Raw genomic sequence first — 50,096 nt, 5'->3', positions numbered from 1 at the left:
GGCTGCACGGCCTGGTCGACGCGGCGGCGGAGCAGCTCGGGTTCGCGCCCTCGGTGCGGCTGGACGGGCTGCTGGACACGGTCGTCGACATGGACACCGCCGAGCATCTTCTCGCCGTCGTCCGGGAGGCGCTGTCGAACGTGGCCCGGCACGCCCAGGCCGCCGAGACCATCGTGCGCGTCGAGGTCGGCGACGAGCTGATCCTGCGGGTCGAGGACGACGGAATCGGCATCCCCGAGGGCGGCCGCCGCAGCGGCCTGCGCAACATGGGCGAACGGGCGGAGGGCCTGGGCGGGACGTGCACCGTCGAGCCGCGTCCGAGCGGCGGGACACGGCTGATCTGGCAGGTTCCGCTCAGGGAGGTGTGACCGGGTCCCGGCCCGGTCACGGGCCGATGTGACGGCTGTCGAAGCGCGCCCACTCGGCGTCCCACAGCCGGTAGCGGCGCCGGTCGCACCGCCTGCGCAGCAGCGCGTAGAGGCCGAGCGGCGGCAGGCCCGCGGCGAGGGCGGCGCCCGTCCCCGCCGACGCGGCGAGGACGACCGTCTGGGTGTGGCCGCGCGGCGGCCGGTTCGTCACGGTGCCGCCGCCCGCCCAGACGATGAGGCGGTCCCCGACCTCGGCGCCCCGCCAGGTCGTGTAGTCACCGGTCCGCGGGGTTCCGTCCTTCGCGGTCCAGGAGACGGTGACCCGGCGCCGGCCCTCCGCCTCCCCCACTTTCACGATGGTGGCCTCGACACGCTCCAGTGTCGCGGCCTCGTACCGTTCCTTCCGCACACCGGACTCGTGAACGGAGCGGACGGCGTGCGCGCTCAGCGGCGGGGCCGCGCAGAGGAAGACCATGAGCAGCAGCACGCCGAGCCTCCATTGGAGCCGGTCCACATCACGCCGCATGTCGTTGTCGTCCAGACCGCAACTGCGGCGCCAGCGGTCCGCGCGGGTCCACATGGTCTCCATGGCCTTCATGACGCCGTTCCTTTCCTCCGGCCTTTCCGCTGGGCGGGCCCTTCACTGGGCGGGCACTCTGCTAGGCGGGCACCTCGTCGCGCTGGAGAGGGCAGCTCATGCAGCGGGGCCCGCCCCGGCCGCGGCCGAGTTCACCGCCGGGGATGGTGATGACCTCGATGCCGTTGTGACGGAGCATCGTGTTCGTGGTGACGTTGCGCTCGTAGGCGACGACGACACCGGGTTCGATGGTCAGGACGTTGTTGCCGTCGTCCCATTGCTCGCGTTCGGCGGCCCTGACGTCCTGCTGTGCGGTCAGTACGTGGACGCGGGGCAGGCCCAGCGCACGCGCGATCGCCGGGAACAGCGCCTCGTTCTCGTGCACCAGCACCTCACGGCCGTGGTCGTGGCCGGGCGTGAGGGTGTAGGACCGCAGCGGCGGCAGCTCCGGATAGACGGTGAAGGTGTCGTGGCCGACCATCGTCATGACCGTGTCCAGGTGCATGAACGCGCGCCGCCTCGGCAACTGTGCGGCGACGACCCGCTGCGCCGTGCCGGCGGTGAACAGCCGCTGGGCGAGCAGCTCGATGGCCTGCGGGGTGGTGCGCTCGCTCATCCCGATCAGCACGACGCCGCGCCCGAGGACGTGGATGTCGCCGCCTTCGAGCGAGGGAAGGGTGAAGTCCGCGCCCGGATACCAGACGGGCACGTACTGCTCGGCGAACAGCGGGTGGTGCCGGTAGATCGCGCTGAGGTGCACGGTCTCGCGGCGCCGCGCGGCCTTGGCCATCGGGTGCAGGGTGACCCCGTCGTAGATCCAGGCGGACGGGTCGCGGGTGAACAGGTGGTTGGGCAGCGGCGCCAGCACGAAGTCGCCGTCGTCCAGGGACGACAGCAGCAGGCTGTGGGCGGCCAGGCCGAGCTCGGCCTTGGTGAGCCCGCCGATCAGGTGCCGGGCGAGGGTCGCCGGGTCCATGTCGGTCAGCGCGTCGCGGACCGGGCCGGCCAGCGTCGGGCCGAGCGTGATCTCGGACGCGGTGCGGTCGAGGATCTCGTCGCGGGCCTTGTCGAGCTTGAGGGTCTCGGTGAGCAGGTCCGCCAGGTAGTGGACGTTGACGCCGCGCTCGCGGAGCGTGTCGGCGAACACGTCGTGCTCCTGGCGGGCGCGTCTGGCCCACAGCACCTCGTCGAAGAGCAGGTCGTCCTTGTTGGCCGGGGTGAGGCGGAGCAGTTCGAGGTCGGGGCGGTGCAGCAGGACCTGCCGCAGCCGCCCGACTTCGGAGGAGACGGTGAACACGGAGCATTCCTTCCTTCGCTCGGCCGCTTCAGGCGGCCTGGTCCGCGGGCGGCATCGCGGGCGGTTCCGGCTGGACGGCCCGCACGGCGGCCCGCTGGTCGCGGTACTTCAGCCAGGCGTAGACGGGCATCCCGGCGAAGATCAGCAGCGTGCCCTTGTAGACGACCTCGTAGCCGGCGCCGGCGATCGCCCAGACGGTGTAGCCGAACGCCAGCGTCGCGATCACGGCGTCGCGGGCGAGCCGCCCGCCGGAGAACGCGGCGCGGTCGGTGGCCAGCAGCACCAGTTCGGCGATGGACGCGTAGGCGTACGGGATGACGGTGGTGAGGGTGGCCAGCAGGATGATGAAGGTGAACTGGTCGACCAGGCTGGCGTTGTAGTTCATCAGCATCAGCCCGGTGACGAGGACGCTGGAGACGACCAGCCCGACGACCGGGGTGCCGCCGCGTCCGGTGCGGGCGAACACGCGGGGGAACAGCCCGTCCCGCGCCGCCGCGAACGGGATCTGGCCCTGCAGCAGGATCCAGCCGTTGAGGGCGCCGAACGCGCTGATCGCGGCGCCGACCGCGACCAGGTCGGCGGCCCAGCCGCCGAACGCCGCGTCGGCGGCGTCCGCGAACGGCGCGGTCGAGGTCGCCAGCGCGGCGGCCGGCACCAGGCCGAGGACGGCGACGGTGCCGAGGATGTAGATCAGTGCGGTGACCGCGGTCCCGGCGACGGTGGCGCGGGGGATGGTCTTCTGCGGGTTCTCCACGTCCTCGGCGGGGACGGTGGCCGACTCCAGGCCGATGAACGACCACAGCGTCAGCGCGGCGGCGGCGGTGACGGCCGAGAAGGCGCTGCCGCCGCTGGCGTTGAACTCGCCGAAGTTGCCGGACTTGATGAAGAACAGCCCGCCGACCGCGATGAGCAGCAGCGGCACCAGCTTGATGACCGTGGTGGCGACCTGGACGGCGCCGCCCTGCCGGATCCCGTAGCTGTTGACGGCCGTCAGCAGCCAGATCGCCGCCAGGCCGACCGCGGCGGCCAGCACCTTGTCGTCGCCCAGCTCGGGCCAGAAGTGCGCGAGGTAGCCGACGAACGCGACCGCGATCGCCGCGTTCCCGGCCCATACCGCGATCCAGTAGCCCCAGGCCGTCTGGAACCCGACGAAGTCGCCGAACGCGCGGCGCGCGTAGGCGTAGGGGCCGCCCGTCTTCGGGTAGGCCCGCGAGAGGCGGGCGAACACCAGCGCCAGGAGGATCGCCCCCGCCGCGGTGAACACCCAGGCGACCAGGCTGATCGGCCCATACTCGGCCAGCGAGCTGGGCAGCAGGAACACGCCCGATCCGATCATGTTTCCCACCACGAGAGCGGTGGCCATCCACAGCCCCAGTCTCCGGCGGGTCGGTTGCGCGGTCATAGCGCCTCCTTCGGTATGCGGCGTGATCGCCGCATATCCAGCGGATCATCGAGCCCCCGGTCCGGTCGCCGGGCGCTGGTCCTGAGTGGACCGGACCAAGGTCCTCTCCCGTGGCCTGCCGGTTCCCGGCCGGGACGGAACCGGGGTCAGTCGTAGGAGCGGACGACGGCGACCGGGCAGCGGGCGTGGTGGATCGCGCCGTGGCTCACCGAGCCGAGCGGCAGCGTCCGGCCGCGGGAGCCCACGACGACCAGGTCCGCCTTCGCGGACGCCAGCACGAGCGCCTCGACGGGATGGCCGATGACGACGTCCTCGATGACCTCGACGCCGGGGTACCGCTCCCGCCACGACACCAGGATCGAGGCCAGCTGGCCGCGGTAGACGTCGCTGGTCCGCTCCAGGTCCACGCCCGCCTCGTAGGCGAGCGGCGCCGGCCGCCAGGCGTGCAGGGCCCGGACCCGCGCGCCCCGGGCGGAGGCGGCGGCGAAGGCGTGGTCGAGCGCCGGTGCCGGATCCTCGACCAGGTCCACCCCGGCCACGATCTCGCCGGCCGTCCCGTCGTCCCGGCCGCGGACGACGACGACCGGGCCCGGGAAGTGGCCGGCCAGGTGCAGCGCCGTGGAGCCGAGCAGCAGTTCGGCGAAGCCGCCGCGTCCGCGGTGGCCGATCACGACCTCGGTGGCCTCGCCCGCGTACTGGCGCAGCCCCGCCGCGATGTCGCGGTCGTGGACGAGCATGGTCTCGACCTTGAGATCCGGCTGACGGCGCAGGGCCAGGTCCTGCGCGCCGCGCAGGACGGGCGTCCAGGAGTCCACCAGGGCGTCGGTGTCGCCGGCCGTCTTCCCGGGGGCCGTTTTGGTGGGGGTTTCGAGGACGTGCAGGATGCGCAGCTCCCGGCCGCTCCGCGCGGCCTCGTCGGCCGCCCAGCCGATGGCGCGGTCCGCGGACGGGGAACCGTCGGTTCCGACAAGGACGGCCGCTCTTCGTGTGGACATGGTCTCCTCCTCCAGGCGGGGGCACACTGAACCGATCTCAGCGTCGGCCGCCCGCCCGGCGGGCACGTAGGGACCTTCGTCCCCGCGTCAACCGCGTCCGTCCCGCGCTTCCAGCGCGCCGGCGCCCTCGCGCGGCAGGAACAGGGCGACGTCCTCGAAGCCCGGCGTCCACCACACCGAGCCGCCGGACGTCACGGCCAGCGCCTCGACGCCGGGATGTGCGCCCGCCCAGGCGCGTGCGGCGTCGCCCATCACGAAGGCGGCGGTGGCGAGCGCGTCCACGTCGGTCAGATGCCGTCCGACCAGGGTGAGGGAGGCCAGGCCGGTCGCGGGACGTCCGGTGCGCGGGTCGACGATGTGCGCGCCGCGTTCGGCGGTGCCCGAGGTGGCGACGGCGAGGTCGTGTCCGGCCACGGCGGCGATGATCCGGTCGCGGTGGTGCGGGTCGGTGAGCCCGATCCGCCAGGGCCGCCCGGACCGGGCGGCCCCGCGCGCCTGGACGTCGCCGCCGCCGTTCACGCAGTGGTCGTGGGCGCCGGCCTCGTGCAGGATCGCCGACGCCCGCTCGATCGCCCATCCCTTGACGAGCCCGCCGGGGTCGAGCCGCCCGCCCGGCTCGCAGGTGAACGCCCCTCCGGTGCGGCGCTCCAGCTCCCGGCAGCGGCGGAGGACGCCGGCGACCTCGGCATCGCATTGGCCGATCGTGACGCGGCCCTCGGCGAGCCGCGTGATCTGGCTGTCCGGACGGTACGGGGAGAACACGCGGTCGACGTGGTGCAGCCAGGCGACGGCCTCCGCCAGCGCGTCGGTGATGGCGGGCGAGGACGCCGTGCGGACGTCGAACGTGAACACCGTTCCCATCACGTGCTCGACGTGGCGGATCGTCTCAGGCATGGGCGCGGTCCAAGGCGCTCTGCAAGGACGTGATGTACCCCTCGCTGGTGTAGGTCGCGCCGGAGACGGTGTCGATGCGGGCGCCGCCCGCGGCGACGGCCTTCCGGTTGAGGCGGGGGATCGCGAAGGCGGCGATCTCCCGGTCACGGCCGTTCTCGGAGGGGGTGCGCAGCGCCCGGACGGCGGTGAGCCGGCCCTTCGCCATGGTGATCTCGACTTGGACCGGCCCGTATCGGGTGTGGACGGTCCGTCCCCGGTAGGTTCCGCTCGCCGGACCGGCGGAGGCCGCGCTCCCGCCCGGGGCGGACGGCTCCGGGCCGGTCGGCGGCGCTGCGGAGACCGCCTGGTGGTGGGGTTTCAGCGACAGCAGCAGGACCACTCCCGCGACCGTCGTACCGGTGGTGATCACGATTCGGCGCATGCCCGCCTCTCAGAACTCGAACGACTCGGTGCGGATGTGGCGGCGCCGCACGCCCGCCTGCCGGAGGGCGCGCAGTGCGGCGGCGGCCATGCCGGGCGGCCCGCACAGGTAGACGTCCCGGTGCCGCACGTCGGGGACGACGGACCGCAGTGCCTCCCCGGTCAGCGGCAGCGAGTAGCGGGACGGCTCGTCCACGAAGTAGTGCACGCGGGCGCCCCGGGCGGCGGCGACGGCGTCCAGTTCGCGGCGCAGCGCCAGGTCCTGCGGGCGGCGGGCGAGGTAGACCAGGGTGACGTCGCCGGGCAGCGTCTCGAACAGCGTCCGCAGCGGGGTGACGCCGACGCCGCCGGCGAGCAGCAGTGCCCGGTCGTGGCGGGGCCGCGCCCCGGTGAAGCCGCCGTAGGGGCCCTCCGCCCACACCCGCGTCCCGGGCCGGAGCCGGGCCAGGGCGCGGCTGTGGTCCCCGGCCTCCTTGACGGTGATCCGGAGCCGGTGCCCGCGGGGCGGTTCGGACAGCGAGTACGGGTTGGCCGTCCACCAGAGGCCGGGCGCGAGGAAGCGCCAGCGGAAGAACTGCCCCGGCTCGGCGCCCAGCCTGCCCAGGTCCCGTCCGGTCATGTAGACGGAGACGACCCCGGGCGCCTCGGTGTGGACGGCGGCGACCCGCAGCCCGTGCCGGATCCCGCCGACGACCGGCATCAGGAACCGGAACCAGGCGAGGGTGACGGCGACCCCGATGTACAGCGCGTACCAGGCCGCCCGCGCCCAGGCGTTCCCGACGAACTGGGCCCCGTTGGCGAGCTGGTGCGAGAACGCGAAGAAAATCGCCAGGTAGGTCGCGAAGTGCAGGTAGTGCCACGTCTCGTAGCGCAGCCTGCGCCGCGCCGCGCGGGCCGAGATGATCCCGACGCCCAGCAGCAGGACGAACCCGGCCGTCCCCTTGAGCATCTCGGGGTAGTCCAGGACGACGGTCGCCGTCTGGTGGACGACGTCCGTGCCGGACGTCACCGCGTACCCCCAGATGATCAGCAGGACGTGCGCCGTGGTGAGCCAGACGGTGTACCGCCCGCCCATCGCGTGCCAGCGGGCCAGCCGGTCGGTGCCGACACCGCGTTCCAGCGCCGGGATGCGGGCCATCAGGGCCAGCAGGACGGCGCATCCGTAGCCCGCGAGGAGGCCGGTGACGCGCCCCGCCTCGGTCAGCCAGCCGTCCAGCCCGGTGACCGAGCCGGTGCTCCGCCACCACAGCCCCAGCACGAGCACCGCGCCGGCGTAGATGAGGACCTGCGGCCATGAGGACGGGACGCGCCAGGCCGGGCGCGGTGCCGGCGCGGCGGGCCTCGGGATGTCGTACCTGGTCGTGGTCATGCCGGTCACCCTGCCAACGGAGTTTCTGTGTTCTCTCTGACACCGTGGGAAAGACGGGCTTTTCAGCGGCTTTTCAGAGGAAACTCAGAGGTCGGGGAGGGAGGCTGGCCGTGCCATGACGAATGACGAACCCGCCTCCGCGAGCCTGCGAAGGGCCGACGGCACACCGGTCCGGGTCCTGGTCGTCGACGACGAGCCGGATCTGGCCGAGGTGCTGTCCCGCGTGCTGGCCTCCGAGGGCTGGGCGGTCCGCACCGCGGGCGACGGCTCCGGGGCGCTCGCCGCCGCCCGCGACTTCCGTCCCGACGCGGTCGTGCTGGACGTGATGCTCCCCGACATCGACGGCCTGCAGGTGCTGCGCCGCCTCCGCGCCGACACCCCGGAGGTGTGCGTGCTGTTCCTGACCGCGCGCGACGCCGTCGAGGACCGGATCGCCGGGATCACCGCGGGCGGCGACGACTACGTGACCAAGCCGTTCAGCCTGGAGGAGGTGCTGGCCCGGCTGCGCGGGCTGCTGCGCCGGGCGGGCATGACCCGGCAGGCCGGCACCGCGCGGCTGCTCACCGTCGGCGGGCTGTCCATGGACGAGGACGCGCGCGAGGTGACCAGGGACGGGCAGATCATCGAGCTGACCCCGACCGAGTTCGAGCTGCTGCGGTTCCTGATGCGCAACCCGCGCCGGGTGCTCAGCAAGGCGCAGATCCTCGACCGCGTCTGGGACTACGACTTCGGCGGCCAGGCCCATGTCGTCGAGCTGTACATCAGCTACCTGCGCAAGAAGATCGACGCGGGCCGGGCTCCGATGATCCACACCGTCCGCGGCGTCGGGTACGTGCTGAAGCCGGAGGCTTCGTGAGGGTTCCGGCGGCGGCCCGCACGCTGCGGGCGAGGCTCACCGCCGGGCTGGTCGTGCTGCTCGCGCTGAGCTGCCTCGCGGTCGGGCTCGGCACGGCCGCCGCGCTCAGCCGGTTCCTCGTCGGGCGGCTGGACGAGCAACTGGCCGCGTCCGGCGGCAGGTTCGCGGCGACCCTGGAGCACGAGCCGCACCGTGACGGCGACGAGGGCCCGGACGCCCGCGGGCAGGCACCGGGGACGTTCGGTGCCCGCCTCATCGGCGGCTCGGTGCGGCAGGCGGCGATGGTCCGCGCCGGCGGCGTCGGGCCCGTGCCGCTGACCACCGCCGACCGGCACGCCCTGGCCGCCGTCCCGGCGGACGGCCGGGGACGGTCGCTGTCCCTGTCGGCCCTGGAGGAGTACCGGGTGGCGGCGGTGCGCGGCGACGACGGCGACGTCCTGATCACCGGACTGCCGCTGGGGCCCGTCGAGGAGACCGTGCACCGGCTGATCCTGGTGGAGACCGTCGTCTTCGCGGTCGTGCTCGCCGCCGCCGGGATCGCGGCGGCGGCCTGGGTGCGGCTGGCGCTGCGCCCGCTGCGCCGGGTCGCGGCCACCGCGTCCCGGGTGGCCGAGCTGCCGCTGGCGAGCGGGGAGGTGGCGATGCCGGAGCGCGTCCCCGACACCGACCCGCGCACGGAGGTCGGCCAGGTCGGCGCGGCGCTGAACCGGATGCTCGGCCATGTCGAGAACGCGCTCGCCCGCCGGCACGCCGGCGAGGAGCGGCTGCGCCGTTTCGCCGCCGACGCCAGCCACGAGCTGCGCACGCCCGTCGCCGCGATCCGCGGGCACGCCGAACTCGCGCTGCGCATCTCCGAACCCGTCCCGCCGGAGGTGCGGCACGCGCTCGGACGCATCCAGGCCGAGTCGGTGCGCATGTCGGAACTGGTCGACGACCTGCTCCTGCTCGCCCGCCTCGACGCCGGCCGCCCGCTCGAATCGCGTCCGGTCGACCTGACCCGGCTCGTCCTGGACGCCACGAGCGACGCCCACGCCGCCGGGCCGGACCACCGCTGGGAGATGGTGCTGCCCGAGGAGCCGGTCACCGTCACCGGCGACGCCCGCCGCCTGCACCAGCTGATCGCCAACCTGCTCGCCAACGCCCGCACCCACACGCCGCCCGGCACGCACGTCACCGTCCGGCTCGCGGTGCGCGGCGGCACCGTCGTCCTCGACGTGGCGGACGACGGCCCCGGCATCCCGCCCGAGCAGCGGGAGGAGATCTTCCAGCGGTTCGTCCGCGCCGACCAGGGCCGCTCCCGTGCCGCCGGCGGCACGGGCCTCGGGCTGGCGATCGTCCAGGCGGTGGCCGCCGCGCACGGCGGACGCGCCGAACTCGCCGCCGCCGAGCACACGGTCTTCCGCGTCACGCTCCCGGTGTCGGGCGGGTGAGCCGCAGCGCCATCCGGAACGGCGGTATCCGGAACCAGGGACCTTGGTCCCTGGCTCCGCCGGGGCCCGTGCGGTCGAATGGAGTTGGGCGGGAGAAGCCCAGGAACGGGACGGAGAAGCGGGAAACCGCGCACCGTCCATCTCGGAACGCTGCCTAAGCGGCGGAGGACTTCTCCCGCCTCGCGCGTGCCCCGGGGATGTTCCCTCCCCGGGGCACGCGCGATCCCGCGCTCAGCCGAGGGCCAGCACCGCCATGACCAGGCGGGCGGTTCGCCCGCCCTCCTGTTCGGCGATGCCGAGCGCGGTGCGCGCGTCGAGGTCGTCGAGGAGCGCCTCGGTGACGGCCGCCTCCGCCGCGGGGGAGTTCCCGCCGCGGCCGGCCGCGATGTGCAGCCGCTCCAGGCGCTCGGCGGCGTGGTCGAGGAGGCCGGGCGTGTAGTCCCAGTCCTCCCGCCAGGGCTCGCTGATGAGCATGAGCCGGACGGCGGCGGCCGGATGGCCCGGGACGAGGTCGGAGACCAGGACCAGATTGCCGGTGGACTTGGCCATCTTCACCCCGTCCCGGCGGACCATGCCCACGTGCAGCCAGGCCCGGGAGAAGGGATGCACGCCGGTCAGCGCCTCGGCCATCGCGGACTCGTAGGCGTGGTGCGGGAAACGCAGGTCGGTGCCGCCGGCGTGCAGGTCCAGCGCCGGGCCGAAGATCGTCATGGCCATCGCGGCGCACTCGGCGTGCCAGCCGGGCCGTCCCCGCCCCCACGGGCTGGGCCAGGCGGGCTCGCCCGAGTGCGAGGGCCGCCAGACGGCGATGTCGAACGGATGCTCCTTGCGGGGATCGTCGGGTTCGTCGCCGTACTCGGCCAGCAGGGCGCGGGCCTCCCCGTCGTCGAGCCCCGCCCGCCGGGGGACGTCGGCGCCGCGGAAGTAGACCGCGCCGTCCCGGACGTAGGCGGAGCCGGACGTGAGCAGCCCCTGCGCGAGCGCGATGACCTCCCGGACGTGGTTGTGCGCCCGCGGCTGGTGGTCGACGGCGTGGACGCCGAGCGTTTCGAGGTCGCGTTCGAAGTAGTACTGCTGGACGGCGGCGAAGCTGTCGTACGGGCTGCCGGCGCGGTGCGCGGCCTGGTTCAGCACGTCGTCGACGTCGGTGACGTTGCGGCAGACGCGCACGTCCCCGCCCGCGTGCCGCAGGACGCGGGCCGCGATGTCGGCCCAGACGAAGGTGCGGGCGTGGCCGAGATGCGTCGCGTCGTACGGGGTGATCCCGCAGACGTACATCCGGGCGGGACCGACGACCGGCAGCGGGCGGCCGCCGATCCGGAGGGTGCGGTCGGGTGCGTTGAGATTCACGGGAATGCCGTTCCTCGCGGTGGTCGGGACGTGAAGGGAGCCTGGCGCTCGGTGCGATTGTCTCCAGTGTGCTGAGGAGGCGGGGAACACGGCACCTCCGAAGGTCCTTCCTTTTCGTCCCGGTACGGGACCAAGGTCCCGGCGGCCGGTGACCTTGGGACGCTGATCCCCGGTCCGTCCAGGCCGAGGCTGGGGACATGACAGAGCCGCTTTCCGGCGCGCGGGCCTTCGCGTTGCTCACCGACGGTACGCAGATCGAGATCGGCAGGCTCGGTGCGGCGGACCTGGACGCGGTCCGCGAGCTGCATGACGGCCTGTCCGAGGAGAGCCGGCACCTGCGCTTCTTCGGCCTGAACCGGGCGATGGCCGGGCAGGTGGCCGCACGGGTCTGCCGGGCGGGCGGCGACGCCCGCGACCACGCGGCGCTCGGCGCCTGGCTGCGCGGCGAGCTGATCGGGATGGCGGAGTACGAGCCGACCGGCGTGCCCGGGCAGGTCGAGATCGCGATCGCGGTCGCCGACCGGATGCACCGCCGGGGCGTCGGGACGCTGCTGCTCGAACATCTGGGGTCGCTGGCCCGCGCCAACGGGATCGTCGCGTTCCACGCCGACACGCTGCCCGAGAACAGCTCGATGCTGCGCGTGTTCGCCGATGCCGGGCTGTCCCCCCGGCAGCGGATGTCGCACGGCGTCGTCGAGCTGACGATGCCGCTGGTCCCCGACGACGGTTACCTCGACGCGGTCGCCGAACGGGAACGGCGGGCGGATGTGGCGAGCCTCGAACCGCTGCTGCGGCCCCGGGTCGTCGCGGTCATCGGCGCGTCCCGCCGGCGCGGGACGGTCGGCGCCGAGCTGCTGCGCAACATCGTCGACGGCGGTTTCAAGGGCGCCGTCTACGCCGTGAACCCGCACTGCGCCGGGTCCGACATGCACGGCGTCCCCTGCGTGGCGACGCTCGCCGACCTGCCGGAGCCGCCCGACCTCGCGGTCGTCACCGTGCCCGGGTACGCCGTGCCCGGCGTGGCCGCCGCGTGCGGCCGGTCCGGGACGTCCGCGCTGGTGGTGATCAGCTCCGGGCTGACCGCCGAGCAGGGGCGCGGCCTGCTCGCCGCCTGCCGCGAGCACGGCATGCGGCTGGTCGGGCCGAACTGCCTGGGGATCGCCAACACCGGCATCTGGCTGGACGCGACGTTCGGCGCCCGCCGTCCCGTCCCGGGGATCGCGGGCGTGGCGGTCCAGTCGGGCGGTGTCGGCGTCGCGCTGATCGAGGAGCTGTCCCGGCTCGGCATCGGCGTCTCCACGTTCGCCTCGGTCGGCGACAAGTACGACGTGAGCGCCAACGACCTGCTGATGTGGTGGGAGTCGGACGAGACGACCCGGCTCGGCGTCCTGCACGTGGAGTCGTTCGGCAACCCCCGCAAGTTCGCCCGGACGGCGCGCCGGGTCGCCGCCCGGATGCCGCTGCTGACCGTCCTCGCCGGACGGTCCGCGCCCGGCACCCGGGCCGCCGCGTCGCACACCGCCGCCGCCGCGACCCCGGAGCTGACCCGCCGCGCGCTGTTCGAGCAGGCGGGCGTCGTGGCCACCGACGACCTCGGCGAGCTGGTCGACGCCGCCGCGCTGCTGGCGACGCAGCCGCCGCCGGCCGGGCCGCGGGTGGCGGTGGTGTCCAACGCCGGCGGGGCGGGGGTGCTGGCGGCCGACGCCTGCGCCGACGCGGGGCTGACCGTCCCCGTCCTGGACGCGGCCACCCGGCGCGCCCTCGCCGGCATGCTGCCGGTCTGCGCGGCGGCGGCCAATCCGGTCGACACCACCGCCGCCGTGTCCGCCGAAGTGTTCCAGGACGCCCTCGACCTGGTCGCCGCGGACGCGTCGGTCGACGCCGTGCTGGCGCTGGTGGCCCCGACCGCGCTCGGCGACCTGCGCGGCGCGCTCGGCGGCATCGGCAAGCCGCTGGCGGCCGTGGTGCTCGGGCAGGCGGAGACCGTCACGGTCAACGAGCGCGGCGTCCCGTGCTACGCCTATCCGGAGAACGCCGCCCGCGCGCTCGCCCACGCCTGGACGTACGCGCGCGGACGGAACGTCCCGCGGGACGCACCGCCCGCCCTGCCCGGCCTGCACCCGCAGGAGGCGGCCGGAGTCATCGCCGGATACCTGGCCGGCGCGCCGGACGGCGGCTGGCTGCCGCCCGTCGACACCTTCCGCCTGCTGGAGTCCTACGGGCTGCCGATGGCGCCCTGGTGCTGGGCCAGGACCGAGGACGAGGTGGTCGCGGCGGCCCGCGAGCTGGGCGTTCCGGTGGCGCTGAAGGCGCACGTCTCCGGGGTCGTGCACAAGACCGCGGCGGGCGCCCTGGAACTGGGCCTGGACGGGGAGGACGCCGTCCGGGCCGCGTTCGCCCGGCTGTCCGGGCGGTTCGGCGGCGATCTGGGGGGCATGCTCGTCCAGGCGATGGCCGGCGAGGGCGTCGAGGTACTGTGCGGCGCCGTCCAGGACGAGGTGTTCGGAGCAGTGGTGATCTTCGGGGCCGGGGGCGTCGACACCGACGCGCTGGCCGACCGCGCCGCCCGGCTGGCGCCGCTGACCGCCCGCGAGGCCGACGAGCTGATCCGCGCCCCCCGGCTGTCCGCGCTGCTGCTCGGCCACCCGGCCCGGCCGCCCGGCGACGTCGCCGGGCTGCGCGAGGTGCTGCTGCGGCTGTCCCGGCTGGTGGCCGACCATCCGGGGATCACCGAACTCGACCTCAACCCCACGATCGTCCGCCCCGACGGGGTCATGGCCGTCGACGCCCGGGTCCGCCTCGCGCCCCGCCGCGCGTGGGACCCCTATCTGCGCCGCCTCCGCTGACCGATGCCGGCCAGGCGACATCACGCGAGCACCGCGACCGTCACCGCCGAGGCGGGCGCCGACCCGCGGGAACCGCTGCCGCTGCTCCGCAAGGAACTGGGCACCGGCGACCGGGGCCTGTCGGGACGTGAGGCGGCCCGGCGGCTGGCGGTCTACGGGCCCAACCAGGTCCGGCGGCGCGAGAAACGGTCACTGGCGCGGCTGCTGACCGCACAGCTCGCCCATCCGCTGGCGCTGCTGCTGTGGGGCGCGGGCGCGCTGGCGTTCATCGCCGGGATGGCCGTGCTGGGCTGGGCGATCCTGGCGGTGATCCTGATCAACGCCGGGTTCGCGCTGCTGCAGGAGCACCAGGCCGAACGCGCGGTGGAGGCGCTGGCCGCGTACCTGCCCGAGCGGGCCCGGGTCATCCGGGACGGGCGCCGGCAGGCCGTGGACGCCTCCGCCCTCGTCCCGGGCGACCTCATCGTGCTGGAGGAGGGCGACAAGATCCCCGCCGACGGCCGGCTGACCGACGGGGCGCTGGAGGTCGACCTGTCGATGCTGACCGGCGAGTCGGCGCCGGTGGAGCGGGCGGCGGCCCCGGCGGAGGCGGGCGCCCCGCTGCTGAGCGAACCGAACCTGGTGTTCTCCGGGACGACCTGCGTCGGCGGCGCGGCGCAGGCGATCGTGTTCGCGACCGGCGGGCACACCGAGCTCGGCCGCATCGCCGCGCTCAGCCAGCGCATGCCCCGCCGGGAGAGCCCGCTGGAGACCCAGGTCAGGAAGGTGGCCTGGCTGATCGCGGCGGTCGCGGTCGGGATGGGCGTGGTCTTCCTGCTGCTCGGGGCGCTGGTCGGGCTGCCGCTGACGGACGCGCTGATGTTCGCGATCGGGCTGCTGGTCGCGAACGTCCCGGAGGGGCTGCTGCCGACGATCACGCTGGCGCTGGCGGTCGGCGTGCGGGTGCTGGCCCGGCAGGGCGCGGTCGTGAAGCGGCTCAGCGCGGTCGAGACGCTCGGATCCACCAACGTCATCTGCACCGACAAGACGGGCACCCTGACCCAGAACCGGATGCGGCTCCAGACGCACTGGACCCCGCGGACCGGGGCCGGCACCGACGCGCCGGTGCCGGCCGAGCTCGCGCAGGCGATGACCGAGTGCACGACCGTGTCCTACGGCGAGTCCGGCGAACTGCAGGGCGACCCGACCGAGATCGCCCTGGTCGAGGGCGGCGGTCCCGGCCTTCCCGCGCGGCTGGCGGCCCGCGACGAGCGGCGCCGCGCGGTCTTCCGGTTCGACGCGCGGCTGCGGCTGATGTCCACCGTCGTCCAGCACGACGACCACCTCGCCGTCTACGTCAAGGGCGCGCCCGAGTCCGTCCTGGCCCGCGTCGCCGACGCCGACCGCGACGCGGTCATGGCCGTCGTCGGCGAGCTCGCGCGCCGGGGGCTGCGGGTCCTCGCCGTCGCCGTCCGGGACCTGCCGCCCGGTGCCGGGGTCCCGGAGCGCCGGGACGACGCCGAGACCGGGCTCCGCCTCCTCGGCCTCGTCGGGCTGTACGACCCGCCGCGCCCGCAGGTCGCCGGCGCCGTCGACCGCTGCCACGGCGCGGGGCTGCGCGTCCACATCGTGACCGGCGACAACGGCGCGACCGCCGCCGCCGTCGCCGCGGAGGTCGGTATCGGAGTCCCCCGGTTGCGGGTGGTCGCCGAGTCCGAGCGGATCCACGACCACGAGCTGGACGAGCTGCTGACCGGCGACGCCGAGATCGTCTTCGCCCGGTCGTCGCCGGAGACCAAGCTCAAGGTCGCCGACGCGCTGCGCGCCCACGGGCAGGTCGTCGCGATGACCGGGGACGGCGCCAACGACGCGCCCGCCCTGCACCAGGCGCACATCGGCGTCGCGATGGGACGTTCGGGCACCGACGTGGCCCGCGAGGCGGCCACGATGGTGCTGACCGACGACAACTTCGCCACGATCGTCACCGCGATCGAGTCCGGGCGCCGCGTCTACGACAACGTCCGCAAGTTCATCCTGTACATCTTCGCCCACGCCGTCCCGGAGGTCGTCCCGTTCCTGGTGTTCGCGCTCAGCGGCGGCCTGATCCCGCTGCCGCTGACCGTCCTGCAGATCCTCGCGATCGACCTCGGCACCGAGACGCTGCCCGCGCTCGCGCTCGGCCGCGAACCCGCCGAGCCGGGCATCATGGACCGGCCGCCCCGCCCGTCCTCGCAGGGCGTCATCTCCCGCGACATGCTGATCCGCGCCTGGGGCTACCTCGGCCTGGTCTCCGCCGCCCTGGTCATGTCGGTGTTCTTCTACGTCCTGTGGCGGGCCGGCTGGCAGCCGGGCGACGCCACCGGGGCCGGCTCCGCGCTGCACCACGCCTATCTGACCGCGACGACCGCGACGTTCGCGGGCCTGGTGACCTGCCAGGTCGGCACCGCGATGGCCGCCCGCACCGACCACGCGTCCCTCCGCGAGGTCGGGCTGACCACCAACCCGCTGCTGCTGGCCGGCATCGCCTTCGAGCTGCTGTTCGCCGCCGCGCTGATCTACCTGCCGCCGTTGCAGGGCCTGTTCGGCACCGCCGCGCTGCCCCCGGACGTGCTGGCGATCATCGCGGTGTTCCCGGTCATCGTCTGGGGAACCGACGAACTGCGCCGCCGGCACCGCCGCCGGCGCGCCGTCCCCGCTCCGCAGGCCGCATGAGCAGGGACGACATCAGTCCGGCGCCATCAGTCCGGTTCTCCGGCGGGGACCTCCTTGAGGAGTTCGTCGATGCCGTCGCGGATGCCCGCGCACAGCGTCCCCAGGTCGGGAACGGCGTCACGGTCGGCGGTGACGCCGAACGACAGGCCGCCGTCGTAGGACACGACGCCGATCGACACGCGCAGGCCGGCGGCGATCGGGATGTAGGGGTCCATCTCCAGCATCCGCCGCCCCATCGCGTACAGCGGGAACGACGGGCCGGGGACGTTGGTGACGATCGTCTGGATCAGCGGCTGGCGCATCCGCAGCGCGGTGCGGGCGGCGACGGCCAGCAGGCCGGGCACGCCGCCGACCAGCTTGACGAACGAGTCGACGCCGGCGACCTGGCCGCTGTTCTTCAGCCCGTCCATCTGTTCCCGGACGATCCGCAGCCGGCGCAGCGGATCGTCCTCCCCGCACGGCAGGTCGCACAGCAGCGCCGACACCCGGTTCGTCAGGATCCCGCGCTCGTCGGGCGACCGGACGGAGACCGGCACCAGGGCGCGCACGACCGTGTCCGGGGCGAGCGTGCCGCGGGCGGCGAGCAGGTCCCGGAAACCGGAGGCCGCCGCGGCCAGCGCCACGTCGTTGACGGACCCGCCGAACGCGCGCCGGATGCGGTCCACCTCGTCCATCCCGGCGTAGGCCCGCGACCAGCGGCGGGCCGGGACGGTCGGGCCGTTCAGCTCCGGCGCGCCGGAGCCCATGAGCCGGGCCGCGCAGGCGGGCACGGCCTTCGCGGTGGCGACCGAGTCGCGCAGCGCCGGGAGGAACAGCCGGGTCGCCTGCCGCCGGAAGTCCTTGAGCCCGTCCAGCACGCCGTCGCGGAGGACGGCGCCGATGGACGGCTCCGGATCGGGCATCCACACCCGCGGCTCCGCCGGCGTCCAGCCGGGGGCGACGTCCAGCAGCACGGTCAGCAGGTCGATGCCGGCCAGCCCGTCCACCATGCAGTGGTGCACCTTCGAGAACAGCGCCCAGCGGCCGTCCGGCAGCCCCTCGACCAGCCACACCTCCCACGGTGACCGGGTGAGGTCGAGCCGCCTGCCCAGCAGCCGGCTCGCCAGCGCGTGCAGCTCCTCCGGGCCGCCCGGCGGCGGGACGACCGTGTACCGGACGTGGTCCTCCATGGTGAAGTTCCGGTCGTCCACCCAGACGGGGTGCGCGAGGTTGAACGGGACGGTCCGGACGCGCTGCCGGCAGCGCGGCGCGAGCCGCAGCCGGGCGAAGATCTCCCGCACCAGATCCGGGTACTCCGGCGCCGGGCCCTCGAACACGGTGACGGTCCCGATCTGGAGGGGCCGCGTGTCGTTCTCCGCGAAGTACATCCCCGCGTCCAGCGCGTTCATCCGTTGCATCGTTCATCCCCCGGGGTGAGGTCTCACTCCGAGCAAACCCCGGCGCGGCCCCCCGTCCCAGCGGCGTTCGCCCCCGGAGGGAGGGACGAAGGTCCCGGCGGGCGCCGGCCGGCGTGGAAGGCCAGGGCGCCGGGGAGGATCGGCAGCCAGAAGCTGAGGACCCGGTAGACCAGCATGGTCAGGACGGCTTCGGTCGGCCCCGTCCCGAGGGTGACCAGGGCCAGGACGAGGACGGGTTCGACGACGCCCAGGCCGCCCGGGAGGGGACCGAGGAGGCGCAGCGGGACGAGCAGCAGGTGGACCGCCGCCAGGGTGGCGGCGGGCAGTGGCACGTTCATCGCGTGGCTCACGGCCAGGAACGCCAGCACCGAGCAGGTGGTGACCGCGGAACTGCCGGTGAGGAGCGCGATCAGGTGCCGGGGGCGGCGCGCCAGCCGGGGCAGCCCGGCCGCCGCGGCGCCCAGCGGCAGGACGATCTCCCTTCGGCGCCGCCACAGCAGGACCGTGCCGAGGGCGACGACGACCGTGACGGCCGCGACCAGGGGCCCGGACCATGGCGGCGAGTCGAACGACTCCCGGCCGTCCAGCACGGCCGAGGCCAGGGCGAGCGCCAGCGCCACCGTGTGGACGAACGCGCCGGTCAGCCTGGTGAGGGCGACGGTCTCGACGGCCTCGTGCGGCCCGGCCCCGTGGTCGCGGAGGTAGCCGCCGAGGACGGCTTCGCCGCCCCGGCCCGCCGGATGCTGACGTGCGGTGTAGGACGCGGCGACCTGGCGCAGACAGGTGCGTCCGAAGGCGAGGCCGCGCGGTGAGGCGCCCAGCAGGGCGAGCGCGCCCGCGGCGTAGGAGGCCGCCACGAGCAGGGCGGCCAGGACGAGCCACCGTATGTGGGCGTTCGCGAGGACGGTCATCGGGGAGCGCAGGCCGGTGACCCCGATGAGGCCGTGGTAGGTGACGTACCCGGCGAGGACGAGCAGCAGCAGGGACCAGGGCCGGGACGGAATCCGCGACAGCGGCCGCGGCGCGGCCGGGCTCGCGCCCGGACCGGCCAGCGAGGTGCGGAGTTCCGCCAGGATGTGCGGGTGTTCGCGCACCTTCGTCCGGGTGGAGCCCGCCAGCGCCAGGGGTTGCAGGTAGGGGACGGCGGCCTCGATGGCGCCCGGCCCGAGTACGTCCGTGGCGGCCCGGACGGCGCGGTGCGGGCCGGCGACGAGGGCCGTGGAGACGAGCAGCTCGGCCACGTCCTGGGCGAGCCGCTCGTCGCTCGCGGCGTCCTCGGCGAACCCGAAGTCGACGAGGACGGGCCGGCCGTCGGAGCCGACGAGGACGTTCGCCAGCCGCAGATCGCGGTGCGCGATGCGGGCCTCGCGCAGCTTCGCGACCTCGCCCCACAGCAGGCGGAGACCGGCGTCGTCCAGTGCCCCGAGGGGACGGCCGCCGGTGCCGACCGCCTCTTCCGCGAGGATCCACGTGCCGGCCCCGGCGGGCGCCACCCCGATGACGGCGGGGACGCGTGCCCCGGCGTCCGCCGCGCGCATCAGCATGTACGCCTCGTGCTCCACCTGCCGTTTGGGGCTCGCCATCGGCGCCTCATCCTCGACCTCCCGGTAGAGCAGGAAGCGGGCCGTCTTGAACAGCAGGTCCGCGTCGCGCTGGTCGCGGCCGAGCGCCTTGACGAAGACGGCCCGCCCGTCCGCCGTGACGGCGGTGAACGGGATCGAGCCGCGCGCGTCGGCCTTCAGCGGCTCGACCTTGGGCCGTTCCAGTCCGCAGCGGGCAAGGCCCGCGGCGATCGACGCCGGCACCGGGATGTGGTTCGGCGTGCCGCGTGCGAGGTGGACGGCGCCGCCGACCGCCCAGCCGAGCGCGGCACCGGCGACGACGTCGAGCGGGAAGTGGGCGCCGACGTAGACGCGGCCGAGCCACACCCCGGCCGCGACCGCCCACAGCGCCCACCGGACCGGGCGCCGGACGTGCCCGGCGGCCACGGTGGCCAGGGCCGCGGCCACGGCGGCGTGACCGGAGACGAACCCGAGCCCGCCCTCGTGCGCGCCGCGCAGGATGACCTCCGACAGCAGCGCGCCGGGCCGGCCGCGATCGGCCAGGTCCTTGATCGGCTTGGCGAGCAGCCAGGCCGCCGTGCCGGCGAGTGCCAGATCGACGGCGAGCCGGACGCGGCGGAAGGCGAGCGCGGTCACCGCGGTCACCGCGACGGCACCGAGCGCGCCCGCCTGCATCACGACGTTGACCGGCCAGAACAGCAGGCCGGGCAGGTCGTTGACGAGCCGGAACAGGTCGGCTTCGGGGCGCAGCAGGAATCCGTCGGCGGCGAAGACGGCGAGGGAGAGGCAGAGGGTGAGCCCGGCGGCCACGCGGATCACGTCCGCGGGATGCCGCGCCGTGGCGGGCGCCTTCGGAACGAAACCGGTCACCGGGAACCGCCGGCCCCGCCACCGTCTGACCGCCGCGCGGGGTTCCGGCTCTTCGACCGGGGGAGGCGTCTCCATGGGGCCGGTCACCTCGATGTGGTCGGTCACCAGGGCCCAGCCGCCCGGATCGACCTCGGTCACGAACCGGACGGCCGGGACGCGCGCCCCGGCCCGCCGGGCGCGCATCAGCAGGTAGCCCTCGTGTTCGGCGAGCTGCTTGGCGGTGGCGAACGGCGGTTCGCCCGGTCCGCGCCGCCACAGCCGGCCCAGCCGGTGCAGCGTGTCCGCGTCGCGCTGGTCGCGGCCGATCACCTGCACGAGCAGCGGCCCCGCGGACGTGTCCGCGGCGTAGCGGACCGCATGCCGCGGGTCGCCCGGCAGCGCGCGCACGTCCGTGACCGTTAGCCCGTGGCGGGTCAGCATCCCCCGTACCGCCGCGAGCCGGGGCCGGTGGCCGGGCGTCCCGATGACGAGAAGGGCCGCCGCCCCCACGCCCCAGCCCAGCGCGGCACCGCCGAGCACGTCCACCGGGAAGTGCGCCCCCACGTACACCCTGGCCGCGCCGACGGCGGCGACCGCCGGCCACAGGACGCGCCGGTACGGGCGGGGCAGGTAGGCGCTCGCCACCGTGACCAGGGCCGCGGCGACGGCCGTGTGCCCCGCGACAAAGCCCGTGCCGAAGGGCGTCGCGTCGGCCCGGAGCGCGACACCGTCCAGCAGCGCGGCGGGACGCGGCCGTCCGGACACGTCCTTGACGACCTTGGCGAGCACCCACGCGAGCGTCCCGCCCATGGCCAGCGTGACGGCGAAACGGAACCTGCGCGAAGCGGCGGCGGCCACCGCCGCGACGCCGGCCGCGCCGACCCAGCCGCCCTGCATCAGCAGCCACATCGGCAGCTCGATGGCGTCCGGCAGGTCGTTCACCAGCTGGAACAGGTCGGCGTCCCAGCCGGGCACGCCGCGGCTCAGCGCGGCCGCCCCCGCCAGCGCGGTCAGTGCGAGCCCGAGCCGGGCGGCGTCCATGGGGTGGTGGAACACGGCCGGGTGCGGCCGGACGGCGGTCACCGGGCGGCGCCACCGCCACCACGCCCACGCCGCCCCGCCCGCCGGGAGATAGAGCAGGTAGGTGAAGAAACGGAACAGCAGGACGCCGGCCGTGGCGGCGGGCAGGTCCGCGCCGGTGAGGTCCAGCCCGCCGATCAGCGCGAGTTCGAGCACGCCCGCGCTGCCGGGCGTGAGCGGGATGGCCGTCACCTGCCGCGCCACCGTGTAGACGGTGAACGCCTCCAGCACCCCCACCCGCGATACGCCCGCCGCCTGCAGCGACACGTACAGCACCGCGAACACGCAGACGTGGTAGCCGACGGCGGACAGCGTCAGCGCCGGCCACCGGGCGCGGATCAGCTCGCGCGCCTCGCCCTGGAACCGCCCCACGGCATCGGTGTGGTCACCGATCCGGCGGTGCAGCAGCCGCGCGGCGGGACGGGCGGCGCGCGAGAAACCGGCGACGATGGCGGACGCGGCGCGGTCGCTGCACAGCATGACGGCGGTCAGCGCGACGAGGACGGCGGCCACCCCCAGCCCGAGGGCGCCGGCCCCGCGCACCCCGGGGGGAACGTCCGACGCCATGGCGAGCAGCCCGAGCGCGAGCAGCGGCAGCGTCAGCCGGACGACGAGGTTCCAGACGCCCGTCACCAGCACTTGCAGTGCGATCGGGCCCGCCCGGAACCCGAGGTCCCGTGACATCGTGACGTTCAGTGCCGCACCGGCGGCGCCCCCGCCCGGCAGCACGTAGGCGAGCGCGGTCGTCACCACGTTGATGACGGACGCGTGGGCGAGCCGCAGCCCCGGCAGCGCCGCGCTGAGGCCGACGGCCGACAGCAGCACCGACAGCGCCGTGAAGGCCGACAGCAGGACGAGGTCCGGCGCCCGCACCCGCGTCCGCAGGATCTCCGCGACCCGTTCCAGATCGACCAGGTGGGGCAGCACCTTGCCGAAGATCGCGGCGACGATCAGCAGGCCGAGGACGCGGCCGAACCACACATGACCGCGTTCCCGTCCCGCCTTGTGCTCCCTGGCGGCCGGCGGCCCGGTGGGGTCGCCGGCGGCGGTCCGCACGCTCACCGGTCAGCGGATGAGCGCGTCGAGGGTGGTGAAGGAGTAGCCGGCGTCGCGGAGCCCCTTGATGATCGCGGGGAGCGCGTCGGCGTCCAGCGTGGTGCTGTCGTCGGGGTTGGCGCCGACGTGCATGAGGACGATCATCCCCGGCGTCTTGGCGGCCAGCACGCGGGCGATGACCTTGTCCGCGGTCTGCCCGCCGGAGGTGCCCTGCCAGCCGAGCGAGTCGACCGTCCAGCCGACCGGGGCGTAGCCGAGGCCGTTGAGCAGCGTCACGTCCGAGGACGTGTAGGCGCCGTAGGGGAAGCGGAACAGCGGCTTGGTCTCGGCGCCGTTGACGTTGAAGATCGCCGTGCGGGCGGTGGTGACCTGGGTGCGCGCCGTCGTGTCACTGATCTTGGTGAAGTCGGGGTGGGTGTTGCTGTGGTTGCCGATCCGGAACCCCGACCCGGCCAGCAGGTTGCTGTAGACCGGGAACGTGCGGACGAAGTCGCCGACCAGGAAGAAGGTCGCGGGCACGTTCTCCCGCTGCAGGGTGGCGCGGATCGAGGAGACCCCTGCGGCGTTCCAGGCGGCGTCGAAGGTCAGCGCGGCGACCTTGGACGTGGTGGGGATCTTGGTGACGTTCTTGCCGAGCAGCGAGGACGGCACGGCGGGGGGCGGCCCGGGGACCCAGGCGCGCTGGTCGGTCGTCCAGGTGGTGCCGGTGATGGTGCGGCTCCAGAACGCCCCGTCGCGGCCGCGTCCGACGGACACGCTCTTGCCGCCGGCGAAGGCCGCGCCGGGGCCGTCGACGTACAGGCCGCCCATGATCTGCCAGCCGCCCCACGAGCCGGTGTAGGCCCGCACCCGCAGCCGGTTGGTCTCGGCGTTGCGGACGTACACCCAGACCCGCCCGGTCGCGGTGTCGGCGGCGATGCCGGGGGCGCTGTAGGTGCTCTCGCCGAGGGACGTCCAGTCCGACCAGGTGGTGCCGGTACGGGTCCGGGTCCAGACGGCGTGGTCGCGGCCGGTGACGACGACGCGGACGGCGCCGGTGCCGGTGACGGCGGCGGCGGGCGCGGTGTCGGCGGTCATGTCGAGCGCCGTCCAGCCGCTCCAGCCGGTTCCGGGGGTGTAGGTCTTGGTCTGCAGCTTGTCGGCGGTGTCGCGGACGAACACGTCGACGCGCCCGTCGGGGTGCCCGGCCGCCGCGGGCGAGGTGCTGATGAGCAGGTCGTCCACCTTGGTCCAGGGCTGCCAGGTGCCGTTGACGCGGACGCGCTCCCACAGCCGGCCGTCGACACCGCGGCCGTACACGTGCGGGTTGCCGCCGGCGAAGGTGACGGCCGCGCCGCCGATCAGGCGTCCGGTCAGGTTGAGCGGGGTGGACCAGGCGCCGTCGACGAACCGCCGGTACAGCACGCTGGTCGTCGAGGCCCGGTAGGCGACGTCGAAGCCCTTGCCGCTGGGCCAGCCGGCGACGCCCGGGGTGTAGGTGGGCACGTCCTCGGTGGCCGCCGCGCGGGTCGGCGCGGCGGGAGAGGACGTCGCCAGGGCGGGTACGGCCGGCGCGGCCACCAGGGCCGCCGGAAGCAGTACCGCCGTTGAGAACGCGGTGAGGCGTCGCATCGGGATCACCGTCCTTTGGTGGGGGATTTCAGCGTCACCCCAGGTGATCTCCCCGTCGAGCGGACAAAGGTCCCGCACTTCCGCGTCAAACGTCGGTAAATCAGCGTTTCGTGGTGTCGTGCACGTCGGCGAGGACGAAGTAGCTCTCCTCCTCCTGCGCGAAGTGCAGCCGCAGGACGGCGTACAGCTCCTGGACGGTCCTGCGCAGGTCGCGCACGGGCTCCGGCGCGGCCGGGACCGCCCGCAGCTCCGCGATGAGCGCGCCGAGCCGCCGCGTCAGCTCGGCGATCTCGGTGTGCCCGCGGCTCATCGCCCCGGTGGGGTCGGCGCCGCCGAGCGCCCGCGCGACCGCCGGGTAGAGCAGCCGCTCGTCCTTGCGTTCGTGCTCGGCCAGATCGGCCAGGAAACCGGACAGCGTGTCCAGGGCCGTGTCCCGTTCCCGGCCGCCGGACACGGCGATCGTGTCCGCCAGGGTCGGCAGCCGCTCGATGCGCGGCCACAGTGCCCGGTGCTCCTCGTCCAACTGCCGGACGAGTTCGGCCGCGTCGCCGTGCAGCCGCGGCGTCCGGTCGCGGCCGGGGCCGAGCGCGCGGAGCGCGACGAGGATCGCGACGATGTCGATGCCCTCCTGGAGCAGCGCGCCCGCCGCCGGGGCCAGCAGGCCGAACGCCGCGGCGACCATCGCGGCCAGCGACATCCCCATGCCCACGACCACGCTCTGCCGGGCGACGGACCGGGTGCGCCGCGCGATCGCGAGCGTCTCGGCGAGCCGCTCCAGCCGGTCCACGGTGATGACCGCGTCGGCCGCCTCGGAGGAGGCCGTCGCGCCGCGTGCGCCGAGCGCCACGCCGACCCCGGCCGCCGCCAGCGCGGGCGCGTCGTTGACGCCGTCGCCGACCATCACGGTCGCCGCCCGCTCGCTCTCCGCGCGGGCGACCTCGACCTTCTCGGCCGGGGTCAGCCCGGCGCGCACGGCGTCCGCGCCGACCAGTTCGCCGATCGGGCCGGCGACGTCCGCGCGGTCGCCGGTCACCATCACCGTGCGGACGATGCCGGCCCGGCGGAGCAGCCGGAACGTGCGCGGCGCGTCCGGGCGGACGCGGTCGCGCAGCAGCAGGGCGGCCGCGAGCCGCCCGTCCACCCCGACGAACACGGTGATCGCGCCGTGGGCGGCGGCCCGGCGGCGCACGCGGTCCAGCCAGGCGGGGTCGGCGTCCCCGGCCCAGCTCGCCTTGCCGACGCTCACCCGGCGGCCGTTCACGACCCCGCGCACGCCCTGGCCGGCCTGCTCGGTGACGCCGGACGGCGCGGTGAGCCGCAGCCCGCGCTCATGGGCGCCGCGGACGATCGCCGAGGCCAGCACGTGCGGGGACACCTGGTCGAGCGAGGCGGCCAGCAGCAGCGGATCGTCCGCGGGCGCGGGGTCGGCGGTGACGACCTCGGCGAGCGTCGGATGCCCGGTGGTGATGGTGCCGGTCTTGTCGAACAGCAGCACCCGCGCCGTGGCGAGCCGCTCCAGCGCGCCGCCGCCCTTCACCACCACGCCCCGGCGCGCACAGCGCGACAGGCCGGAGACGAACGCGATCGGCGCGGCGAGGATCAGCGGGCAGGGCGTGGCCACGACCAGCACCGCCACGGCCCGCACCGGATCCGCGGCGGCGAGCCCCGCCGCCCCGGCCAGCACCAGCGTCACCGGGATGAACAGGGCCGAGTACCGGTCGGCGAGCCGCACGAACGGCGCGCTCTCGGCGGCGGCCTCCTCGGCGAGCCGGACGATCCCCGCGTACGTGCTGGACCCGGCGTCGTTGGTCGCGCGCAGCTCGAACGGCTGCCCGGAGTTGACGGCGCCGCTGCGCACCGCGTCGCCCGCCGGGTGCTCCACCGGCAGTGGCTCGCCGGTGAGCGTGGACTCGTCCAGGACGGCCGTGTCCCGCTCCACCAGCCCGTCCACCGGCACGACCTCGCCCGGGCGGACGAGTAGCCGGTCGCCCGGACGCACCTCGGCGACATCGATCGTGGCCAGGCCGCCGTCCGTGCGGCGGTGCGCGACGCGGGGCGCGAGCGACAGCAGCGCGCTGAGGTCGCGGCGAGCCCGCCGCCCCGCGCGTTCCTCCAGCAGCCGCCCGCCGGTGAGCATCACCGCGATCACGGCGCCGGCGAGCGGCTCGTCGACGGCGATCGTGCCCGCCAGCGCGAGCACCGCGATCACGTCGCTGCCGAACCTGCGGTGCAGCAGCCCGTCCACCACCCACCAGAGCGCCGGGACGAGGGCGAGGACCGTCACCAGCAGCCAGATGAGGTCACCGGCGCCCGTCTGGCCGGCCCAGCGGACGGCGGCACCGGCCGCCAACCCGCCGGCGGCCAGGGCGAGGAGCACCTCGGGACCACGTCGCGTGATCACAGCCCGCATGCCCATCCCCACCTCGTCACGCACAGGAATCCGGATTTTCCACGTTTGCGGTAGTGGCCTCCGGATTCCAGGGCCGACGGGCTCATCTCGGCCGGGCATAAGGGCCGCCCGGATGGGGACCTTCGCCCCTAGGCCGGCGCGGACCTGGAAAAGAGCGTGGATAGGGGACCCGCCCGTCATAAGGAGAACGCGATGTCCGAACCGATCGTCGTCGGCACCGACGGCTCCAATGAGTCGGACCGTGCCCTGGAGTGGGCGGCCGCCGAAGCCGCCCTGCGCGAACGCCCCCTGCACATCGTCCACGCGGTGGAGAGCTGGCCCTACAAGGCGCCGCTGTTCCTGCCGGCCGAGACCGCCGAGCGGATGACCCGCGCCGGCCGCCTGATGCTGACCGCCGCCCGCGAGCGCGTCAAGGAGCGGTGGCCCAACCTGGAGACGACGACCACCCTCGTCGCCGATGAGACCGCGCAGGCACTGCTGGACCAGTCCGACAAGGCTTTCGAACTGGTGCTGGGCAGCCGTGGGCGGGGCGGGTTCGCCAGCCTGCTGCTGGGTTCCACGAGCCTGCGGCTGGCCGGGCGCTCCACCATTCCCGTCGTGATCGTGCGCGGTGACGTCACCGACCGCGGCGAGATCGTGGTGGGCATCGATCTTCTGCACGATGCCGGAGCCGTCCTGGACTACGCCTTCGAGGCCGCCGCGGTGCGCGACGCCCGGCTGCGGATCGTGCACGCCTGGCAGACCGTCGGGACGCTCATCGAGGCCGGTTACGCCGTCGACGCCGAGCAGATCGAGCAGGACCTGCGCACCCGGCTCGTCGAGGCGTACAAGCCGCTGCGCGCCAAGTACCCGCGGGTGGACGTGGTGGACGAGGTCGTCCTGGAGCACCCGGTGACCGCGCTGTCCAACGCGTCGCGCAACGCGCGCCTGCTCGTGGTCGGCGCCCACGACCGGCACTGGAACGCGCCCCAGCTCGGCTCGGTCAGCCACGGTGTCATCCACCACGCGCGCTGCCCGATCGCCGTCATCCCGCCCCGCTGACACCCGCGGGGAACGCTGACACCTGCGGGGAACGGGGCCGCGCCGCCCGGCACGCTGACCGGGCGGCGAGGGACGGTGCTCAGTTCGCCCCCGTCTGGAAGGCCGACAGGTGCCGCTGCGACGTGGTGGCCAGCCGGTCGTAGACCTGCTTGACGTCCGCCGCCTTGGCCTCGTCGGCGGCCTTCTTCAGCTCGGTGATCTGGGCCTTCTCAAGGTCCGCGCCGACCTTGAGCGCGGCCTGCTCGCTCGCCGATCCCTGCGCGAGCAGCCGGTCGTAGTCGGCCTTGAGGTCCGCCGAGGCGAACTGTCCGGCGGCCTTGCCCGCCGTGGGGTCGGGCACCCCGTACCGGTCGAGCAGCGTGCGGACCGCGTTCTGGTGGTTGGTCTCGGCCTTGGCGATCCGGTCGAAGACGCGCGCGTCATAGCGGGCCGCGAAGGCCGTGTACAGGTCGTGTGAGAGCTTCTCCTCCTCGGCGGTCTTGGCCAGGGCGGTCTTCTGCTCGGCGGTCAGCGTGCCGCTGGGAGCGGTGAGGTTCGGGCAGGTGCCGTCGCCCCGCTTGTGCTCGAAGCCGTGCCCCATCCCAGGCCCCATCCCAGGCCCCATCCCAGGCCCCATCCTGTGTCCGGCTCCCGGTCCGGCCCCGGGGCCGCCGGGCTGGACGGTCTGGGTCGCCGCCGGCCGCTGGCCGGGTCCGCCGGGTCCGGCGGGTCCGGCGCCGGCCAGGACGGGGGCGGCCACGGCGATCCCGCCGAGTGCCAGCGCGCCGCCCGCGGTGAGGGCGATGGCCGTCTTGCCGATGCGCTTCATGATCGTTCTCCTTGTCTCTCCGCGTCTCCTCCGCCGACACCCTCACGGTGCGGCGCCGCCCTGCAGGCGGGATGTGGGCCGTGTGGAGTCCGTGTGGAGATCCGGAGACCCGGCCGTTGGTCCCTGTCCGGCGCGGGACGCCGCGATGTATCCAGGACATATGGCACGCGGGAGACAGAGCGGCGCGGCGGCGTTGGGGCCGCAGTTGTTCGCCGCGTTCCTGCTGGTGGCGCTGGCCTCGACCGCGGTGCTGACGGCGGCGGCGCTGATCGGCTCCGACCGGGGCCTGGTCGCGGCGCGCCAGTCCGAGCGTGACCGGACGGCCGCGCGGGTCGCCGCCGAGGCGGGCGACGCCTACACGGCGGCGGGCGGCTGGGCGGGCGCCGACCTGCGGCAGGCGCGGGTGCTCGCCACGGCCGCGGGGGCGAGGCTGTTCGTCCTGGACGCGCGGGGGCGGATCGTCGCGTCCCCCGCGGGCACGGGCCCGGGGCGTCCGGGCGGTCATGGTCCCGTGGCAGCCGCGGGCACGGTGACCAGGACGGTCACGGCCGGTGGGACGGCGGTCGGCGCGGTGCGGCTGGCGTTCGGCTCCCCGGCGGCCACGTCCGGGCGGAACGTCGCCTGGTCCTGGATCCTGCCGTCCGCCGCCGGTGCGGTGGCCGTGGCGGCGGCGGTGAGCTGGTATGTGTCCCGCCGCATCACCCGGCCGCTGGTGCGCCTCGCCGCCGCCGCGCGGGCGCTGGCGGCGGGGGACCGGTCGGCGCGCGCCCGGGTGAGCGGACCCGGGGAGCTGGGCGAGCTGGCCACCGCGTTCGACCGGATGGCCGACGAGCTGAACCGCGCCGAACTCGGCCGCCGGCGGCTCGCCGCCGACGTCGCGCATGAGCTGCGCACCCCGCTGACGGGGCTCCAGGCGGGCCTTGAGGAACTCCGGGACGGGCTCGCCGAACCGGACCCCGCCCGCCTGGCCGCCCTGCACGATCAGGCCCTCCGGCTCGGCCGGATCGTCGGTGACCTCGCCGAGCTGTCGGCGGCCGAGTCGGCCGCCCTGTCGCTGCACCTGGCCGATGTCGATGCCGGCGCCGTGGCGCGCGAGGCGATCGCGGCGCACGCCGCCCCGCTCGACGCCGCCGGGATCACCGTCCGGGCCGACCTGGCGGACGGGGTGGTGATCCGCGCCGACGCCGACCGGATTCACCAGGCGCTGGGCAACCTGCTGTCCAACGCCGTCCGCTACTGCCGTCCGGGCGACACGGTGACGGTGCGCGTCCGGGGCGAGGGCGCCGACGCCGTGATCGAGGTGGCCGACACCGGGCCGGGGATTCCGGACGCCGAGCGCTCGCACGTCTTCGAGCGGCTGTGGCGCGGCACGTCCGGGCGCGGGGTGGCCGGCTCGGGCATCGGCCTGGCCGTCGTCCGTGAGCTGGTCAGCGCGCACGGCGGCACGGTGGCCGTCGCGCCGGGAGAGGGCGGCGGCACGGTCTTCACGGTCCGCCTGCCGCGCGCCGCCATGTACCCCTAGGGGTATTTGTCAAACCTCCTCCGCTGCCGGTACCGTGACGGGCAGATACCCCATGGGGTATATCAGGCATAAAGAGGGAGAAGGAATGACGCTCGCGCTCACCCTGGCCGGCGCGCTGGCCGTCGGGATCTCACTGGGGCTGCTCGGCGGCGGAGGCTCGATCCTCACCGTCCCGCTGCTCGTCTACCTGGCGGGAGTGGAGCCCAAGCAGGCCATCGCCATGTCCCTGTTCGTGGTGGCCGCGACAGCGCTGGCCGGCGTCCTGCCGCACGCCCGTGCCGGCCGGGTCCGCTGGCGCACCGCCCTGCTGTTCGGCGCCGCCGGGATGGTCGGCGCCTACCTCGGCGGACGGCTCGGCGCCTACATCCCCGGCGGGGTCCTGCTGGTCGCGTTCGCCGTGATGATGGTGGTGACCGCGCTGGCGATGCTGCGCCGCCGGCCCGCCCCGGCCGAGGGCGCCGGCCACACGTCGGGAGAGCGTCCCATCCTGCGGATCCTCGCCGAGGGCGTCACGGTCGGGCTGGTGACCGGGCTGGTCGGCGCCGGCGGCGGGTTCCTCGTCGTCCCGGCCCTGGTGCTGCTCGGCGGCCTGTCGATGCCCGTCGCCGTCGGCACGTCCCTGGTGGTCATCGCGATGAAGTCGGTCGCCGGCCTCGCGGGCTACCTGTACAGCGTCTCCCTGGACTGGCCGCTCACCCTGGCCGTCACCGCCGTGGCGGTGGTGGGCGGGTTCGCCGGTTCCCGGCTCGCCGGACGGATCGACCCGCAGCGGCTCCGCGACGCGTTCGGCTGGTTCGTCCTGGTCATGGCCGCGTTCGTGCTGACCGCGCAGGCACCGGCCGGAGTCCGGCACGCCCTGTTCGGCACGCCCGGCGGCTGGGCCGGCCTCGGCGTGCTCCTGCTGGCGGGCGCGGCGCTCCTGGCGTACCGGGTGCGCTCGCGGGCCCTGGCCGCGGAGCGCGCTCAAGACGCCTCGGGACGTTCGCCCCTGGAAAGCGCCGAACAGCGGTCGTAGGGATGGGGCATGGCCGAAGGCGTGCTGGTCGTCGAGGACGAGAAGGAGATCCGTGATCTGCTCCGCCGCTATCTGGAACGCGCGGGCCACGTCGTGGTCACGACCGGGTCAGGGGCGGAGGCGATCCGGCTCATCTCCGAGCACGCCGTCCGGCTGGTGGTCCTCGACCTCGGGCTGCCCGACGTCGACGGCATGGAGGTGCTGCGCGCCGCCCGTGCCGACGGCGGGATCCCGGTGGTGGTGCTCACCGCCCGCAGCGCGGTCGAGGACCGCATCCGCGGGCTGGAGTCGGGCGCCGACGACTACGTGACCAAGCCGTTCAGCCCGACCGAGGTGGTCCTGCGCGTCCAGGCCGTCCTGAACCGGATGGAGGGCGGCGCGGACCGCCCGGCGGGCGCCGCCCGCTACGGCGGCGGGCGGCTGCGGGTGGACGAGACGCGGCACGAGGCCGTCCTGGACGGCGTGCCGCTCGACCTCACCCCGACCGAGTGGGGGATCCTCACCACGCTCGCCGCCGTGCCCGGCCGCGTCTACTCCCGGTACGAGCTGGTCAACCGAGTCCGCGGCTACGAGTTCGCCGGCTACGAGCGGACGATCGACTCGCACGTGAAGAACCTGCGCCAAAAGCTCGGCCCGGCCGGGCACGCCGTCATCGAGACCGTGCTCGGAGTCGGCTACAGGCTCGGGTTCACGCGCGATCCGTAGCCCGTATCGTCTAATCCGCCGTGTCCAGGGAAAGCCCCCGGGTGACACGTTGGGGACCGAAGGGACGGGGAATGGCCGGCAACGGGGAGCGGGCCGACGACAAGCATGCCCGCGAGCCGTTCATCGAGATGCGCCGGCTGCCCTTCGACATCGGCACGCTGAAGGTGGCCAGGGCGCTGATCGTCCAGTACGCCACCGCGGCCGGGATGGGCGAGGACCGCGTCCAGGACGTCGAACTCGTCGTCAGCGAGCTGACCGCCAACTCCATCGAGCACGGCGGCGGGGCCGGGCTCCTGTCCTACTGGCGTGAGAACGGCAGCCTCGTCATCGAGGTCAGCGACGGCGGACGCATCTCCGACCTCATGCTGGGAAGCAGGTCCGTCGCGCCCAGCTCGATCCGCGGCCGGGGCCTGATGCTGGTCCGCATGCTCGCCGACCATGTCAGCATCCACCGGGACCTCCACGGCACGATCGTCCGCGCCCGGTTCGACTCGTATGCCGACGTGACGCGGGAGTGAGGTCCCAGCGGCCCGGCCCACCCACGCGGTGAGCCCGCGCCCGGCCGCGAAGGGCCCGGCCCCGCCCGATGACTTTCCGGTGCGATGGCGGTCCGCACATCGAAGGCCCATCACCCGGCGGGAGGCCGAATGGACGAGCGGACGCGTGCGCCGCAGACCGCGATCGGCGGCAGGCTGCTGGACCGGGCGGTCGGCTTCGCGTTGACGGCCGTCCAGCCGGTCACGCCCCGCACGCTCGCGCACCGCACGCCGTGCGCGTCATGGGACCTCGCCATGCTCCTGCTGCACCTCGGCGACTCGCTGGCCGCGCTGCACGAGGGCCTGCGCGCCGGACGCGTCGAGACGCAACCGGGTCCGCCGCCGGACGATCCCGTGTCGGCGCTGCGGGTGCGGGCCGTCCGCCTGCTGAGGGCGTCCGCCGCTCTCAAGACGGTGACGGTCGGGGACCGGCGGCTGCCGGGTGAGCTGATGCTCGGGGCCGGCGCGATCGAGGTCGCCGTCCACGGCTGGGACATCTCGCAGGCCACGGGGGAGGGGCGGCCCGTCCCGCCGCTGCTGGCGAGCGACCTGCTGGCGATCTGCCCGCTGGTGATGCCCGGCCCGCCGCGCCGCCCGCTGTTCGCCGATCCCGTGGAACCGGCACCGGACGCCGCGCCCGGTGACCGGCTCGTCGCCCTCCTCGGCCGCCGCCCCCTGCGCTGAGAGATGCGCCCCCGTGGCGGGTCGGCGAGAATCGTTGCGTCCATCCCCCCGGACAGAGGAGTGACCCGGTGAAATCTTCGTCCGTCCAGTACCTGCTCCCCGAGGCGCACGCCCGTGTGGCCGAGCTGGTCGCCGAGCAGCGGTACATCCAGGCGATCAAGCTGGTCCGGGAGGTCACGGGCGCGGGGCTCGCCGAGGCCAAGGAGTACGTGGACGGGATGAAGGGCGAGATCTTCGCCCGGCGGGTGCCGCCGGAGGTACAGGCCCGCGCCCGCGCGATGATCGCTGAGGGCAAGGTGAAACCGGCGATCAAGATGGTCCGCGTGGAGACGGAGCTCGGGCTGCAGGCCGCCAAGGACTATGTCCACGCGCTCCGGGAGGGCCGCGTCCACGCGCCGCCCCCCGGCGGGCACGCGGTGCTGTCGGACCGGGTCCGGGCCTTCAAGTACTCCGGTGACCACGAGTCGGCCATCGCGCTGGTCTGCGCGGAGACGGGGATGCGGCGCGACGAGGCGGCGCGGTTCGTCGAGGCCATCCGCTAGGACCGCCGCGGCGGGCGCATCCTCCGGCTCCCGCGCGACCCCCGATCAAGTGGGGGCACGCCGGGTCTCCGCCAGCCAGTCGTACCAGGCGGCGAGGCCGTCGCCGCGGGTGGCCGACACCGGCAGGACGCGCAGGCCGGGGCGCAGGCGGCGGGCCGCGTCCCGGCAGGCGGTCATGTCGAAGTCGACGTGCGGCAGCAGGTCGATCTTGTTGAGCAGCAGGACGTCCGCGCCGCGGAACATGTGCGGGTACTTCAGCGGCTTGTCGGCGCCCTCGGTGACCGACATCAGCACCACCCGGGCCCGCTCGCCGAGGTCGAACAGCGCCGGGCAGACGAGGTTGCCGACGTTCTCGACGAACACCGTCGAGCCGTCCGGCGGCTCCAGCGCGGCCAGCGCCCGCGCCACCATCGTCGCGTCGAGATGGCAGCCGGTGCCCGTGTTGACCTGGACGGTCCGGGCCCCGGCGGCGCTGAGGCGCCGCGCGTCCAGCAGCGTCTCCTGATCGCCCTCGATCACCGAGATCGGGCTGCCCGCGCTCAGGTCGGCGGCCGTCCGCTCCAGCAGCGTCGTCTTGCCCGAGCCCGGCGAGCTCATCACGTTGAGCGCGACGATGCCGCGCTCGCCGAGCCAGGCCCGGTTCCGTCCGGCCAGATCGTCGTTGTGGGCCAGGACCTTCTGGTCCAGCGTCACGGTATGCCCGTGCCCGTGCCCGTGCCCGTGCTCGTGGTCCGGTGCCGGCAGCGTCGTCAGGCGCGCCGTGCCCCCGGCACCGGTTCCGGCATCGCAGCCGCAGGTCTCACACATCGTCGGCGACCTCCACCGCCTTGATCATCAGGTCGGCGCCGCCGCTGATCGTCACGTCGGCGCTGCCGCAGGGGCACACGGCGAGCGGGTCGCGCGCCGGGAACGAGGTCCCGCAGTTCGCGCAGTCGCCCACCCCCTCGGGCTGGGTGATGTCGAGCCGGGCGCCCTCCACGCACGTCCCCTCCCCGGCGAGTGCGAAGCAGAATCGCACCGCGTCCGGCATGACTCCGGAAAGTCTCCCTATTTCCAGGTGGACGACCGCCACCCGCGAATCGGGCAATTGCGTAGAAATCGCGGCTATGACGCTCTCCGTTACGGCCAATTCGTGCACGCGTCCTCCGTCCCGTTTCCGTTGCCCCGGCGCTGTTCCGGTGCCCTGATCTTCCCTGTTCAAACGATGTGTTTACCAAATACGGGAACTTGGCCGACGGGTTTTCCGGCGGTGTTTCGCGGTCATCTCGCAGGGCAGGCCGAATTGGTAATGATCTCTGCCGGCCGAGGGAGGGAATCGCATGGTGAGCGCCACGGCGGAGCCGCTGACGGACGAGATCCACATTCTGTGGACGTCGGAGGGAATGAGCTGTGACGGGGACACGGTCTCGGTGACCGCGGCCTCGCTGCCGAGCATCGAGGACGTCGTCCTCGGCGCGATACCGGGGCTGCCGAAGGTCCACCTGCACAACAAGGTGCTCGCCTACGAGAACGGTGACGAGTTCGTGGAGGCGTTCCGGCAGGCGGCGCGCGGCGAACTCGACCCGTTCATCTTCGTCGTCGAGGGCTCGATCCCGAACGAGAACATCAACGGGGACGGCTACTGGACGTCCCTGGGCAACGATCCCGAGACCGGCGAGCCCGTCACGTTGAACGAGTGGATCGACCGGCTCGCGCCGAAGGCCTGGGCGGTCGTCGCGGCGGGCACGTGCGCGACCTACGGCGGCATCCACGCGATGGCGGGCAACCCGACCGGCTGCATGGGCCTCGCCGACTACCTCGGCTGGGACTTCCGCTCCGCCGGCGGCCTGCCGATCGTGAACGTGCCCGGCTGCCCCGTCCAGCCGGACAACTTCATGGAGACGCTGCTGTGGGTGCTGCACCAGGCGGCCGGGCAGGCGCCGGTGATCCCGCTGGACGACAAGCTCCGCCCGACGTGGCTGTTCGGCAAGACCGTCCACGAGGGCTGTGACCGCGCCGCCTACTACGAGCAGGCCGATTTCGCGTTCGACTACAACTCGCCGAAGTGCCAGGTGAAGATCGGCTGCTGGGGCCCGGTGGTGAACTGCAACGTCACCAAGCGGGGCTGGATGGACGGTGTCGGCGGCTGCCCCAACGTGGGCGGTATCTGCATCGGCTGCACGATGCCCGGCTTCCCGGACAGGTTCATGCCGTTCATGGACGAGCCGCCCGGTTCGAGCATGTCCTCCACGCTGCTGAAGTCCTATGGGCCGTTCATCCGGACGATGCGGTCGATCACCAACAGGAGCGCCAACAGGGAACCGAAGTGGCGCCACAACCGGGACAGGCTGACCAGCGGCTACCAGCCCCGCTGGCCGCACACCTGATCTGGAAGCCCGTTACCGAAAGGCCGCGCGAATGAAGCAGGGCACCCGGACAAGAAGCGACATGAAGCCCACGAAGGGGGGTCTCGTCGAGGTCGCGTTCGACCCGATCACCCGGATCGTCGGCAACCTCGGCATCTACACAAAGATCGACTTCGCGAACAAGCAGGTGGCGGAGTGCCGGAGCACCTCGTCCATCTTCCGCGGCTACAGCGTGTTCATGAAGGGCAAGGACCCGCGTGACGCGCACTTCATCACCAGCCGCATCTGCGGCATCTGCGGGGACAACCACGCGACCTGCTCGATCTACGCACAGAACATGGCGTACGGGATCAAACCACCGCCGCTCGCCGAGTGGATCATCAACCTCGGCGAAGCCGCCGAGTACATGTTCGACCACACGCTGTTCCAGGACAACCTCGTGTTCGTCGACTTCTGCGAGCGGATGGTCGCCGAGACGAACCCGGGCCTGCTGGCGACGGCGAAGACCACCGAGGCGCCGCGCGGCTCGCTGCACGGCTTCAAGACGATCGCCGACATCATGACGGCGTTCAACCCGTTCGAGGGCTCGGTCTACAAGCAGGCCCTCGAAATGAGCCGCATCACCCGCGAGATGTGCTGCCTGATGGAGGGACGCCACGTCCACCCGTCCACGCTGTACCCGGGGGGCGTGGGGACGGTCGCGACGCCGCAGGTGTTCACCGACTACCTCGTCCGGCTGACCCGCTGCCTCGACTTCGTCAAGCGCGCCGTCGCGATGAACGACGACATCTTCGACTTCTTCCTGGAGGCGCTGCCCGGCTACGACCAGGTGGGACGGCGCCGGACGCTGCTCGGCTGCTGGAGCGCGTTCCAGGACCCGAACGTCTGCGACTACGACTACCGGCACATGTCCGAGTGGGGGCGGGCCGCGTTCGTCACGCCCGGCATCGTTGTGGACGGCCGGCTGCTCACGACCGACCTTGTCGACATCAACCTCGGCATGCGCATCCTGCTGGGCAGCTCGTACTACGACGACTGGGTCAACGACGAGACGTTCGTCCGGCAGGACCCGCTCGGCAACCCCGTCGACCAGCGGCACCCGTGGAACCAGACGACGCTGCCGCACCCGCAGAAGCGCGACCTGGACGGCGGTAACTACAGCTGGGTGATGAGCCCGCGGTGGCTGCACCCCGAAACCGGTGAGCATCTCGCGCTCGACACCGGCGGCGGGCCGCTCGCCCGGCTGTGGGCGACCGCGCTGGCCGGTGAGGTGGACACCCCGTACGTCCGGTCCACCGGGCACAGCGTCCAGATCGACCTGCCGAAGACGCCCGGCATGCCGGAGGTCAACCTGGAGTGGAGGCCGCCGCAGTACGCCAACACGATCGAGCGCGACCGGGCCCGCGCGTACTTCATCGCCTACGCGGCCGGGATGGCGCTGTTCTTCGCCGAGAAGGCCCTCGACGAGGTGCGGGCCGGGCGGACGAAGGTGTTCACCGACTTCGAGGTCCCCGAGGAGGCGATCGGCGCCGGGTTCCACGAGGCGGTCCGCGGCGTCCTGTCGCACCATCTCGTCATCCGCGACCACAAGATCGCCAACTACCATCCGTACCCGCCGACGCCGTGGAACGCCAGCCCGCGCGACTCCTACGGCACGCCCGGCCCGTACGAGGACGCCGTCCAGGAGATGCCCCTCTTCGAGGAGAACGGGCCGGACGACTTCAAGGGCATCGACATCATGCGGACCGTCCGCAGCTTCGACCCGTGCCTGCCGTGCGGCGTCCACATGTACGTCGGCGGCGGCCGCACGATCGAGCGGCGGCACTCGCCGATGTTCGGCGAGCAGGGCGCATGAGCGCAGCGCACATGGACTGGGACGACGAGCGCGTGCGCGAGCACGTCCAGGACCTGGAGAGGCTGCTCGGGCGGCTGGACCCGGCGGGGGCCCTGGCCGTCCAGGCGCTGGTGGAGCTGTACGGGGAGGCCCTCGGCCGGGTCGTGCGGCTCGCCGCGGACGCGGGGATCACCTCCGCGCTGACCGGGGACGAGCTGATCCGGCATCTGCTGCTCCTGCACGGCCTGCATCCGGAGACGGCGGAGGCGCGGGTGCGGCGGGCGCTCGGCGCACTGGACGGATTCCTCGGCAAGCACCGCACGTCCGTGGAGTTCGCCGGTGTCTCGGGCGGGACGGCGCGGCTGACGGTCGCGACCGAGGGCCGCGCCGGCCCGCCCCGTCCGGTGCTGGAGGCGGTGGAACAGGCGGTCAGGGCGGCGGCGCCGGAACTCGACCGGGTGGAGGCCGGCGCGCCCGCGCCGGAGCCGGTGCTGATCACACTCGACCAGGTGCGGGGCCGGGCATGACGTCCGCGCTGTCCACCCCGCGGCTGGCGGCGCTGGCCCGCCGGCGGCCGCCACCGCCGGCCGGGCCGGCCGGCCGGTGCGACCTGTGCGCGGAGCCTCTGCGCGACGTCCACCGGCACCTGCTCGACCTGGAGGAGGGCGATCTGATGTGCACGTGCGGGGCGTGCACCGTCCTGTTCGACGGCAACGCGGCGGGCGGGCGGCACTACCGGCTCGTCCCGGACGAACGCCGCGAACTGCTCGGTTTCCGGCTGGACGGCTCGCTGTGGGCCGGCCTCGGAGTCCCGGTGGACCTGGCGTTCTTCTCCGTGTCCGGCTCGGGCGAGGTGACCGCCCGCTACCCGAGCCCGGCCGGCGCGTTGCGCGCGTCCGTGCACGCCGACAGCTGGCGGCGCCTGACCGAGGCCAACCCCGTGCTGGCGGAACTGCGTCCCGACGTGGAGGCGCTGGTCGTCCACCGGGCGCGGGGCGCGGCCGAGCACTGGATCCTCCCGGTCGACGACTGCTACCGGCTCACCGCCCTGCTGCGCGAGCACTGGACCGGCTTCGCCGGCGGCGACGCCGTCTGGGAGCACATCGGCACGTTCTTCGCGGACATGCGGGCTTCGAGGAGATGAGGGGGAGAAATGATCAAAGTCGGCAAACCGGATGTGTCACCCGACAAGCCGTCGCACACCCGCGGCGTCCCCGAGGGCAACGGCACCGGCAACTACGAGAAGCAGCCGGGCCACCTCCCGGACGGCAGGTCGACCCAGCGCCGCTCCACCGGGATCAACCCGTCGCACCGCGAGCCGATCCTCGACTCGATGCCGAACCTGTCACCGGCATGAGCGGTACACCGGAACTCGGCCTCGACCTGCTCGGGATCGAGGCCGAGACGTTCGCGGCGACACCGACGCTGAACCTGCGGATCGGGCTGCGCCGGCTGGACGGCGGGCCCGTCCAGTGCGTCCTGCTCACCACGACCGTGACGATCGCGGCGGCGCGCCGGGACTACGACGACGCCGAGCGCGACCGGCTCACCGGCGTGTTCGGCACACCGGACATGTGGGACAGGTCGCTGCGCGGGCTGATGTGGGCGCGCGTCGGCGCCACCGTGCCGACGTTCCGCGGCGGGACGGAGACCGTCCTCTCCCTGCCGTGCGGACATGACATGCAGGTCGCGGCCGACCGCTACCTGCACGCGCTCGGCGGCGGCGACGTCCCGCTCGACCTCGTCTTCAACGGCACGGTGTTCTACCCGGGCGAGGACGGCGCGCTGCGCACCGGGCAGATCCCGTGGCACCACGAGGCGACCGGCGCCCTGCCCGTCCAGGCGTGGCGGGACCTGATGGAGCGCTACTACGGCGCGGCCCGCTGGCTCCGCCTGGACGACGCCTGCTTCGGCCGGCTGTCCGCGTACCACGCCCGCCGCGCCCACTCCTCGTTCGACGACACCGTCGACGAACTGCTGCGCCGGGCCGAGACGCACCGCGAGGAGGAAGAGTGGACCGCGTGAGGGCGATCGCGGACGCGGTCCTCTACGAGGGCTACCTGCTGTGGCCCTACCGCCGGTCGTCGCTGAAGAACCGGCGGCGCTGGACGATCGGCGGCGTCTACCCGCGCCCCTACGCGGAGCGGAACAGCGACCACTGGACGGTCCACGCCGAGTTCCTCCTGGAGACGGCGGGTGACGCCGACATCGAGGTCACGCTTCGCTTCCTGCACGCGGTGCACCGCCAGGTCATGGACGGCGACACGCCCATGGACGAACTCCACGCGGGCGAGGAAACGTACACGACCTGGCAAGAGGCCCGCGAACGCGAGATCCTCAGCGGCCGTATCTCCCTGGGGCGCCTGCTGCGTAACCCGGTCCGCATCCCCGTCTCCGTCCCGCCCGGCATCGAAGTCGAGCAGTTCGGTGAGACGGCGCGGTTCGTCCGCTCCTGGGGGCGGGTGGCCGGACGGATCGAGGTCTCGGCCGTGCCCGCCGGGGACGGGGCCGTGCGGGTCCGGGCCGAGGTCGTCAACAGCGGGAAGGCCGAGGAGCGCGAGGACGCCGTCCGGGCCGGGATGCTGTGCGCGCACATCGTGGCGCGGACCGGCGGCGGGGCGTTCGTCTCGTCCGCCGATCCGCCGGAGCGGCTGGCGGAGGCGGCGGCCGGATGCGGGAGCGACGGGCTCTGGCCGGTCCTCGCGGGGGAACCGGGCGATCACGAGACCGTGCTCGCGGCGCCGATCGTCCTCTACGACTGGCCGCAGGTCTCGCCGGAGAGCCCCGGCGACCTGTTCGACGGAACGGAGATCGACCGGCTGCTGATCCTCAGCGTGCTCGGCCTCACCGACGACGAGCGGCGGGAGATGGCGGCGACCGACCCGAAGGCGCGGCAGATCCTGGAGCGGTGCGGCGCCCTGTCGTCCGATGAGCTGCTCGCGCTGCACGGCACCATGCGCGACCCGCGGAGGGACGTGTGGTGAGCGGCAAGGCGATGATCGGCGGGTGGGAGGCGGCGCCGGGCGGCCGGGTCCGGCTGCGGCCGCGCGGCGGCGCGGACATCTTCGACCTCGCCCTCCTCGGGCGCACCGCCACCATCGAGCGGGTCGAGGAGGACATGGAGGGCGGCGTGCACCTGGTCGTCGCGGTCGACGACGACCCCGGCCGGGGGCTCGGCGCCCACAACCAGCTCGGCCACCGGTTCTTCGTCCGCCCGGACGAGGTCGAGCCGCTGCCGGGAGGCGCACCGGCCCGCAAAGTGCTCGTCGCGGGCATCGGCAACGTGTTCCACGGCGACGACGGGTTCGGGGTGGAGGTCGTCCGGCGGCTGGGGGAGCGGCAGGTGCCGGACGGCGTGGACGTCACCGACTTCGGCATCCGCGGCATCGACCTGATGTACGCGCTCGGCGACGGATACCGGACAGTGATCCTCGTCGACGCGTCGGCCCGCGGCCACACGCCCGGCACCGTCTCGCTCATCGAGCCGGACGCGGGCGGCTTCGGCGGCACCGTGGACGCGCACGGTCTGGACCCCGCGCAGGTGCTGCGGCTGGCCCGCGACAGCGGCCCGGTCCCGCCGCGTGTCCTGCTCGTCGCGTGCGAGCCGTCGGCGCGGACCTCGGACACCACGTGGGAAATGGAGCTCAGCGCCCCGGTCGGCGCGGCGGTCGACGAGGCCGTCCGGCTGATCGAGCGGCTGCTGGAGAAGGAACTCGCTTAACACCACACAAAAGGGGGTTGTGGCATGAAGAAGGGAATCCGCATCGGTCCGGGCATGATCCGGCTGATGGCCGCGATGTGCGTGATCGGCCTGATCATCGTGCTCGTCAAGGAGACGCCGGCGATGCGCCGGTACCTCAAGTCCGAGTCCATGTGATGGTGCCGCCGACAGGTGATCGGACGCCGGGCATGACGACGGCCGGCCGGCACCCTGCCGGCCACCCGAACGGGCGCGGCGGCGACGTCCCGCCGCGCCTCGGCGGTGGCCGATGACCAGCACGGTGACCGAGGTCTTCCGGCGGCGCGCCGAACCGGGCGCCGCGCTCGCCGACGACGCCGACGTGATCGCCGCCGCGTGCCACGCGATGGCGGTGCGCTTCCACCGCGGCGGACGGCTGTTCACGTTCGGCAACGGCGCCGCGGCCACCGACGCCCAGCACGTCGCGGTCGAGTTCGTCCACCCGGCGATCGTGGGGAAGCGGGCGCTGCCCGCGCTGTCGCTCACCGCCGACATCGCGACCCTCACCGGGATCTGCGCCGGTCCCGGATTCGAGGACGTCTTCGCGCACCAGATCCGCTGCCTCGGCGGCCCCGACGACATGGCGTTCGGCATCTCGCCGGACGGCCGCTGCGGCAACGTCCTGCGCGGCCTGGAGACGGCCCGCGGTCTCGGGATGCTCACGGTCGCGCTCACCGGCGGCGACGGCGGCGCGCTCGCCGGGGCGGCCGGCCACCTGGTCGCCGTCCGCTCCGCGGACCCGCGCGTCGTCAAGGAAGTGCACGTCACGGCGTACCACATGCTCTGGGAACTGGTCCACGTGTTCCTGGAGCAGCCGGAAGTGCTGAACCGGGAGGTGGTGGCGTGACCGGATGCACGGGCGACCACTGCGTGACCTGCTCGGACGAGGCCGTCCCCGCCGTCGTCGTGCGGCTGCTCGACGGCGGCCTCGCCGACGCCGACGTCGGGGGCGGGCGGATCGAGCGGGTCAGCGTGGCACTGGTGGACGCCGCCCCCGGCGACACCGTGCTCGTCCACGCCAAGGAGGCGATCGGGGTCGTGACGTGACCGACATGCTCTACCCGTTCCTGCATGCGGGCGGCGCGGACCTGGACACCCTCATGGAGGACGTCCGGCGCTCGACGAAGGACAAGGTCGGCGACATCGTCCGGCTGCGTGAGACCGTCCTGGAGGAACACGGCGCGGACCTCACCGCCTGCGCCGCGCGGATGGCGGACGCGTTCCGCTCCGGCGGCCGGCTCTTCACGTTCGGCAACGGCGGCAGCTCGACGGACGCGCAGGACGCCGCCGCCCTCTTCCTCAACCCGGGCGGCTCCGCGCGACCGCTGCCCGCGCTGGCACTGACGAACGACGCCGCGGTGGTCACCGCGCTGTCCAACGACGTCGGCTTCGAGGTCGTGTTCGCCCGCCAGCTCGCCGCGTTCGGGCGTCCGGGCGACATCGCGCTCGCCCTGTCCACCAGCGGCAACTCCGACAACCTGATCGCCGCGCTGCGGGAGGCGGCGCGGCGCGGGATGGTGACGGTCGGGCTCGCCGGCTACACCGGCGGGCAGATGGCGGAGACACCCGGCCCGCACCACCTGTTCGTCGTGCCGTCGTCGTCGGTCCACCGCATCCAGGAGGCGCAGACGACGATCTACCACGCCCTGTGGGAACTGACCCAGGAGGCTCTCTGATGTGCCTGGCGATACCGGGCGAGATCGTGGAGATCATGCCGGACCGCCCGCTGGCGAAGGTCGACGTCACCGGCGTCCGGCGGGCCGTCAACATCGGCCTGCTGGACGGGGAGCGGCTCGCCCCCGGCGACTGGGTCCTCATCCATGTCGGCTTCGCCATGTCCAAGATCGACGAGGCCGAGGCGCAGGCCACGCTGACGATGCTGCAGGGCATCGGCGACGCCTACGACGACGAGATCGACGCACTGCGGGAATCGAGGATCGACTGATGCGCTTCGTCGACGAGTACCGGGATTCGGAGAAGGCGCGGGCCCTCGCGGCCTCGATCGCGTCGCTGTGCGAACCCGGCCGGCACTACAAGTTCATGGAGGTCTGCGGAGGCCACACCCACACCATCTACAAGCACGGGCTTGAGGACTATCTCCCGGAGAGCATCTCGCTGGTGCACGGCCCCGGCTGCCCGGTGTGCGTGATCCCGATGGGGCGGGTGGACGACGCGATCCACATCGCGTCCCAGCCGGAGGTGATCCTGACGTCGTTCGGCGACATGATGCGGGTGCCGGGCGGCAGGGGCTCGTTCTTCGACGCGAAGGCCGCCGGCGCCGACATCCGGATGGTGTACTCGCCGCTGGACGCCCTGAAGATCGCCGAGCGGAACCCGTCCCGCCGGGTCGTGTTCATGGGGATCGGGTTCGAGACGACCGCGCCGTCCACCGCGATGACCGTGCTGCGCGCGCGGGCCGCCGGGATCACCAACTTCTCGGTCTTCTGCAACCACGTGACGATCCTCCCGGCGATCAAGGCGATCCTGGACTCGCCCGACCTGCGGCTGGACGGCTTCCTCGGCCCCGGCCACGTCTCGACGGTCATCGGCTGCCGTCCGTACTCGTTCATCACCGGCGACTACGGCAAGCCGCTCGTCGTGGCGGGGTTCGAGCCGCTCGACCTGCTGCAGGCCGTCCACATGCTGCTGACCCAGCTCGCCTCGGGACGCTCCGAGGTCGAGAACCAGTACGGCCGGGTCGTCCCGTGGGAGGGGAACACCAAGGCACTGGAGGCCATCGCCAAGACGATGGAACTGCGCCCCTACTTCGAGTGGCGCGGCCTCGGGTTCATCTCGCACTCCGCGCTGCGCCTCCGGGACGAGTACGCCGACTTCGACGCCGAGCGCATCTTCGACATCCCGGGGGGACGGGTCGCCGACCCGAAGGCGTGCCAGTGCGGCGAGGTGCTGAAGGGCGTCCTGAAACCGTGGGAGTGCAAGGTCTTCGGGACGGCCTGCACCCCGGAGACGCCGATCGGCACCTGCATGGTGTCGTCCGAAGGCGCCTGCGCGGCCTACTACAACTTCGGGCGCTTCACCCGGGAGCGCGTCAAGGAGGCCACCCGATGACGATCCGGGAGGAACAGGTCCTCGAACGCATCGCCCGCGCCCGCGGCAGCAGGGCCCGCCTCCGCGAGGACACCATCACCCTCGCGCACGGCTCCGGCGGCAAGGCCACCCACACGCTGATCGAGGCGGTCTTCCGCGAGGCGTTCGCCAATCCGCTCCTGGACCGCCTGGACGACTCGGCCCGCTTCGCGGTGAACGGCGCCGAACTCGCCTTCACCACCGACTCCTACGTGGTGTCCCCGCTGTTCTTCCCCGGCGGGGACATCGGCGACCTCGCCGTCAACGGCACGGTCAACGACCTGGCGGTCTCCGGCGCGAGACCCCTGCACCTGTCGGCCGGCTTCATCCTCGAAGAGGGCTTCCCGGTCGCCGACCTGCGCCGTATCACCGCTTCCATGCACCGGGCCGCCGAGGCCGCCGGGGTGGACATCGTGACCGGCGACACCAAGGTCGTCCAGCGGGGCAAGGCCGACGGCTGCTACATCAACACGGCCGGCGTGGGGGTCGTGCACTCCCCGCCCTCAGGCGAGATCCGTCCAGGTGACGCGGTCCTGGTCACCGGGCCGATCGGCGAACACGGCGTCACCATCATGCTGGCGCGCGGCGAACTCGACATCGAGGCCGACCTCCTGTCGGACACCGCGCCCCTGAACTGCCTGCTCGCCGACCTGGAGTCCCGCTGCCCCGGGATGGTCCGCCGGATGCGGGACGCGACGCGGGGCGGCGTGGCGACCGTCCTCAACGAACTGGCCACCGACGCGGGCTTGGCCATGGTCGTGGACGAGGACGCCATCCCCGTCCGCCCCGCCGTCCGGGGAGCCTGCGAACTCCTCGGCATAGACCCGATGTACGTGGCCTGCGAGGGCCGGGCGGTCATAGTGGTCGCACCCGAGGCGGAAGAAGCGGCCCTGTCGGCCCTCCGGGATCACCCGTTGGGCGCGGAAGCCGCCGTCATCGGCCGCGTCAAGGAGGACCCACCCGGCACCGTCCTGCTGAAGACGGCCTTCGGCGGCACCCGAATAGCCGACCTCCTGGTAGGCGACCCCCTCCCCCGGATCTGCTGACCCCTTGGGGCCATCCGCCGATCACCGGAGGCGCGGCCCAGGTACCGTTTCGCCGTCCGGGGCTTCGAGCCAGAAGCGCTGGCCTTCGGGGGTGACGGTGAGGCCGAACACGGCCACGCCGGGGCGTCCTCGGGCGGTCCACCAGGCGTGGGCGTGTTCGACCTCGGCCCAGATGTCGGACGGCCCGCCGTGCTCCACCCTGGCGGGGAGGGCCTTTGACACCTTGGCCCACGATCCGTCCGCCGTGCTGATCTGGATCTCGTCCGGTCCGGGGAAAACGGTGATGTCGTCGAGGCACCACCAGATCAGCAGTGACAGACCGGAAATGTGCACAGATTCTGCGCCGACCTCACTCGTCCGGGAACGGGTGTTCGTCGCGTCGATGCCGAAGGCTTGGGGGATGCCGGGGCGCGCTACGTCGGCGCGAGCGGACATGAAGCCCCACGTGCAGGTATGGAGGGGGCCGCTTGCCGTCCCGTCCTCGGCAACCGTCAGGCGCGTCAACGCACCGGCCCATGTCATGCCCGGTGGACGGACGTCCGCGAGGACGATGCCGCCCCGCCGGGTCTGCTCCACCCATGTATACGGCACCCGCTCGGTGGCCACGGTCGTGATGACCCGATCGTAGGGAGCTCGCTCCGCGTAGCCGCGTACACCGTCCCGCGTGACGACCGTTGGTGAGTACCCGGCGCCGGCGAGCCGGGCCCGGGCCGCGCCGGTCAGCTCGGGGTCGATGTCCACGGTCGTGACGTGCTCCGAACCGAGCCGCTCGCACAGCAACGCCGCGTTGTAGCCGGTACCGGTGCCGATTTCCAGGACGTTCATGCCGTGCCTGACGTCCAGAAGGTGCAGCATCCGAAGCATGAGGCTCGGCCGCGTGCTGGAGCTGGTGGACCACTGAAAGCCGGGCTGGTCGGGGTGCTCTTTGCGCTGGGTGACGAGGGTGTCGTCGCTGTAGACCAGTTCCGGCCATCGAGGATCGCCGGTTCCCACGAGCCCGAACGTGTCGTCGTGGAACTCCGGTACGAACATGTGCCGGGGGACGGACGTGACGACCTCACGCCAAGCCGGATCGGTGATGACGCCCTGTTCGCAGAGCCGATCGGCGAGCGCCGCCGCCCGGTCCCGCCAGTCATCGAAGGTCACGCGTCCACCCCCATGAGCGTGTCGGCGATGGCGTCGGCGATCGGCGCCCCGGTCTCCTCTTGCAGCCAAGCCCACTGAGAGCCAGGCCCGCATTCCAGGAACCACCATGTACCGTCGCCGGTCACGGCGAAGTCGAAAACGCCGAGGCCCAGTCCGAGTGCCCTCAGGTAGCCATGACATGCGCGAGCCACGTCTGGCGGGACGCTCGTGTTCTTGTACGTCAGTGTGTCGTACGCGGCTCGGAAGTCCTGACGTCCGGCCTCGGTGTCGGAGTGGATGGCGACGGCGTGCATGTGTTCACCACCCGTGGCGATCAAGCGCACGTCGTGGACCTTGGGGATGTTGCTCTGAAACAGATGCAACGTCGTGGTGACCCGCTCGTCGATCGCGGACGGGGCAACCGGCGTTGTGTAGATCAGCTTGACGTGGTTGTCCTCGCTGATCAGTTTATGCATGGTCGCCTTGTAGACCGCGCGGCCGGCTCTTGCGAAATCACGGGCATCATCCGGGCGGTTGGTGAGCAGGCTCATGGGGACGGAGAACCCGCACCGCGCGGCGGTCGCCATCTGGAGCGGCCGGTACTCGGCGTCGGCGAGCCGCCCCGGATGCGACACCCAACGGACTGGCAGGGACATGAAGACGCCGCCGAAACCGAAGCGTGCTTCGACGGTGGCGAAGCGCCGTTCCGGCTCGCTCAGGGTGTCGGGGAAGGTGAACGGCTGCGGCTGCCGGTAGTACACCGCCGAGATGTCCTCCAGCCGGAGGCTTCCGTCGGCCGTGGTGATCTCGCCGCTCCAGCCTCCCTCCCTCACCCGGAAACTCGCGTCGGCATCCCGAGGGAAGGACGCGGTGTCGAACCAGGCGCCCCGTACGCCGCGTCTGTCCAGGGCATTGGATACGTACACGGCCTCTGCGTCGTCTTTCTCAGCAAGCATGAGCACGGTCTGTTCGGACATCAGTCCGTCACCGTCTCGGTCACGGTGTCCGACCTGGTCTTGCTGTCATCGGTGTACGAGGTCTGCCTCGGGGCGCTCTTGGTGCTGGTCGGCTTCTCGTGCTTGCCCATGGTTTGGACGGGACTGGGTGACACGGCGTGGCACATTCCCCAGGGGCGGCCGGTTTCGGTCGGAGGTTCGGCGCTGACCGGCACGACGTGTCCCGGGAGCCCGAGGGGGAATCGGTCACGCGGGCTGACGAGGGGACTCTCGTTCAAGTGGAACTCCTTTCATGTGGAGTCGGCGCGTTGGTTCACCAGGTGGCGGGGAACATGCGGTGCTTGAGGAGCGCGTCGACCTGATCGGCGGCGTACTTGGTGTCGCCGCAGGGAGCGAGGTAGCCCTGCCGGCCGCGTCCGGCTTGGTGGTATCCCCAGCCGCCACCGGGAACGGCGTGGACGCTGACGGCGACGCGGGCGTGGCCGTTGGGCCCGAATGCGAACACCCACAACACCGGGGGGACGGAGAGGAAGGTCGTCGGCCTGGTAGAGCTTGACGCACCGATACCCCTTGGCGCGGACCGCGTCGGAGAGCAGATCCAGGTACCAGAGTGTGGTGCCGCGTCCACAGCGCCTCGACGATCGGCAGGCCGCGCCCATGTGTGTCGGCGTGATGTCCGGCGTCCGGCGTTCGGTGGTCGGGGGCGGTGTCGGCCTGCGAGGCTTCCGCCGAGGCATTGCTGATCGGCATCGCGTTCGAGGAATCCCATACGCCGAGCAGAACGGTGTTCCGCTCCCGCGTGAGCCTCACTCGAATCTCGGCGTTGGGCGTGCTCTTGATCGCGTTCGTCACCAGTTCGCTTGCGATGAGCTGTACGTCATAGGTGATGCCGCGCAGCCGCCAATCCGCGAGGCGGAACCCCACCAGCGTCCGGATCTGGGCCGGAGCGGTGGAGGACGCGAGGAGAAGCAGGTCCAATCCGATGGCCACGACCTCGGGACCCGGCTTGTGGTCGAGTGGTTGGGCGGGCCGGGAAAGAGCCTTCGAGGCTTGGGGGCGTGGCGGCGATCCGAGCCCGCGGCGGGACGCATCCGGCATAGTTTGGGCGGACGGACGGCCCTCATGGCGGCCAGTCCAGCGCGTCATGTCCGACATGTCAGGGTACGTCTCCATGATCGAGCAGGCGAGCAGAGGCTGCCGGGATTTGCTTCAACAAATCTCGGTGACCTCATGCTGGAGGTAAGCTCGACGGCTGTCAATAAGTTTCAACAAATCGGTGCGTGAGAGGTTGGGTACGTGGGGTCAGCTCGGTATAACGAGATCGCCGATGACCTGTTGCGCCGGATCGAAGCGGGCGAGTGGCGGGCGGGCGAGACGTTGCCGCAGATGGAGAAGCTGGCGAAGCACTACGACGCCAGCCGCAACGCGGTGGCGCGTGCGGTCGGCAAGCTCGCGAAGGAGGGGCGCCTGGTCTCCGTCCCGCGCCGGGGCACCGTGGTCCGTCCCAAGCATCGGAAGACCGTCATGCGGACCGACGTCGTCAAACGCAACACAAGGCACGTGAAGGACGGCCGGGAGTCCGCGGGCGGATACAGCTTCCCGGCGGCCATGGGGAACGAGCTGTGGGTGCACCACATCAAGCCGGAGGTCGGCAAGGCGCGGATCACGGACCCTCGGCTTGCTCACATGCTCAACGTGCCGGTCGGTGACCTGGTCATGAGGCGGTTGCGGGTGACCGGCCCGGAAGGCGAGCCCGCTTTTCAGATCTCCGCGACGTGGATCCACCCCCGGATAGCGGCCGAGGTCCCGGAGGTGGAGGAGCCGTACGGGACCGGGCCGGGCGCCTGGATCGACGCGATCGAGGCCGAGGGGCACGGGCCGCTGGAGTGGCTGGAACGGCGCCGTGTGCGGATGCCGACCACGGACGAGACCAGGTTGCTTCTCATCCCGGCCGAGTTGCCCGTGTGGGAGATCGTCCGCATCAGCTACAGCGCCAAGGACGAGAAAGCGGTGGACGTAACCCAAGTGATCATTCCCGGCGACCGCATGGAGGAGGTGTCCCGGCTGCGGCGGGACGAGTCAGCGCACTGGCCGCACCACAGCGCCGGCCCCGACGGACCACCCGTGGCCCCGTCCCAGTAAAGCGGGCCAGGCCGCCGCGCCACTTGCGGGTGGTGCGCTGCCAGACCCGCCATGCAGGTTTCCTGGTGACGAGCGGCGTCCGGCTCGTCCCTCCACATGACCGGGAAGTACTTCACCGCCCACACCGTGCCGTTCCGCCGCGTCCACCGGACCACATCAACAATGCCAACACGGGCAGACTCGACCGTACTTGTGCTGGAGCCATACGAGGTCGGTTACGGCCGACAGGGCGGCCCCGCGCGGGGCCGCATTTTCTTTATGGGTGTCCTGCGGCCGAGTGTGGGTGTGCTCAGGGGCTGGGGTGCGGGCCACGACGGTGAGGGTGGCGGCGAAGAACAGCCCGAAGGCCAAGCCGAGCGTGGTGACCATGCCCGGTGTCGGGTCCGGGGGTGCGGCAGCGGTCGGTGACGCGCGGGTGGTCGCCGAGCAGATCGCCGATCGTGGCCGTCAGCGCGGCGGGGGCTGCGGCGGGTCGTCGGTCTGGCGGCCCCCAGAGGCGACGACCCGCC

Annotated in this window: 47 protein-coding genes and 1 pseudogene; 29 read left to right on the top strand and 19 right to left on the bottom strand. The window is 73.2% G+C overall.

Translation table 11 applies throughout. The features are described from left to right. Nucleotides 1–368: sensor histidine kinase (locus AF1_RS13860; RefSeq protein WP_255218803.1), on the top strand; the 368-nt coding region annotated here is incomplete at its 5' end. A 16-nt stretch (nucleotides 369–384) separates the two neighbouring features. On the opposite strand, the gene AF1_RS13855 is transcribed toward AF1_RS13860, so the two are convergent. The 7 genes from AF1_RS13855 to AF1_RS13825 all read right to left on the bottom strand — a co-directional run bounded on the left by AF1_RS13855 (nucleotide 385) and on the right by AF1_RS13825 (nucleotide 7,322). Next, nucleotides 385–966 carry an Rv1733c family protein gene (locus tag AF1_RS13855; RefSeq protein ID WP_067797800.1) on the bottom strand — a complete coding sequence of 194 codons (582 nt, stop codon included), beginning with the start codon at nucleotides 964–966 and terminating at the stop codon, nucleotides 385–387. Between the two features lie 61 nt (nucleotides 967–1,027). Beyond that, nucleotides 1,028–2,242 (bottom strand): arginine deiminase, encoded by a 1,215-nt coding sequence (locus AF1_RS13850; protein WP_067797797.1) that lies wholly within the window; start codon nucleotides 2,240–2,242, stop codon nucleotides 1,028–1,030. Between the two features lie 28 nt (nucleotides 2,243–2,270). After that, nucleotides 2,271–3,644 (bottom strand): amino acid permease, encoded by a 1,374-nt coding sequence (locus tag AF1_RS13845; RefSeq protein ID WP_067797794.1) that lies wholly within the window; start codon nucleotides 3,642–3,644, stop codon nucleotides 2,271–2,273. Between the two features lie 146 nt (nucleotides 3,645–3,790). Continuing rightward, on the bottom strand, nucleotides 3,791–4,639 hold the full coding sequence (locus AF1_RS13840) for a universal stress protein (protein ID WP_067797791.1): 849 nt from the start codon (nucleotides 4,637–4,639) through the stop codon (nucleotides 3,791–3,793). Between the two features lie 87 nt (nucleotides 4,640–4,726). Next, a complete protein-coding gene (locus AF1_RS13835; protein ID WP_084262867.1) occupies nucleotides 4,727–5,533 on the bottom strand; it encodes an FAD:protein FMN transferase in 807 nt (268 codons plus the stop codon). Further along, nucleotides 5,526–5,954 (bottom strand): FMN-binding protein, encoded by a 429-nt coding sequence (locus AF1_RS13830; RefSeq protein WP_067797788.1) that lies wholly within the window; start codon nucleotides 5,952–5,954, stop codon nucleotides 5,526–5,528. The genes AF1_RS13835 and AF1_RS13830 overlap by 8 nt, the downstream gene beginning before the upstream one ends. A gap of 9 nt (nucleotides 5,955–5,963) precedes the next feature. After that, nucleotides 5,964–7,322, bottom strand: a complete 1,359-nt coding sequence (locus AF1_RS13825; RefSeq protein WP_067797786.1) for a ferredoxin reductase family protein — start codon at nucleotides 7,320–7,322, stop codon at nucleotides 5,964–5,966. Nucleotides 7,323–7,437: 115 nt separating this feature from the next. Here AF1_RS13825 and AF1_RS13820 point away from each other — a divergent pair, with 115 nt between their 5' ends. Then, nucleotides 7,438–8,178 carry a response regulator transcription factor gene (locus AF1_RS13820; protein WP_067797784.1) on the top strand — a complete coding sequence of 247 codons (741 nt, stop codon included), beginning with the start codon at nucleotides 7,438–7,440 and terminating at the stop codon, nucleotides 8,176–8,178. Continuing rightward, a complete protein-coding gene (locus AF1_RS13815) occupies nucleotides 8,175–9,608 on the top strand; it encodes a sensor histidine kinase (protein WP_067797780.1) in 1,434 nt (477 codons plus the stop codon). Before AF1_RS13820 ends, AF1_RS13815 begins: the two co-directional genes overlap by 4 nt. Before the next feature lie 231 nt (nucleotides 9,609–9,839). On the opposite strand, the gene AF1_RS13810 is transcribed toward AF1_RS13815, so the two are convergent. Then, complete coding sequence (locus AF1_RS13810) at nucleotides 9,840–10,958, bottom strand: class I tRNA ligase family protein (RefSeq protein ID WP_242608712.1); 1,119 nt, start codon at nucleotides 10,956–10,958, stop codon at nucleotides 9,840–9,842. Nucleotides 10,959–11,155: 197 nt separating this feature from the next. Between AF1_RS13810 and AF1_RS13805 the strand changes: the two genes are divergently transcribed. Together AF1_RS13805 and AF1_RS13800 are read left to right on the top strand one after the other, a co-directional pair. Then, entirely contained in the window at nucleotides 11,156–13,804 is a 2,649-nt protein-coding gene (locus tag AF1_RS13805; RefSeq protein WP_067797778.1) for a bifunctional acetate--CoA ligase family protein/GNAT family N-acetyltransferase, read from the top strand. Nucleotides 13,805–13,807: 3 nt separating this feature from the next. Continuing rightward, entirely contained in the window at nucleotides 13,808–16,495 is a 2,688-nt protein-coding gene (locus tag AF1_RS13800) for a cation-translocating P-type ATPase (protein ID WP_067797775.1), read from the top strand. A gap of 26 nt (nucleotides 16,496–16,521) precedes the next feature. Here AF1_RS13800 and AF1_RS13795 read toward each other — a convergent pair whose 3' ends face one another. The 4 genes from AF1_RS13795 to AF1_RS13780 form a co-directional block, all read right to left on the bottom strand. Continuing rightward, complete coding sequence (locus AF1_RS13795; protein WP_067797772.1) at nucleotides 16,522–17,892, bottom strand: WS/DGAT/MGAT family O-acyltransferase; 1,371 nt, start codon at nucleotides 17,890–17,892, stop codon at nucleotides 16,522–16,524. Nucleotides 17,893–17,915: 23 nt separating this feature from the next. Next, the gene (locus AF1_RS13790) at nucleotides 17,916–22,445 is read right to left on the bottom strand and encodes a lysylphosphatidylglycerol synthase domain-containing protein (RefSeq protein WP_067797769.1); all 4,530 of its coding nucleotides are present in this window, start codon (nucleotides 22,443–22,445) and stop codon (nucleotides 17,916–17,918) included. Nucleotides 22,446–22,448: 3 nt separating this feature from the next. Next, entirely contained in the window at nucleotides 22,449–24,050 is a 1,602-nt protein-coding gene (locus tag AF1_RS13785; RefSeq protein WP_067797766.1) for a polysaccharide deacetylase family protein, read from the bottom strand. 100 nt (nucleotides 24,051–24,150) lie between these two features. Further along, a complete protein-coding gene (locus AF1_RS13780; protein ID WP_067797809.1) occupies nucleotides 24,151–26,460 on the bottom strand; it encodes a heavy metal translocating P-type ATPase in 2,310 nt (769 codons plus the stop codon). 192 nt (nucleotides 26,461–26,652) lie between these two features. Here AF1_RS13780 and AF1_RS13775 point away from each other — a divergent pair, with 192 nt between their 5' ends. Beyond that, nucleotides 26,653–27,501 (top strand): universal stress protein, encoded by an 849-nt coding sequence (locus AF1_RS13775; protein ID WP_067797763.1) that lies wholly within the window; start codon nucleotides 26,653–26,655, stop codon nucleotides 27,499–27,501. 79 nt (nucleotides 27,502–27,580) lie between these two features. On the opposite strand, the gene AF1_RS13770 is transcribed toward AF1_RS13775, so the two are convergent. After that, nucleotides 27,581–28,309 (bottom strand): DUF2202 domain-containing protein, encoded by a 729-nt coding sequence (locus AF1_RS13770; RefSeq protein ID WP_067797760.1) that lies wholly within the window; start codon nucleotides 28,307–28,309, stop codon nucleotides 27,581–27,583. 160 nt (nucleotides 28,310–28,469) lie between these two features. Here AF1_RS13770 and AF1_RS13765 point away from each other — a divergent pair, with 160 nt between their 5' ends. From AF1_RS13765 to AF1_RS13740, 6 genes are all read left to right on the top strand, one after another. Further along, on the top strand, nucleotides 28,470–29,831 hold the full coding sequence (locus tag AF1_RS13765) for a HAMP domain-containing sensor histidine kinase (protein ID WP_207393989.1): 1,362 nt from the start codon (nucleotides 28,470–28,472) through the stop codon (nucleotides 29,829–29,831). 85 nt (nucleotides 29,832–29,916) lie between these two features. Further along, nucleotides 29,917–30,846 carry a sulfite exporter TauE/SafE family protein gene (locus AF1_RS13760; protein ID WP_067797754.1) on the top strand — a complete coding sequence of 310 codons (930 nt, stop codon included), beginning with the start codon at nucleotides 29,917–29,919 and terminating at the stop codon, nucleotides 30,844–30,846. Nucleotides 30,847–30,855: 9 nt separating this feature from the next. Further along, a complete protein-coding gene (locus AF1_RS13755) occupies nucleotides 30,856–31,551 on the top strand; it encodes a response regulator transcription factor (protein ID WP_067797751.1) in 696 nt (231 codons plus the stop codon). Between the two features lie 71 nt (nucleotides 31,552–31,622). After that, complete coding sequence (locus AF1_RS13750; protein ID WP_067797747.1) at nucleotides 31,623–32,069, top strand: ATP-binding protein; 447 nt, start codon at nucleotides 31,623–31,625, stop codon at nucleotides 32,067–32,069. Nucleotides 32,070–32,198: 129 nt separating this feature from the next. Further along, nucleotides 32,199–32,771, top strand: a complete 573-nt coding sequence (locus tag AF1_RS13745) for a TIGR03086 family metal-binding protein (protein ID WP_067797744.1) — start codon at nucleotides 32,199–32,201, stop codon at nucleotides 32,769–32,771. A gap of 68 nt (nucleotides 32,772–32,839) precedes the next feature. Next, nucleotides 32,840–33,313 (top strand): ribosomal protein L7/L12, encoded by a 474-nt coding sequence (locus tag AF1_RS13740; RefSeq protein WP_067797741.1) that lies wholly within the window; start codon nucleotides 32,840–32,842, stop codon nucleotides 33,311–33,313. Between the two features lie 45 nt (nucleotides 33,314–33,358). Here the strand turns inward: AF1_RS13740 and hypB are convergent, their stop codons facing one another. Both hypB and AF1_RS13730 read right to left on the bottom strand, forming a co-directional pair. After that, a complete protein-coding gene (gene hypB, locus AF1_RS13735) occupies nucleotides 33,359–34,120 on the bottom strand; it encodes a hydrogenase nickel incorporation protein HypB (protein ID WP_067797738.1) in 762 nt (253 codons plus the stop codon). Further along, nucleotides 34,113–34,451 carry a hydrogenase maturation nickel metallochaperone HypA/HybF gene (locus AF1_RS13730; RefSeq protein ID WP_067797735.1) on the bottom strand — a complete coding sequence of 113 codons (339 nt, stop codon included), beginning with the start codon at nucleotides 34,449–34,451 and terminating at the stop codon, nucleotides 34,113–34,115. Before AF1_RS13730 ends, hypB begins: the two co-directional genes overlap by 8 nt. A gap of 181 nt (nucleotides 34,452–34,632) precedes the next feature. Between AF1_RS13730 and AF1_RS13725 the strand changes: the two genes are divergently transcribed. The 15 genes from AF1_RS13725 to hypE all read left to right on the top strand — a co-directional run bounded on the left by AF1_RS13725 (nucleotide 34,633) and on the right by hypE (nucleotide 45,364). Then, entirely contained in the window at nucleotides 34,633–35,679 is a 1,047-nt protein-coding gene (locus AF1_RS13725; RefSeq protein ID WP_067797732.1) for an NADH-quinone oxidoreductase subunit B family protein, read from the top strand. 61 nt (nucleotides 35,680–35,740) lie between these two features. Then, complete coding sequence (locus AF1_RS13720; protein ID WP_131732502.1) at nucleotides 35,741–37,513, top strand: nickel-dependent hydrogenase large subunit; 1,773 nt, start codon at nucleotides 35,741–35,743, stop codon at nucleotides 37,511–37,513. Beyond that, nucleotides 37,510–38,019: a hypothetical protein gene (locus tag AF1_RS13715; protein ID WP_131732503.1), complete on the top strand. Its 510-nt coding sequence runs from the start codon at nucleotides 37,510–37,512 to the stop codon at nucleotides 38,017–38,019. The genes AF1_RS13720 and AF1_RS13715 overlap by 4 nt, the downstream gene beginning before the upstream one ends. Continuing rightward, entirely contained in the window at nucleotides 38,016–38,636 is a 621-nt protein-coding gene (locus AF1_RS13710) for a DUF5947 family protein (RefSeq protein ID WP_067797723.1), read from the top strand. Before AF1_RS13715 ends, AF1_RS13710 begins: the two co-directional genes overlap by 4 nt. A gap of 9 nt (nucleotides 38,637–38,645) precedes the next feature. Beyond that, nucleotides 38,646–38,849, top strand: coding sequence for a hypothetical protein (locus AF1_RS13705; RefSeq protein WP_067797720.1), 204 nt, complete (start codon nucleotides 38,646–38,648; stop codon nucleotides 38,847–38,849). Beyond that, nucleotides 38,846–39,517, top strand: coding sequence for a DUF6084 family protein (locus AF1_RS13700; RefSeq protein WP_067797717.1), 672 nt, complete (start codon nucleotides 38,846–38,848; stop codon nucleotides 39,515–39,517). Before AF1_RS13705 ends, AF1_RS13700 begins: the two co-directional genes overlap by 4 nt. After that, on the top strand, nucleotides 39,505–40,476 hold the full coding sequence (locus AF1_RS13695; protein ID WP_067797714.1) for a hypothetical protein: 972 nt from the start codon (nucleotides 39,505–39,507) through the stop codon (nucleotides 40,474–40,476). Before AF1_RS13700 ends, AF1_RS13695 begins: the two co-directional genes overlap by 13 nt. Next, a complete protein-coding gene (locus AF1_RS13690) occupies nucleotides 40,473–41,213 on the top strand; it encodes a hydrogenase maturation protease (protein WP_242608713.1) in 741 nt (246 codons plus the stop codon). Before AF1_RS13695 ends, AF1_RS13690 begins: the two co-directional genes overlap by 4 nt. Before the next feature lie 24 nt (nucleotides 41,214–41,237). Continuing rightward, a complete protein-coding gene (locus tag AF1_RS36340) occupies nucleotides 41,238–41,369 on the top strand; it encodes a hypothetical protein (RefSeq protein ID WP_255218802.1) in 132 nt (43 codons plus the stop codon). Between the two features lie 112 nt (nucleotides 41,370–41,481). After that, nucleotides 41,482–42,078 (top strand): D-sedoheptulose-7-phosphate isomerase, encoded by a 597-nt coding sequence (locus AF1_RS13685; protein WP_067797711.1) that lies wholly within the window; start codon nucleotides 41,482–41,484, stop codon nucleotides 42,076–42,078. Continuing rightward, entirely contained in the window at nucleotides 42,075–42,278 is a 204-nt protein-coding gene (locus AF1_RS13680; protein WP_067797708.1) for a HypC/HybG/HupF family hydrogenase formation chaperone, read from the top strand. Before AF1_RS13685 ends, AF1_RS13680 begins: the two co-directional genes overlap by 4 nt. A 5-nt stretch (nucleotides 42,279–42,283) precedes the next feature. Then, entirely contained in the window at nucleotides 42,284–42,907 is a 624-nt protein-coding gene (locus AF1_RS13675) for a D-sedoheptulose-7-phosphate isomerase (RefSeq protein ID WP_067797803.1), read from the top strand. Further along, nucleotides 42,907–43,176 carry a HypC/HybG/HupF family hydrogenase formation chaperone gene (locus AF1_RS13670; RefSeq protein ID WP_067797704.1) on the top strand — a complete coding sequence of 90 codons (270 nt, stop codon included), beginning with the start codon at nucleotides 42,907–42,909 and terminating at the stop codon, nucleotides 43,174–43,176. Before AF1_RS13675 ends, AF1_RS13670 begins: the two co-directional genes overlap by 1 nt. Continuing rightward, the gene (gene hypD / locus AF1_RS13665; RefSeq protein ID WP_067797701.1) at nucleotides 43,176–44,300 is read left to right on the top strand and encodes a hydrogenase formation protein HypD; all 1,125 of its coding nucleotides are present in this window, start codon (nucleotides 43,176–43,178) and stop codon (nucleotides 44,298–44,300) included. The genes AF1_RS13670 and hypD overlap by 1 nt, the downstream gene beginning before the upstream one ends. Further along, entirely contained in the window at nucleotides 44,297–45,364 is a 1,068-nt protein-coding gene (gene hypE / locus AF1_RS13660) for a hydrogenase expression/formation protein HypE (RefSeq protein WP_067797698.1), read from the top strand. Before hypD ends, hypE begins: the two co-directional genes overlap by 4 nt. A 21-nt stretch (nucleotides 45,365–45,385) precedes the next feature. On the opposite strand, the gene AF1_RS13655 is transcribed toward hypE, so the two are convergent. The 4 genes and pseudogenes from AF1_RS13655 to AF1_RS37035 all read right to left on the bottom strand — a co-directional run. Continuing rightward, on the bottom strand, nucleotides 45,386–46,510 hold the full coding sequence (locus AF1_RS13655) for a methyltransferase domain-containing protein (protein ID WP_067797695.1): 1,125 nt from the start codon (nucleotides 46,508–46,510) through the stop codon (nucleotides 45,386–45,388). Beyond that, nucleotides 46,507–47,466: an MvdC/MvdD family ATP grasp protein gene (locus tag AF1_RS35145; protein ID WP_067797692.1), complete on the bottom strand. Its 960-nt coding sequence runs from the start codon at nucleotides 47,464–47,466 to the stop codon at nucleotides 46,507–46,509. The genes AF1_RS13655 and AF1_RS35145 overlap by 4 nt, the downstream gene beginning before the upstream one ends. 292 nt (nucleotides 47,467–47,758) lie before the next feature. After that, nucleotides 47,759–47,950: a hypothetical protein gene (locus AF1_RS35140; RefSeq protein ID WP_165488346.1), complete on the bottom strand. Its 192-nt coding sequence runs from the start codon at nucleotides 47,948–47,950 to the stop codon at nucleotides 47,759–47,761. Nucleotides 47,951–48,012: 62 nt separating this feature from the next. After that, a pseudogene (locus AF1_RS37035) lies at nucleotides 48,013–48,543 on the bottom strand (ATP-binding protein); the annotation flags it as partial. A gap of 198 nt (nucleotides 48,544–48,741) precedes the next feature. Between AF1_RS37035 and AF1_RS13640 the strand changes: the two are divergent. Continuing rightward, nucleotides 48,742–49,587: a GntR family transcriptional regulator gene (locus AF1_RS13640; protein WP_067797686.1), complete on the top strand. Its 846-nt coding sequence runs from the start codon at nucleotides 48,742–48,744 to the stop codon at nucleotides 49,585–49,587. Between the two features lie 301 nt (nucleotides 49,588–49,888). Beyond that, the coding region (locus AF1_RS34330) for a hypothetical protein (protein ID WP_157419186.1) at nucleotides 49,889–50,096 on the top strand (208 nt) is incomplete at its 3' end.

Source organism: Actinomadura formosensis NBRC 14204 (genome assembly GCF_001552155.1).
GTDB lineage: Bacteria > Actinomycetota > Actinomycetes > Streptosporangiales > Streptosporangiaceae > Spirillospora > Spirillospora formosensis.
The sequence above is the reverse complement of the archived record's forward strand: the minus strand, read 5'-3'. Positions and strand labels throughout refer to the sequence as shown.

Coding starts and splice junctions, on each gene's coding strand:
- AF1_RS13855 (WP_067797800.1), bottom strand. CDS start 966: ATGAAGGCCATGGAGACCATGTGGACCCGCGCGGACCGCTGGCGCCGC.
- AF1_RS13845 (WP_067797794.1), bottom strand. CDS start 3,644: ATGACCGCGCAACCGACCCGCCGGAGACTGGGGCTGTGGATGGCCACC.
- AF1_RS13840 (WP_067797791.1), bottom strand. CDS start 4,639: ATGTCCACACGAAGAGCGGCCGTCCTTGTCGGAACCGACGGTTCCCCG.
- AF1_RS13835 (WP_084262867.1), bottom strand. CDS start 5,533: ATGCCTGAGACGATCCGCCACGTCGAGCACGTGATGGGAACGGTGTTC.
- AF1_RS13830 (WP_067797788.1), bottom strand. CDS start 5,954: ATGCGCCGAATCGTGATCACCACCGGTACGACGGTCGCGGGAGTGGTC.
- AF1_RS13825 (WP_067797786.1), bottom strand. CDS start 7,322: ATGACCACGACCAGGTACGACATCCCGAGGCCCGCCGCGCCGGCACCG.
- AF1_RS13820 (WP_067797784.1), top strand. CDS start 7,438: ATGACGAATGACGAACCCGCCTCCGCGAGCCTGCGAAGGGCCGACGGC.
- AF1_RS13805 (WP_067797778.1), top strand. CDS start 11,156: ATGACAGAGCCGCTTTCCGGCGCGCGGGCCTTCGCGTTGCTCACCGAC.
- AF1_RS13800 (WP_067797775.1), top strand. CDS start 13,808: ATGCCGGCCAGGCGACATCACGCGAGCACCGCGACCGTCACCGCCGAG.
- AF1_RS13795 (WP_067797772.1), bottom strand. CDS start 17,892: ATGCAACGGATGAACGCGCTGGACGCGGGGATGTACTTCGCGGAGAAC.
- AF1_RS13785 (WP_067797766.1), bottom strand. CDS start 24,050: ATGCGACGCCTCACCGCGTTCTCAACGGCGGTACTGCTTCCGGCGGCC.
- AF1_RS13780 (WP_067797809.1), bottom strand. CDS start 26,460: ATGCGGGCTGTGATCACGCGACGTGGTCCCGAGGTGCTCCTCGCCCTG.
- AF1_RS13775 (WP_067797763.1), top strand. CDS start 26,653: ATGTCCGAACCGATCGTCGTCGGCACCGACGGCTCCAATGAGTCGGAC.
- AF1_RS13770 (WP_067797760.1), bottom strand. CDS start 28,309: ATGAAGCGCATCGGCAAGACGGCCATCGCCCTCACCGCGGGCGGCGCG.
- AF1_RS13765 (WP_207393989.1), top strand. CDS start 28,470: ATGGCACGCGGGAGACAGAGCGGCGCGGCGGCGTTGGGGCCGCAGTTG.
- AF1_RS13760 (WP_067797754.1), top strand. CDS start 29,917: ATGACGCTCGCGCTCACCCTGGCCGGCGCGCTGGCCGTCGGGATCTCA.
- AF1_RS13755 (WP_067797751.1), top strand. CDS start 30,856: ATGGCCGAAGGCGTGCTGGTCGTCGAGGACGAGAAGGAGATCCGTGAT.
- AF1_RS13750 (WP_067797747.1), top strand. CDS start 31,623: ATGGCCGGCAACGGGGAGCGGGCCGACGACAAGCATGCCCGCGAGCCG.
- AF1_RS13745 (WP_067797744.1), top strand. CDS start 32,199: ATGGACGAGCGGACGCGTGCGCCGCAGACCGCGATCGGCGGCAGGCTG.
- hypB (WP_067797738.1), bottom strand. CDS start 34,120: ATGTGTGAGACCTGCGGCTGCGATGCCGGAACCGGTGCCGGGGGCACG.
- AF1_RS13725 (WP_067797732.1), top strand. CDS start 34,633: ATGGTGAGCGCCACGGCGGAGCCGCTGACGGACGAGATCCACATTCTG.
- AF1_RS13720 (WP_131732502.1), top strand. CDS start 35,741: ATGAAGCCCACGAAGGGGGGTCTCGTCGAGGTCGCGTTCGACCCGATC.
- AF1_RS13715 (WP_131732503.1), top strand. CDS start 37,510: ATGAGCGCAGCGCACATGGACTGGGACGACGAGCGCGTGCGCGAGCAC.
- AF1_RS13710 (WP_067797723.1), top strand. CDS start 38,016: ATGACGTCCGCGCTGTCCACCCCGCGGCTGGCGGCGCTGGCCCGCCGG.
- AF1_RS13705 (WP_067797720.1), top strand. CDS start 38,646: ATGATCAAAGTCGGCAAACCGGATGTGTCACCCGACAAGCCGTCGCAC.
- AF1_RS13700 (WP_067797717.1), top strand. CDS start 38,846: ATGAGCGGTACACCGGAACTCGGCCTCGACCTGCTCGGGATCGAGGCC.
- AF1_RS36340 (WP_255218802.1), top strand. CDS start 41,238: ATGAAGAAGGGAATCCGCATCGGTCCGGGCATGATCCGGCTGATGGCC.
- AF1_RS13685 (WP_067797711.1), top strand. CDS start 41,482: ATGACCAGCACGGTGACCGAGGTCTTCCGGCGGCGCGCCGAACCGGGC.
- AF1_RS13675 (WP_067797803.1), top strand. CDS start 42,284: ATGCTCTACCCGTTCCTGCATGCGGGCGGCGCGGACCTGGACACCCTC.
- AF1_RS13670 (WP_067797704.1), top strand. CDS start 42,907: ATGTGCCTGGCGATACCGGGCGAGATCGTGGAGATCATGCCGGACCGC.
- hypD (WP_067797701.1), top strand. CDS start 43,176: ATGCGCTTCGTCGACGAGTACCGGGATTCGGAGAAGGCGCGGGCCCTC.
- hypE (WP_067797698.1), top strand. CDS start 44,297: ATGACGATCCGGGAGGAACAGGTCCTCGAACGCATCGCCCGCGCCCGC.
- AF1_RS35145 (WP_067797692.1), bottom strand. CDS start 47,466: ATGTCCGAACAGACCGTGCTCATGCTTGCTGAGAAAGACGACGCAGAG.